Annotated in this window: 52 protein-coding genes (1 of these 52 cut by a window edge); 20 read left to right on the forward strand and 32 right to left on the reverse strand. The window is 71.2% G+C overall.

Annotated features, from left to right (window positions below; translation table 11 throughout):
- Positions 1-36: 36 nt before the first annotated feature.
- The 5 genes from ACRWK8_RS11640 (at position 37) to ACRWK8_RS11660 (ending at position 5,685) form a co-directional block, all read left to right on the forward strand.
- Positions 37-1,626, forward strand: a complete 1,590-nt coding sequence (locus tag ACRWK8_RS11640) for a polyamine aminopropyltransferase (protein ID WP_378738436.1) — start codon at positions 37-39, stop codon at positions 1,624-1,626.
- A gap of 550 nt (positions 1,627-2,176) precedes the next feature.
- Entirely contained in the window at positions 2,177-2,497 is a 321-nt protein-coding gene (locus tag ACRWK8_RS11645; RefSeq protein WP_378738438.1) for a MerR family transcriptional regulator, read from the forward strand.
- Between the two features lie 244 nt (positions 2,498-2,741).
- Positions 2,742-3,713: a helix-turn-helix domain-containing protein gene (locus tag ACRWK8_RS11650; RefSeq protein WP_431870184.1), complete on the forward strand. Its 972-nt coding sequence runs from the start codon at positions 2,742-2,744 to the stop codon at positions 3,711-3,713.
- 132 nt (positions 3,714-3,845) lie between these two features.
- Positions 3,846-4,226, forward strand: a complete 381-nt coding sequence (locus ACRWK8_RS11655; protein WP_431870186.1) for a hypothetical protein — start codon at positions 3,846-3,848, stop codon at positions 4,224-4,226.
- A gap of 400 nt (positions 4,227-4,626) precedes the next feature.
- Positions 4,627-5,685 (forward strand): DUF6924 domain-containing protein, encoded by a 1,059-nt coding sequence (locus tag ACRWK8_RS11660; protein WP_431870188.1) that lies wholly within the window; start codon positions 4,627-4,629, stop codon positions 5,683-5,685.
- A gap of 531 nt (positions 5,686-6,216) precedes the next feature.
- Here ACRWK8_RS11660 and ACRWK8_RS11665 read toward each other — a convergent pair.
- Together ACRWK8_RS11665 and ACRWK8_RS11670 are read right to left on the reverse strand one after the other, a co-directional pair.
- A complete protein-coding gene (locus ACRWK8_RS11665; RefSeq protein ID WP_431870190.1) occupies positions 6,217-7,638 on the reverse strand; it encodes an NAD(P)/FAD-dependent oxidoreductase in 1,422 nt (473 codons plus the stop codon).
- Between the two features lie 110 nt (positions 7,639-7,748).
- The gene (locus ACRWK8_RS11670) at positions 7,749-9,197 is read right to left on the reverse strand and encodes a gamma-aminobutyraldehyde dehydrogenase (RefSeq protein ID WP_431870192.1); all 1,449 of its coding nucleotides are present in this window, start codon (positions 9,195-9,197) and stop codon (positions 7,749-7,751) included.
- A gap of 422 nt (positions 9,198-9,619) precedes the next feature.
- On the opposite strand from ACRWK8_RS11670, the gene ACRWK8_RS11675 reads away from it, so the two are divergent.
- Complete coding sequence (locus ACRWK8_RS11675) at positions 9,620-9,853, forward strand: DUF397 domain-containing protein (protein WP_431870194.1); 234 nt, start codon at positions 9,620-9,622, stop codon at positions 9,851-9,853.
- Between the two features lie 99 nt (positions 9,854-9,952).
- Here ACRWK8_RS11675 and ACRWK8_RS11680 read toward each other — a convergent pair whose 3' ends face one another.
- Both ACRWK8_RS11680 and ACRWK8_RS11685 read right to left on the reverse strand, forming a co-directional pair.
- Positions 9,953-10,924, reverse strand: coding sequence for an AraC family transcriptional regulator (locus tag ACRWK8_RS11680; RefSeq protein WP_431870196.1), 972 nt, complete (start codon positions 10,922-10,924; stop codon positions 9,953-9,955).
- A gap of 543 nt (positions 10,925-11,467) precedes the next feature.
- Positions 11,468-12,577 carry an NADH:flavin oxidoreductase/NADH oxidase gene (locus tag ACRWK8_RS11685; RefSeq protein ID WP_378738454.1) on the reverse strand — a complete coding sequence of 370 codons (1,110 nt, stop codon included), beginning with the start codon at positions 12,575-12,577 and terminating at the stop codon, positions 11,468-11,470.
- 138 nt (positions 12,578-12,715) lie between these two features.
- Between ACRWK8_RS11685 and ACRWK8_RS11690 the strand changes: the two genes are divergently transcribed.
- Positions 12,716-13,078 (forward strand): ArsR/SmtB family transcription factor, encoded by a 363-nt coding sequence (locus ACRWK8_RS11690; RefSeq protein ID WP_378738456.1) that lies wholly within the window; start codon positions 12,716-12,718, stop codon positions 13,076-13,078.
- Positions 13,079-13,108: 30 nt separating this feature from the next.
- Here the strand turns inward: ACRWK8_RS11690 and ACRWK8_RS11695 are convergent, their stop codons facing one another.
- Both ACRWK8_RS11695 and ACRWK8_RS11700 read right to left on the reverse strand, forming a co-directional pair.
- Positions 13,109-13,798, reverse strand: coding sequence for a response regulator (locus ACRWK8_RS11695; protein WP_378738458.1), 690 nt, complete (start codon positions 13,796-13,798; stop codon positions 13,109-13,111).
- Positions 13,795-15,084: a sensor histidine kinase gene (locus tag ACRWK8_RS11700; protein ID WP_431870200.1), complete on the reverse strand. Its 1,290-nt coding sequence runs from the start codon at positions 15,082-15,084 to the stop codon at positions 13,795-13,797. The genes ACRWK8_RS11695 and ACRWK8_RS11700 overlap by 4 nt, the downstream gene beginning before the upstream one ends.
- 121 nt (positions 15,085-15,205) lie before the next feature.
- Here ACRWK8_RS11700 and ACRWK8_RS11705 point away from each other — a divergent pair, with 121 nt between their 5' ends.
- Both ACRWK8_RS11705 and ACRWK8_RS11710 read left to right on the forward strand, forming a co-directional pair.
- A complete protein-coding gene (locus ACRWK8_RS11705) occupies positions 15,206-16,393 on the forward strand; it encodes a DUF418 domain-containing protein (RefSeq protein WP_431870202.1) in 1,188 nt (395 codons plus the stop codon).
- 164 nt (positions 16,394-16,557) lie between these two features.
- On the forward strand, positions 16,558-17,202 hold the full coding sequence (locus ACRWK8_RS11710) for a dihydrofolate reductase family protein (RefSeq protein WP_378738464.1): 645 nt from the start codon (positions 16,558-16,560) through the stop codon (positions 17,200-17,202).
- 127 nt (positions 17,203-17,329) lie between these two features.
- Here the strand turns inward: ACRWK8_RS11710 and ACRWK8_RS11715 are convergent, their stop codons facing one another.
- The 5 genes from ACRWK8_RS11715 to ACRWK8_RS11735 form a co-directional block, all read right to left on the reverse strand.
- The gene (locus ACRWK8_RS11715; protein ID WP_431870204.1) at positions 17,330-18,181 is read right to left on the reverse strand and encodes an ABC transporter permease; all 852 of its coding nucleotides are present in this window, start codon (positions 18,179-18,181) and stop codon (positions 17,330-17,332) included.
- A complete protein-coding gene (locus ACRWK8_RS11720; protein WP_431870206.1) occupies positions 18,178-19,164 on the reverse strand; it encodes an ATP-binding cassette domain-containing protein in 987 nt (328 codons plus the stop codon). Before ACRWK8_RS11720 ends, ACRWK8_RS11715 begins: the two co-directional genes overlap by 4 nt.
- 104 nt (positions 19,165-19,268) lie before the next feature.
- A complete protein-coding gene (locus ACRWK8_RS11725) occupies positions 19,269-19,829 on the reverse strand; it encodes a TetR/AcrR family transcriptional regulator (protein ID WP_378738471.1) in 561 nt (186 codons plus the stop codon).
- Positions 19,830-19,996: 167 nt separating this feature from the next.
- Positions 19,997-20,719, reverse strand: a complete 723-nt coding sequence (locus ACRWK8_RS11730) for a response regulator (protein ID WP_378738474.1) — start codon at positions 20,717-20,719, stop codon at positions 19,997-19,999.
- Between the two features lie 229 nt (positions 20,720-20,948).
- The gene (locus ACRWK8_RS11735) at positions 20,949-21,428 is read right to left on the reverse strand and encodes a flavodoxin family protein (protein WP_431870209.1); all 480 of its coding nucleotides are present in this window, start codon (positions 21,426-21,428) and stop codon (positions 20,949-20,951) included.
- Between the two features lie 88 nt (positions 21,429-21,516).
- Between ACRWK8_RS11735 and ACRWK8_RS11740 the strand changes: the two genes are divergently transcribed.
- From ACRWK8_RS11740 to ACRWK8_RS11770, 7 genes are all read left to right on the forward strand, one after another.
- Complete coding sequence (locus ACRWK8_RS11740) at positions 21,517-22,497, forward strand: DUF4352 domain-containing protein (RefSeq protein WP_431870210.1); 981 nt, start codon at positions 21,517-21,519, stop codon at positions 22,495-22,497.
- A gap of 372 nt (positions 22,498-22,869) precedes the next feature.
- Positions 22,870-23,712, forward strand: coding sequence for a nitrilase-related carbon-nitrogen hydrolase (locus ACRWK8_RS11745; protein WP_378738481.1), 843 nt, complete (start codon positions 22,870-22,872; stop codon positions 23,710-23,712).
- Between the two features lie 4 nt (positions 23,713-23,716).
- The gene (hydA, locus tag ACRWK8_RS11750) at positions 23,717-25,123 is read left to right on the forward strand and encodes a dihydropyrimidinase (RefSeq protein WP_431870213.1); all 1,407 of its coding nucleotides are present in this window, start codon (positions 23,717-23,719) and stop codon (positions 25,121-25,123) included.
- 10 nt (positions 25,124-25,133) lie between these two features.
- The gene (locus ACRWK8_RS11755) at positions 25,134-26,159 is read left to right on the forward strand and encodes a TIGR03842 family LLM class F420-dependent oxidoreductase (protein ID WP_378738485.1); all 1,026 of its coding nucleotides are present in this window, start codon (positions 25,134-25,136) and stop codon (positions 26,157-26,159) included.
- Positions 26,160-26,368: 209 nt separating this feature from the next.
- The gene (locus ACRWK8_RS11760) at positions 26,369-27,925 is read left to right on the forward strand and encodes an NCS1 family nucleobase:cation symporter-1 (protein ID WP_431870215.1); all 1,557 of its coding nucleotides are present in this window, start codon (positions 26,369-26,371) and stop codon (positions 27,923-27,925) included.
- A 571-nt stretch (positions 27,926-28,496) separates the two neighbouring features.
- Entirely contained in the window at positions 28,497-29,966 is a 1,470-nt protein-coding gene (locus tag ACRWK8_RS11765) for an SDR family NAD(P)-dependent oxidoreductase (protein ID WP_431870217.1), read from the forward strand.
- The gene (locus ACRWK8_RS11770) at positions 29,963-31,978 is read left to right on the forward strand and encodes a glycerophosphotransferase (RefSeq protein ID WP_378738491.1); all 2,016 of its coding nucleotides are present in this window, start codon (positions 29,963-29,965) and stop codon (positions 31,976-31,978) included. Before ACRWK8_RS11765 ends, ACRWK8_RS11770 begins: the two co-directional genes overlap by 4 nt.
- Before the next feature lie 112 nt (positions 31,979-32,090).
- Here the strand turns inward: ACRWK8_RS11770 and ACRWK8_RS11775 are convergent, their stop codons facing one another.
- Entirely contained in the window at positions 32,091-32,558 is a 468-nt protein-coding gene (locus ACRWK8_RS11775; RefSeq protein WP_431870220.1) for a helix-turn-helix domain-containing protein, read from the reverse strand.
- Between the two features lie 183 nt (positions 32,559-32,741).
- On the opposite strand from ACRWK8_RS11775, the gene ACRWK8_RS11780 reads away from it, so the two are divergent.
- Complete coding sequence (locus ACRWK8_RS11780; protein WP_431870222.1) at positions 32,742-33,536, forward strand: hypothetical protein; 795 nt, start codon at positions 32,742-32,744, stop codon at positions 33,534-33,536.
- Here the strand turns inward: ACRWK8_RS11780 and ACRWK8_RS11785 are convergent.
- From ACRWK8_RS11785 to ACRWK8_RS11830, 10 genes are all read right to left on the reverse strand, one after another.
- A complete protein-coding gene (locus ACRWK8_RS11785) occupies positions 33,520-33,732 on the reverse strand; it encodes a hypothetical protein (protein ID WP_431870224.1) in 213 nt (70 codons plus the stop codon). The two genes, ACRWK8_RS11780 and ACRWK8_RS11785, sit on opposite strands and share 17 nt — an antisense overlap.
- 283 nt (positions 33,733-34,015) lie before the next feature.
- On the reverse strand, positions 34,016-34,330 hold the full coding sequence (locus tag ACRWK8_RS11790; RefSeq protein ID WP_431870226.1) for a hypothetical protein: 315 nt from the start codon (positions 34,328-34,330) through the stop codon (positions 34,016-34,018).
- A 38-nt stretch (positions 34,331-34,368) separates the two neighbouring features.
- Positions 34,369-34,722, reverse strand: a complete 354-nt coding sequence (locus tag ACRWK8_RS11795; RefSeq protein ID WP_431870228.1) for a hypothetical protein — start codon at positions 34,720-34,722, stop codon at positions 34,369-34,371.
- A gap of 100 nt (positions 34,723-34,822) precedes the next feature.
- A complete protein-coding gene (locus tag ACRWK8_RS11800) occupies positions 34,823-35,455 on the reverse strand; it encodes a hypothetical protein (RefSeq protein WP_431870230.1) in 633 nt (210 codons plus the stop codon).
- 57 nt (positions 35,456-35,512) lie between these two features.
- A complete protein-coding gene (locus ACRWK8_RS11805; RefSeq protein ID WP_431870232.1) occupies positions 35,513-35,923 on the reverse strand; it encodes a hypothetical protein in 411 nt (136 codons plus the stop codon).
- Between the two features lie 38 nt (positions 35,924-35,961).
- Positions 35,962-37,497 carry a right-handed parallel beta-helix repeat-containing protein gene (locus ACRWK8_RS11810; RefSeq protein WP_431870234.1) on the reverse strand — a complete coding sequence of 512 codons (1,536 nt, stop codon included), beginning with the start codon at positions 37,495-37,497 and terminating at the stop codon, positions 35,962-35,964.
- On the reverse strand, positions 37,497-38,708 hold the full coding sequence (locus ACRWK8_RS11815; RefSeq protein WP_431870236.1) for a hypothetical protein: 1,212 nt from the start codon (positions 38,706-38,708) through the stop codon (positions 37,497-37,499). Before ACRWK8_RS11815 ends, ACRWK8_RS11810 begins: the two co-directional genes overlap by 1 nt.
- Before the next feature lies 1 nt (position 38,709).
- A complete protein-coding gene (locus tag ACRWK8_RS11820) occupies positions 38,710-39,714 on the reverse strand; it encodes a hypothetical protein (protein ID WP_431870237.1) in 1,005 nt (334 codons plus the stop codon).
- A 28-nt stretch (positions 39,715-39,742) separates the two neighbouring features.
- Positions 39,743-40,606 carry a phage distal tail protein gene (locus ACRWK8_RS11825; protein WP_431870239.1) on the reverse strand — a complete coding sequence of 288 codons (864 nt, stop codon included), beginning with the start codon at positions 40,604-40,606 and terminating at the stop codon, positions 39,743-39,745.
- Positions 40,606-42,672, reverse strand: coding sequence for a phage tail protein (locus ACRWK8_RS11830; protein WP_431870241.1), 2,067 nt, complete (start codon positions 42,670-42,672; stop codon positions 40,606-40,608). The genes ACRWK8_RS11825 and ACRWK8_RS11830 overlap by 1 nt, the downstream gene beginning before the upstream one ends.
- A gap of 589 nt (positions 42,673-43,261) precedes the next feature.
- Between ACRWK8_RS11830 and ACRWK8_RS11835 the strand changes: the two genes are divergently transcribed.
- On the forward strand, positions 43,262-45,391 hold the full coding sequence (locus ACRWK8_RS11835) for an acyltransferase family protein (RefSeq protein ID WP_431870243.1): 2,130 nt from the start codon (positions 43,262-43,264) through the stop codon (positions 45,389-45,391).
- A 6-nt stretch (positions 45,392-45,397) separates the two neighbouring features.
- Here the strand turns inward: ACRWK8_RS11835 and ACRWK8_RS11840 are convergent, their stop codons facing one another.
- From ACRWK8_RS11840 to ACRWK8_RS11850, 3 genes are all read right to left on the reverse strand, one after another.
- A complete protein-coding gene (locus ACRWK8_RS11840) occupies positions 45,398-46,498 on the reverse strand; it encodes a DUF6716 putative glycosyltransferase (RefSeq protein WP_431870245.1) in 1,101 nt (366 codons plus the stop codon).
- A 129-nt stretch (positions 46,499-46,627) separates the two neighbouring features.
- Complete coding sequence (locus ACRWK8_RS11845; protein ID WP_431870247.1) at positions 46,628-47,392, reverse strand: crotonase/enoyl-CoA hydratase family protein; 765 nt, start codon at positions 47,390-47,392, stop codon at positions 46,628-46,630.
- A gap of 9 nt (positions 47,393-47,401) precedes the next feature.
- Positions 47,402-48,175, reverse strand: coding sequence for an SDR family oxidoreductase (locus tag ACRWK8_RS11850; RefSeq protein ID WP_431870249.1), 774 nt, complete (start codon positions 48,173-48,175; stop codon positions 47,402-47,404).
- Positions 48,176-48,377: 202 nt separating this feature from the next.
- Between ACRWK8_RS11850 and ACRWK8_RS11855 the strand changes: the two genes are divergently transcribed.
- Positions 48,378-48,974 carry a Uma2 family endonuclease gene (locus ACRWK8_RS11855; RefSeq protein WP_378738505.1) on the forward strand — a complete coding sequence of 199 codons (597 nt, stop codon included), beginning with the start codon at positions 48,378-48,380 and terminating at the stop codon, positions 48,972-48,974.
- A 3-nt stretch (positions 48,975-48,977) separates the two neighbouring features.
- Here ACRWK8_RS11855 and ACRWK8_RS11860 read toward each other — a convergent pair whose 3' ends face one another.
- From ACRWK8_RS11860 to ACRWK8_RS11880, 5 genes are all read right to left on the reverse strand, one after another.
- On the reverse strand, positions 48,978-50,006 hold the full coding sequence (locus ACRWK8_RS11860) for an ROK family glucokinase (RefSeq protein WP_431870251.1): 1,029 nt from the start codon (positions 50,004-50,006) through the stop codon (positions 48,978-48,980).
- A 393-nt stretch (positions 50,007-50,399) separates the two neighbouring features.
- Complete coding sequence (gene glmM, locus ACRWK8_RS11865) at positions 50,400-51,737, reverse strand: phosphoglucosamine mutase (RefSeq protein WP_378738509.1); 1,338 nt, start codon at positions 51,735-51,737, stop codon at positions 50,400-50,402.
- A gap of 164 nt (positions 51,738-51,901) precedes the next feature.
- Entirely contained in the window at positions 51,902-52,411 is a 510-nt protein-coding gene (rpsI, locus tag ACRWK8_RS11870) for a 30S ribosomal protein S9 (protein WP_378738511.1), read from the reverse strand.
- Positions 52,412-52,448: 37 nt separating this feature from the next.
- Complete coding sequence (gene rplM, locus ACRWK8_RS11875; RefSeq protein WP_378738514.1) at positions 52,449-52,898, reverse strand: 50S ribosomal protein L13; 450 nt, start codon at positions 52,896-52,898, stop codon at positions 52,449-52,451.
- Positions 52,899-53,465: 567 nt separating this feature from the next.
- Positions 53,466-53,912 carry a hypothetical protein gene (locus ACRWK8_RS11880; RefSeq protein ID WP_431870254.1) on the reverse strand — a complete coding sequence of 149 codons (447 nt, stop codon included), beginning with the start codon at positions 53,910-53,912 and terminating at the stop codon, positions 53,466-53,468.
- A 153-nt stretch (positions 53,913-54,065) separates the two neighbouring features.
- Between ACRWK8_RS11880 and ACRWK8_RS11885 the strand changes: the two genes are divergently transcribed.
- The gene (locus ACRWK8_RS11885; RefSeq protein WP_431870256.1) at positions 54,066-55,202 is read left to right on the forward strand and encodes a hypothetical protein; all 1,137 of its coding nucleotides are present in this window, start codon (positions 54,066-54,068) and stop codon (positions 55,200-55,202) included.
- Between the two features lie 269 nt (positions 55,203-55,471).
- Here the strand turns inward: ACRWK8_RS11885 and truA are convergent, their stop codons facing one another.
- Positions 55,472-56,317: a tRNA pseudouridine(38-40) synthase TruA gene (gene truA / locus ACRWK8_RS11890; protein WP_431870258.1), complete on the reverse strand. Its 846-nt coding sequence runs from the start codon at positions 56,315-56,317 to the stop codon at positions 55,472-55,474.
- A gap of 128 nt (positions 56,318-56,445) precedes the next feature.
- Positions 56,446-56,869, reverse strand: partial view of a 50S ribosomal protein L17 gene (gene rplQ, locus ACRWK8_RS11895; RefSeq protein ID WP_378738521.1) — the 3' portion only. Its footprint extends 41 nt past the window's final position; the window shows 424 of its 465 coding nt (coding positions 42-465); its start codon lies beyond the right edge, outside the window — the gene reads right to left on this strand; its stop codon occupies positions 56,446-56,448.

Genomic DNA, 56,869 nt, shown 5'->3' on the forward strand with positions numbered 1-56,869 from the left:
GCCCGCCCTCGTGTCCCTTCCTGAGAAAGCAGTACCTTGAGCGAGACCACGGCCCAAGCACGGCCCCGACTCCCGGTGCCGCCGCGCGCGGCCCGGTTCTTCGTTCTGCTGGCGGTGTTCATCTGCGCCGCCTGCGGCCTGGTGTACGAGCTGGCCCTCGTCGCCATCGGCAGTTACCTGCTCGGTGACACCATCACCCAGGCCTCCGTGGTCCTGTCCGTGATGGTGTTCGCCATGGGTGTGGGTTCCCTGCTCTCCAAGCGGTACCAGTCCCGTCCGGCGCTGTCGTTCGCCGTGGTGGAGGGGCTGCTGTCCCTGGTCGGCGGCCTGTCGGTCCTGTTGCTGTACGGGTCCTTCGCCTGGCTGTCGGCCTCCGCCTACCAGCCCACCCTGGTGCTCCTGGCGTTCGTGATCGGCACGCTGATCGGTATCGAGATCCCGCTGCTGATGACGCTGATCCAGCGCATCCGCAAGCAGGAGGCCTCCGAGGCGGTGGCCGACCTGTTCGCCGCCGACTACGTGGGCGGTCTGATCGGTGGTCTGGCCTTCCCCTTCCTGCTGCTCCCGCTGCTGGGGCTACCGAAGGGCGCCCTGATGGTGGGTGTGCTGAACGCGGTGATCGGCGTGGCCGTGGTGCTGTGGCTCTTCCGTACGGACCTGACCCGGCTCGCCTACGTGGGGCTGACCGTCGGGCTGACGTTCATCGTGGCGGTCCTGGGTCTGGCCTACTACTTCGCGGAGAACTTCGAGGTGGACGCCCGCCAGGCCATGTACCGCGACCCGATCGCGCACGCGGAGCGCAGCGAGTACCAGGAGATCGTGCTCACCCAGTCCCTGGACGGCCGAGACGTGCGCATGTTCCTCAACGGCGACCTCCAGTTCTCCACGCTGGACGAGTACCGGTACCACGAGTCGTTGATCCACCCGGCGATGGACGGGCCCCGCGAGGACGTGCTGGTCCTCGGCGGCGGCGACGGCCTGGCCATCCGGGAGCTCCTGCGCTACGACGACGTCGAGTCGGTGACCCTGGTGGACCTGGACCCGGCCGTGATCGAGCTGGCCTCGACGGAGCCCGTGATCCGTGACCTCAACGACGACTCCTTCCAGGATCCGCGCGTGAGGGTGGTCAACGCGGACGCCTTCCAGTGGCTGCGCGACAACCGGGACCACTTCGACGTGGTGATCGCTGACCTGCCGGACGGCACGGACGTGGGCACCTCGAAGCTGTACACGATCGAGTTCTACGCGCTGTTGGAGCAGGCCCTGGACCCGGAGGGCCGCGTGGTCGTGCAGGCCGGTTCACCGTTCTTCGCGCCGGACGCCTACTGGAGCGTGGGGCACTCGCTGGAGGAGGCCGGGCTCGCGGTCACTCCGTACAACGTGGACGTGCCGACCTTCGGGAACTGGGGCTTCTACCTGGGGGTGTCCGACGCCGAGTCGGGCGGCGCCCCCGAGCTGGGCCTGCCGGAGGACCCCCCCGAGCTGCGCTTCCTGGACGAGGACCTGCTGAGCGCGGCGCTGGTCTTCCCCATCGACCGCAGGGAGGCCGAGGTGGAGTCCTCGACGATGATGCATCCGAGGATCATCGGTTACCACCAGGACCGGCAGGCCTGGCGCGGCTACTGACCGTCGCGGGCAACCCCCTTTTCCTTCCCTTGAACCCTCCGACGAAACTCCCTCCACAAGAACCGAAAATCTGTAGCGGTGAAGGTAGACATGCGTTCTGCTCGCTGCTAGTTTTTCTGCCACAGCCACTGAGAAACACGGCTGGACCACCGGATACTCAGGTGGAGAGCAGGTCGGCTCGACGGCGCGCACGTGCTTCAAGGCGTCGGGGGCCGGTAGGAGGAACGCTGTAGGGCTCGACCGGCGCACGGTTGTGCGGCGTCGGGAGCCGGTAGGACGCAGTCGAAAGCAGTGCACGAAGTGAGAACGAGAGGAGTAGGTGCCATCAGGATCGCCCGAGCCGGGAGAGGTTCCGCTCGGGTACCGCAGGCCCCGATTCGGAAGAAGGTGGTCCACGGTCACACAACAGCGATCCCCGCGATCCCGATTCAGCTCGACCTCGGGAAGCGGAAGACCGGCAGCGTCCGGTAGGTGGTATTGAACTCTCGGGCCCCAGCGCCGTACGGCGCTGGGGCCCTCGACGTGCGTACAGGAGAAGAAGGACACCCACTTGCCCCGTCCCGAGACCGGTCACCGGTTCGACGATGACGACTACCCCGCCTACACGGTGGGCGCCGCGGCGGAGATGGTCGGCGCCACGCCGTCCTTCCTGCGCGCCCTCGGTCAGGCCAGGCTGATCGAGCCGCTGCGTTCCGAGGGCGGCCACCGCCGCTACTCCAGGTACCAGCTCAAGCTCGCCGCACGCGCTCGCGAACTTGTCGACGAGGGCACGCCGATCGAGTCCGCCTGCCGCATCATCATCCTGGAGGACCAACTGGAGGAGGCCCTGCGCATCAACGAGGAGCTGCGCGCCGCCGACCCGCCCAGCTGAACGCGGCCGTACCCGTCGGCTTCGTAGCGGACCCCCGTCCGACAGGGACCGGGGTCCTTCCCGTTCCTCGGGATCCCCGAGCCCGCGCCGCACCCGGTGACGGGGGACGAGCGGGACGACGACAGAATCGAGGGGTGGCCCCGGCCTCCGCCCTGGACGGGAGCGGAGGGACACCGGTACCGGCGCGGCCACGGCAGGACGGGGCAGAACGAGCCCCGACGTCATCCCCCACAAGGAGCCCCAGGTGATCCAAGCCGAGTTCCACACACGGGACATCCCCCCGGCGGAGCGACTCGGGTACTGGCAGGAGTGCGTGGCGAGGACGCACGCCCCCCTGGTGCTCAGCAGCGACGAGCCCGACACCTTCCAGGCCCACCAGAGGCTCCTGGACCTGAACGGGGTCCTGCTCTGGCCCAGCGTCTTCCGACCCGTGGTCTTCACCAGGACACGACCCCTCATCCGGGGCTCGGACCCGGAGAACCTCCACCTGACCCTGATCTTCCGCGGTCGGCTGGACGGCGGTTTCGGCCGCACGTCGATCGACGTCGGAGCGAACGAGATCAGTGTCATCGACTCGTCCACCCCCTTCTCCATCCGCGCGTGCGGTGGACACGTGGAGCAGCACGGGATCGGCTTGGAGGTCCCCAGGGCACGGCTGCCGCTCCCCTCGAAGCTGTTGGGCCGGATCGCCGGAGCGAAGTTCTCCGCCTCCTCCGGCTACGGGGCGCTGACGAAGAGCTTTCTCAGCACGCTGGCGAACGACCCGACTCTCCACGGTCCCAGCGATGTCGACCGCCTCTCCACGGTCCTGTGCGACCTGCTCTCCGGGATGTTCGCCCAGTCGCTGGAAGCCGAGGACCTGCTGCCGCCGGAGACGCGGAGACAGACTCTCCTCCTCAGAATCAAGCGCTTCATCGACCAGCGGCTGGGCGATCCGGATCTGACCCCCTTCGCGGTGGCCTCCGCCCACCACGTCTCGGTCCGGTACCTGCACCGGATCTTCCAGGAGCAGGGCGACACCGTCACCGCGTGGATACGCGAGCGGCGACTGGCCCGGGCCCGCCACGACCTGGGAGACGAGACCCTGGCGCACGTTCCCGTCTACCTGATCGCGCGCAAGTGGGGGTTCTCCAGCGCCGCGGTGTTCAGCCGGACCTTCCGCGACGTCTACGGCGTCTCCCCCAGGGACGTGCGTCCCGGACGCACCAGCGGGTGAGACCGTGCACCGGGCCGGGACGCCGGTGGATTCCTTGACCTGGTGCGCACGGTTTCTTGACCTTCGTCGACACGGTCCCGCGAGGTGCCTAGCGTCAGCGATGACCGATGTTCCCCGACCGGAAGGCCGCTCATGCGCCGACACACCTCCCCCCGTGCCCTCACCGCTGGTCTCTCGAAGATCGGCGTGCTCGCCGCCGCACTGGCCATCCCCCTGACCCTCATGGGAGCGCCCGCCGCGGGCGCCTCGACCCCGGCGCCCGCCCAGGCGTCCAGTGTCGCCCCGCAGCAGGTGGAAGCTGCGGCCTCGTTGACCGCGACCAACTGGTACAACGAGGGGATCAGTCGGTACGTCACGGTCCGCAACACCTACTCCAGCGCCAGGTGCTTCCGTGTGGACGTCCCGTTCCGGGCCGACCCCATGTTCAAGATCGCTGGCAACTCGACCAAGAGCTTCAACTACGGGGGGACCGCCTACTTCAAGGGCCGGGGCATCTACCAGGAATCCTGCTGAGTGCGCCCTGGCACCGAGCGACGGGTTCCAGCGGTGATGCCGTGACCGAATTCTCTCGCCACGGCTGATCGACGGGCGACGCCCAAGCGATCCGTGGAGCGACGGCCCACACCACCCGGCCGGGTTCACACCTGGGGAGGACGGACCCCACTCCACCCGGCCGGGAACCGGTGGGCATCGTCGAAACACGGCCGCTGGGGCGGCTCCCGTCGATACGGCCCCGACTCACGAACCCCCGCGGCCACGGGTCGCGGGGGTTCCTTCCTGCCTCCGACTCCCGCGGTGACGCTCGCCGTGAGGCATGGGGCGAGCGAGCCGGGACCGAGGTGTGTCGGTTTTTGTCCGGCCGGCCTGGTACAAGGGAGCGACCCACACGACACGACCGTGAAGAGACCCCCTGATGTGCCCCACCCTGCCCCCACCGCCCGAGGACGAGATCGAGCACGTGCCCGGCGCCCTGCTGGTCCGTGGCGACTGCGACGACCCCGCATGGAACGACGTGCTCGTCCGTATGGGCGAACTGCCCGGCATGGTCGCCCCCGCCCCCGGGCAGCCCCTTCCCCGGGCGCAGGGGCCCATCCCCCGGCGCCTGCTCGTGGCCCAGGGCCCCGACTGGCGGGGCGTCGTTCCCGAGGAGGTGTCCCAGACCCTGGACGGCGAGAGCGCCTGGCGTCCCGACCTGGTCCTGATCGCCGACGCCGGCACCACCCGCGATCCCGAGTTGCGCCCGCTCACGGCCTTCCTTCCCAGCGATGACGACCTCTTCCGTTTCCGTGTCACGCCCCGCCAGGCGGCCATGACCTACCTGGTCGTGCACCGCCCCAGCATCGAGGACACCCTGGATCACCACAAGGACGGCGGCTCCGCCGAGGTCGAACTCGATCCCGGTGACTCCTACGAGGACTGGTTGGACGGCGCCGACGTGATGGGCGATGTCCTGGAGACCGCTGACTCTCCGCCCCTCTACCAGCCCCCCGCCGCGCCCCTGCCCGTGATCACCCAGAACAACTGGGGGCTGCTCGTGCGCACCGACTTCGGCGACGACCGCGCCTGGGCCGCGCTCGCGGAGGACGCGGACCGTCTCGACCCCCGGATCGAGACCTCCGAGGACTACAGCCCCTACGTGCAGGTCGTGGACGACCCGGCCTTCGCGGGGGCCACACCGGAACAGGTGATGGCAATCGTCCGATCCAACGAGGACGAAGAAGAGGAGACGGGCGAGGAGGTGGTGGTGATCGCCGACCGAGCCTCCATGAGCGGATCCGACCCCACCGTCCTGGTCGTGCCCTTGGCGGACAACGTCGGCTGGTCCTTCCGTCTGTCCGTGGACAAGGTGCGGAGCATGGCGGCCAACCTCTTCGTCGGCAACAACGACATCTCGGACTGGATGAATCAGGGCTCGCAGGACGGGCCGGCGGCCATGACGGAGAAGGAGAGGAAGTCCTGGCGGGGCTGGTGACCGGGCTGGCAACACCTGTCGCGGGATCCGGCGACCCTTCCGGTCGTGTGCGCTCGGTGCGGGGAGCCTCCGATACCGCCAGCTCCGAGGGTCGGACCTCACAGGTGAGCCGGTGACCGGACACCGCCTGGCCGCCTCCACGAAGCGGACGACGGCGACTCGCGACCGCTCCGGCCCGGGTGGCTCCCCCACGACCGCACGTGAACGGCGCCCGTACCGGGGGTACGGGCGCCGTTCACGTCTGACACCGCGCGACCTGGAACCTTGGGCCAGTGGGCGGCCACGCGGTGAGTCCCGAGGAGGTGGGAGGGCCGCGCGAGGGATCCGGCCACCAGCGCCGACCCCCTGCGGCCCGATGCCCATCCTCGCCCGGGCGACGCGGGCGGCACACACGCCACGCCGTCCGCATCGCCCCACATGGCAACCCTTGGCGCGAACTTACCGATCCTTGCCGGAAAGGCCCGGTATCCGGCTCGGTGTACGCGCGTGCCCGGATCACCACCGGTCACCGTCCGTCGCCCGGTTTCCCGGTCAGCTGTCGAAGCCCATGCCCACGGAGTCCAGGCCGCGCAGCCACAGGTTGCGCCGTCCCCCGTCGCGGTCGGCGGCGGCCGTCGCCCGCAGCGTGAGTTCGATGCCCAGCGAGCGGACCGGCTCGGGCGGGAACGGGAGCGGCTTCTCCCGGACCATCCGCAGCCGTGTGCGCTCGGTGTCCAGCCCGTCGAGCCGGTCCAGCACCACCTGCGCGCCGAACCGGGTGGCGCCCACACCCAGGCCCGTGTACCCGGCGGCGTAGGCGAGCCGCCCGCCGTAGGCCTCACCGAAGAACACCGAGAAGCGGCTGCACGTGTCGATCACCCCGCCCCACGTGTGCCCGAACCGGATGCCGCGCAACTGCGGGAAGGTCTCCAGGAAGTGTTCGGCCAGCTTCTGGAAGGTCTCCGGCCTCTGGTCGTACTCGGGCCGCACCCTCCCGGAGTGGTTGACCACGTCGTAGCCGCCCCAGAGGACGCGGTCGTCCGCGGTGAGCCGGTAGTAGTGGAAGAGGTTCGCGGAATCGGAGACCCCCTGGCGCCCCTCCCACCCGATCGCCGCCCGCTGCTCGCCGGTGAGGGGCTCGGTCATGAGCGCGTAGTCGTAGACCGGCGCGAGGTAGTGCCGGAGTCGACGCAGCGGACCGGGGAACGCCCCGCCGCACCAGGCCACCTTGGGCGCGTGCACGCTTCCGGTCCGGGTCTCCAGGCGCAGCCCCGCGGGAACGGAGCCGATGGCGCGCACCGGGCTGTTCTCGAAGAACCGCACCCCCAGCCCCTCGCAGGCGGCGCGTAGCCCCCACGCGAGCTTGGCGGGGTGCAGCATCGCCACTCCATCCGGATCGTGGAGCGCCCCCGCGTAGGTGGGAGAGTCGATGTGCCGCCGCGTCTCCTCAGCGTCCCACACGTGCGCGGTGCCCCCGTGGGCCCGCACCGTCTCGGCGGCCTCCTCGAACCCCTCGGCCTGCCAGGGCGCGGTGGCCACGAGGGTCTCCCCCGTGCGCTCGAACTCGCAGTCGATGCCGTACCGCCGGACGGTCTCCTCGATGGCGTCGAGGTTGGCCCTGCCCTGGCGTTCGAGTTCGTCGATCTCCTCGGGCCAGCGCTCGGCACCGTTCTCGTACCCGTGGGTCAGGCTGGCGGCGCAGAACCCGCCGTTGCGCCCCGACGCGGCCCAGCCGGTGGAGCGGGCCTCCACCACGACCACGTCGCGGTCGGGGTCGCGCTCCTTGGCGACCAGCGCCGCCCACAGTCCTCCGTACCCGGCGCCGACCACGGCCAGATCGGTGTGCACGTCCCCGACCAGCGTCGGGGCGGGTTCGGGAACCTCGTGCCCGGGAACCTCCGGGTCCAGCCAGAAGACCCGGGGGCGAGCGCCCTCCAGGGCCCGTGCCGCCGCGTCGCGCGTGGTGTCGGCCAAGGCTCTCACTCTCTCGTCGTTCGTCCGGTCCCGGGGATCGGCGGCCGGTCCCTCCAGCATGGGGGGTCCCCGCGGGTTCGCTCGGTGGCGCGACAGTGGGGCGGGGCGCGTCAGGGACCGATGTAGCTCATGACGTGCTTGACCCGGGTGTACTCCTCGAACGAGTACGTGGAGAGGTCCTTGCCGTAACCGGAGTGCTTGAACCCGCCGTGCGGCATCTCCGCGATGATGGGGATGTGGGTGTTGATCCACACGCAGCCGAAGTCGAGGCGGCGCGAGACCCGCAGCGCGCGGGCGTGGTCGCGGGTCCACACGCTGGAAGCCAGACCGTACTCCACGGCGTTGGCCCAGCTCACGGCGGTGTCCTCGTCAGTGAAACGCTGGACCGTGAGCACGGGGCCGAAGATCTCGTCGGTGACCAGTTCGTCGCCCTGGCGCAGCCCGGAGACGACCGTGGGTGCGTGGAAGAACCCCTGTTCGCCCACCCGTGAGCCGCCGGTGAGGATCTCGGCGTGGTCGGGGGTGCGCTCCAGGAAACCGGTGACCCGGGCCAGCTGGTCGGCGTTGTTGAGCGGGCCGTAGGCGGCGTCCGCGTGGTCGGGTCCGGCGGTGACGGTGCCGCGCGCCTGCTCGGTGAGGGCGGCGGCGAGGTCGTCGTGGATGCCGGGGGCCGCCAGGACACGCGTGGCGGCGGTGCAGTCCTGGCCCGCGTTGAAGAACCCGGCCTCCGCGATGCCTTCGGCGGCGCGTTCGACGTCGGCGTCGTCGAAGACGATCACCGGGGCCTTGCCGCCGAGTTCGAGGTGGAGGCGTTTGAGGTCGCGCGAACCGGCCCGGGCGACCTCCATCCCGGCCCGGGTGGAGCCGGTGAGGGAGATCAGCGCGGGGATCGGGTGGTCCACGAGGGCGCGCCCGGTGTCGCGGTCACCGCAGACCACGTTGAACACCCCGGCGGGCAGGAACTCGGCGGCGATCTCCGCGAGCAGGAGCGTGGAGACCGGGGTGGTGTCCGAGGGTTTGAGCACGATCGTGTTCCCGGCCGCCAGGGCCGGGCCGATCTTCCAGGCCGCCATGGCCATCGGGTAGTTCCACGGGGTGATCTGGCCGACCACGCCGAGGGGTTCGCGGCGGATCCAGGAGGTGTGGTCGCGCAGGTACTCGCCCGCGGCGCGGCCCTCCAGGTTGCGGGTGGCCCCGGCGAAGAACCGCAGGGCGTCCAGGACCTGCCCGATCTCCTCGGTGCGGGTGAGAGCCACGGGCTTGCCGCAGTTGCGGACCTCGGCGGCGACGAGGTCGTCGGCGCGGGCCTCGACGGCGTCCGCGAACCGGTTGAGCGCGATCTGCCGTTCGGCCGGGGTCCAGTCACGCCAGCCGTCCTCGAAGGCACGGTGCGCGGCCCGGAAGGCGGCGTCCACGTCCTCGGGCCCGGAGACCGGCGCGGTGGCGAAGACCCGTCCCGTGGCGGGGTCGACGAGTTCGCTGCGGCGGCCCTCGGCGGTGTCGGCGTGTGCGCCGTTCACGAAGTTGCGCAGGTGGTCGGTTGCGGGCCCTCGGGTCACGCTGACTCCCCGGGTTCGGCGCCGCGGATGCGCGGCTGCGTGTGGACTGGCACGCCACACTGCCACCCCCGCGAGGCGACTTCAAGGAATCTCCATGGATTCGGTTGTCGAGTGTGAGCGACTCGACGGAATACCTGACAGAGCCGGGATGATCCGACTGTTTCTGTTGACGGGGGCACGAGAACCGGAGACCCCCGGTGGCGCCGCCGGTCCGGGATCCCAGCAGGAGGCTCAAGGCCGCGACGCCGGACCTCTCACCCCCGGCCGGTCAGAGGGGGTCTGACTGGAGCGCGGTCGGGTTCCCCGGTGGCCACACCTGGTCACGAGCACGGGACGTTTTCCGCCGAACCCGGGGTGTAACCGTGGGCGGGACGGCGCATGAGTCAGGTAGTGATCCCCTCTCCCCACGGAAGGCTCCCGCCATGCACCCCCAGGCCCCACCACTCACCTTCCGCAAGTCCTCCTACAGCAACACCGCGCGGGAGTGTGTCGAGGTCGCGCACTTCCGGAGGGCCACGCACGGCGTTTCCGGTGACCACCGCGCCGAGCTCGCGGACCCGCCCAGCGGCGCCGCCGTGCGTGACACCCGGAACAGGGCGCTCAGCACCCTGGCCTTCTCCTCCGCCGAATGGGCCGCGTTCCTCCGCCTCGCCTGACCCGAGGGCTCGGAAGGGGAACCTCCGCCCCCGCGAAGGTTCCCTCCCCGTTCTCGGAAAGGCCTCGTCGCACGACCAGGTCTCCGGCTCTGGAATTGCTCAGAGAGCTCCGACCCCCTCCTTCGTCTCGCGAGGGGAGACGCCGTAGAAGTCTCGGTACGCGCGGCTGAACACCGCGGGGCTGGAGAACCCCCATTTCTGGGAGACCCGGTAGATCAGCACGGAACCCAGGTCCGGATTCATCAGGTCACGGCGCGCCCCCGCCAATCGCTGCTCGCGAATCCAGGCGTTGACCGTCACACCTCTGGCGCGGAAGATGCGATGCAGGTACGACGTCGAGATGCTGTTGGCCTGGGCCACCACCTGTGGAGTCAGCCGTGCGTCACCCAGTCGGGATCTGATGAATTCCTCGACACGAAGCGCGAGAAGGTTCTCACGAGTTTCGTGGGACAGCCCATCATCCGCCTCAAGCGACTGGGAGAAGAGGCCGGAGATGAGATCACGTGTAACGGCAGCGAGGCGCTGGCCATCGTGGGGACCGTAGCAGGACGCGTCTTTGGAGAGCTGCGAGACGAACCCGAGAAGGAGTGCACCGTACCCCTTCCGCGCGGTCATCTTCCTTCCGATGAGCTCGTCCATTTCATCGACGGGAAGGTCGAGCGCCGCTTTGGGTATCTCGATGCCGATACCCACCTGTTTGGAGAGGCCCCAGGCCGACCGGATCCGGAAGGGCCGGGAGGTGTCCACGACGCTGATCTCCTGCCTTCGGACATCACTCGCCTTCCCCTGTGAGTCCACTTCGAGTCGGCCGCTTCGCACCAGACTGAGGTGGTAGCACTCCGGATCGGAGGCGCGGATCTGCTTGGCGGAGCGCTCGAAGACGACGGGCTGAAAGACCGTGGGCCACACGAGGATTCCATCCAGCATCATCAGATGCTGCCGACCCAGGAAATCCTCGGTGTGGTCGCTGGTGATGGAGATGGGCGCGTGTGTCTTCTCGATCGCTTCCCGCCAGCAGTCGAAGCGATCTTCCGGGGTGACGTCGGTGGTATCGAATCTGCTCTCGATCATCATCGCCCCTTCGACCCGCGCCCGCGCCCGGCCTATTCTAGGCCGGGCCGACCATGGTCACCAGTGCTGTTCGACTGCCACGGTTTCGAGGTTGGTCACCGATCCACGGTCGATCCGCCGCCCGCCAGCCTCTCCGCGCCGGGGAGAGCACCCGCTCTTCAGGCGTTCTCCCCGGAACGCGGAGAGGGATCGAACTCCTGCCTCAGGTCCTTCCTTTTCGCGAACAAGGCGGTCCTTCCCGTCCTTCGGAAATGCCGACTGACCTTCGTCTCATCCGAAATGAGTCGGGATCAGGAGTTCCCTGATTCTGACAAGAAGGCCCTGGCGAGATCAATGACGTGGAATGAACAGCGCTTGACTCAGAGTGGACTCGGCACACCGGGGCTCGAGGCCCCTCCCCATCGTCGCCGCCCCCAACCCCCTCCCTCTCCCGTCGGAGCTGGGGCGCTCCCGCGTCTCGCCCGAGCCAGACAACGAGAGAGGGAACCCTCGCCCCCGCGAAGGTTCCCTCTTCGACTCTCCTGGACCGAGCCCTGGTCGGTCCTACTTCGAGCGGCGGGCGACGGCGTAGCCGTACTGGACGGGCCAGCGGGACTCGGCGCCCAGTTCCTCGGCCGCGCGGTGGGCCCAGTAGGGCTCGCGCAGGAGCTGGCGCCCCAGGAACACGGCGTCGGCGCGGCCCGAGGCCACGATCGCCTCCGCCTGCGCGGGCTCCAGGATCAGACCGACCGCCGCGGTGGGCAGGCCGGTCTCCTGGCGCACCCGCTCCGCGAAGGGCACCTGGTAGTCGGGAGCGGCGGGAATGGGCGCGTCGTGGACCATGCCGCCGGTGGACACGTCGAGCAGGTCGACGCCCCGGGTCTGGAGTTCCTTGGCCAGGCGCACCGTGTCCTCGACGGTCCATCCTTCGCGCGTGTCCTCGGTGTTCTCGGAGATCCAGTCCGTCGCGGAGGTACGGAACAGCACGGGCAGGTGTTCGGGCCAGACCGCCCGCACGGCCTCGACGACCTCCAGCGGGAACCGCATCCGGTTCTCGAGGGTGCCCCCGTAGACGTCGGTGCGGCGGTTGGCCGCCGGGGAGAGGAACGAGTTGAGCAGGTAGCCGTGGGCTCCGTGCACCTCCACGACCTCGAACCCGGCGGCGAGGGAGCGCTCGGCCGCCGTGGCGAAGTCGCGCACGAGCTGGCCGATCTCCTCGACGGTGAGCTCCGTGGGAGCGGGGTGGTCGTGGAACGGTTCGGCGCTGGGCCCGACCGTGGCCCATCCGCCGTCGGCGGGGGCCACGGGACGGTTGCCGAGCCAGGGCTTGTCGACGGAGGCCTTGCGACCGGCGTGTGCGAGCTGGATGGCGGGCACCGAGCCGTGGGCGCGGACGGCGGCGGTGATCCGCGCGAACGCCTCCTGTTGCCGGTCGTTCCACAGACCCAGGTCCCAGGGGCTGATCCGCCCCTCCGGGCGCACGGCGGTCGCCTCGACCATGACCAGCCCGAGGCCGCCCGCCGCACGGTCGGCCAGGTGAGCCAGGTGGAAGTCGGTCGGCACCCCGGCCTCGGGGCCCTCGGACCGTGCGGAGTACATGCACATGGGGGACATCCACGCGCGGTTGGGGATCTCCAGTCCTCGCAGCTTCAGCGGGGTGAACAGGGTGCTCACAGGCGTTCCTTCGCATAGGCGCTCTCGGGTGTCGGCGGCGACCGACCTTTGTACGGTACAAGTCGTACTACGCCGCTTGTCAAACTACGACGGTGTTCGTACATTGAGACACGAGCCGAACGGAAGGGGGTCGGAATCATGGCCAGGGCCGCCCGCGCCGCCCAGGGGCGACAGTTGGAGCACCCGGGGACCGACCAGATCCGCCTGGAGGACGTGCTCAGCGCGCTGTCCGACCCGATCCGGCTCCGCATCGTCCACGACCTGTCCCAGGGCCACGACGACATGGCCTGCATCGCCTTCGAGCTCCCGGTGAGCAAGTCCACCTCGACCCACCACTTCCGGGTCCTGCGCGAGTCCGGCGTCATCCGCCAGCACTACGAGGGCACCTCCCGCATGAGTCGCCTGCGTACCGACGACCTGGAGGAGCGTTTCCCCGGCCTGCTGTCGGCCGTGCTCCTCGCTCGGAGCATGGACGCGACGGTGCCCGGCCGAACCGTCTGATCGGTGACCCGCCGGGACGACGCTCGGGGCTCAGGCGTGACCCGTGTCGGGCGGGCGACTCACGGCCTCACCGTCCGCCCAGGTGGTCAGGCCGTGGCGATAGGCGTAGACAGCCGCCTGCACCCGGCTCTCCACCCCCAACTTGGTGAGGATCCGGGCCACGTGAACCTTGGCCGTGCCGAGGGTGATCCCCAGCTCCCCCGCGATCCGGGCGTTGCTGTGCCCCCGGGCCACCAGCACCAGCACCTCCCGTTCACGGGTTGTCAGGTCCTCCAGCAACCTTGGAGGCGTGCGCGGCGAGGTCCTGGCGAACCGGTCCACCAGTCGCGGAGTCACCTTGGGATCGATCACCCCCTGCCCGGACGCCGCCGCCCGCACCGCCTCCACGTAGAGCTCCGGGTCGCTCTCCTTGAGCAGGAATCCCACCGCCCCCGCCTGGAGCGCCCCGAACAGGTACTCGTCGGTGTCGAAGGTGGTCAGCATGACCGTCGGCGGCGCGGGCGAGAGCTTCGACAGCTCCCGGGCCGCCGCGACTCCGTCCGTTCCGGGCATGCGGATGTCGGTGAGCACGACGTCCGGCCCCAGGAGCCGCGCCATCGACACCAGCTCCCGACCGTTCGCGGCCGCCCCCACCACGTCCACGTCCTCGACCGGGCCGAACAGCAGCCGCAACCCCTCGCGTGCGGCTGGCTGGTCGTCCGCGACCAACAAGCGGATCATCGCTCCCCCGCCCCCGCCCCCGGCTCCGCGTCCCGTCCGTTCCCCGCCGCCCCGACTCCAGCCACCGCCCGCGGGCGTGCGCCCTCCACGGGAATCACGGCCCGCACCCGCCAGCCCAGCCCCGGCCGCTCTCCCGCCTCCAGGACGCCGCCCAGCTCCTCGGCGCGATGTCGCATCCCTGCCAGACCGTTCCCTCCGGGCTCCTCAGCCCCGGCGCCCACCGGCCCGCGCCCTCCGTCGTCCTCCACCGTGACCGTGAGTGCGGCCGCCGTCCGCGTCAGGCGCACCCGGACCCGTCGTGCCGACGAGTGCCGCAGCACGTTGCCCAGGGACTCCTGGACGATCCTGTACACGTCCGCCCCGGCCCTCCCGGAGAGGCCGTCCCCGGCTCCCTCCGGTATGACCAGATCCACCAGCACCCCCGTCCCCTCCAACACCGCCGTCAGGGACGGAAGGTCGGCGATCCCGGCCCCCGGCACCGCCCCGGTCAGCCTGTCCTCGCGCAACGCCTCCAACAGTTCGCGCACCTCCCGCACCGCGCGGCCGGACAGCTCCGCGACCGACCCGAGCACGGCGACCGCCTCCGGATCCCGGCCCTCCAGCGCCTGGCGACCACCCACCGCCAGCAGGCGAATCGCGCTCAGGTGGTGTCCGGCGACGTCGTGCACCTCACGGACCAGCCGCTCCCGCTCACGCAGCCGTTCACGCTCGAAGGAGTCGCGTACGGCGCGCCGGAGGCCCTCGGCGCGGTCGACCCGCAGCCGCCACACGTACCCGGCCAGGAGGGGTACGAAGGCGGGCAGTGTCCACAGGACGAAGTCCAGCCCGGCACCGACCACGGTCACGGCGGGATCAGAGGGGTCCCCCGACCATGCGACCAACGTGTTGGTTCCGGGGAAGACGACCACCTGGTAGGCGAACCACCACACGACCGACGCCACGGCCAGCAGCGGCACCGTACCGGGACGCCGGTGTGCGGCCGACCCGACGGCGACCACGGCCGCGAGGAGTGAACCGTCGTAGCCCACGGCCGCGTACGCGAGGAACACGAGCACGCCGGTGACCAGCGCGACGGTCACCGGAAACCGCCGCCGCAGCACCAACGGCGCGCAGGCGACCAGCACGACGGCGCACGGTACCCACCCCGTCTCGGCGTCGGGGTCGACCGGGGGTATCCGTACCGCCAGCAGTCCCACCAGTAACGCCAACATCGTGTCGCGCACCGGGGCGGGCAGCCATCGCCACCGCCACCGAGCGACCGCCTCGCCCACCCTCGCCGCGTTCATCCGACCATGGTGGAGCACGGCGCGGCGGGACCACGTCCGCCGAAAGGCATACGGGAAGGGACCGGGCTCCTATGCCCTTCGGCGGATGCCGTGGCGACCCCCTCCTCGGAACCATGCGCTCATGGACACCAACACCAGACCACGCGGATCAGGGCGACTGCCGCTCCTGGACGTTCTGCGCGGGATCGCCATCCTCGGCACACTCGGCATGAACATCTGGCTCTTCGGCCACCCTGGATCGGTTGACTACGGACCCGTCGCCGAGGGCCTGCGTACCCTGTTCCTCAGCGGCAAGTTCTACGCGATGCTCACCCTGCTGTTCGGCGTGGGCCTGGCCATCCAGTACCGGGCCGCGAAGGAGGGCGGCCGGTCCTGGCCGGGCACACAGCCCTCGCGGGCCCTCCTCCTGCTCGTGGAAGGAGCCCTGCACGTCGTCCTCCTCTTCGCTTGGGACGTTCTCATGGGCTACGCGGTGACGGCGCTGGTGGTCGTCTACCTCCTGGGCCTGTCCGAACGGACGCGCACCGTGGTGATGTGGACGGCCCTGGGCCTGCACCTCGCCTTCGTCGCAGGGGTGACAGCGGCCATGAGCCTGCTCCTCCCCGTCGAACGCGACCCCCGGCTGACCCCGGAACAGATCGAGTGGGACCGGCTGTACCGCGAGGGGAGCTACTCGGAGCAGGTCCTGGACCGGGCGACGAGCTTCCTCCTCACCCGCACGGAGATCGTCATCGCCCTACCCATGACGGTGTTCCTCTTCCTGCTGGGGGTGCGCCTGTACCGTGCCGGAGCGTTCGGGGACGACCCGCTCGGCCGCACCCTCCGGTACCGGATGGCGGTCTGGGGCCTGGGGCTGGGCCTGCCCCTCAACGCGCTGGCCGCCGCCTTCCCCGGGGACCTCGGCATGGCCGGGCGCAACGCCTTCGCCATGGTGCTGATGCTGGGGTACGTGGGGGTGGTGGGAATGGTGATGGACCGGGTACGGCGCCCCGGGCACGTGACGGCCTCACTGACCGCCGTGGGCAGGACCGCGCTGAGCTGCTACCTCCTCCAGAACCTGCTGGCCTCACTGATCTTCTACTCATGGGGGCTCGGCATGGGTCACCTGGCCGAGCACGCGGGCTGGATGGTGGCCGCCTGGGCGGTGATCAGTCTGGTGCTGGTGGTGGGGGCGCGCCTGTGGCTCTCGCGGTTCCCACGAGGGCCGATGGAGACGTTCCAGGCGCGGATCCTGGCGCTGGTGCCCGAGCGGAGACCCGTCTCCGGGCCGTCCGCGGTCGAGGAGGGGCGTCCGGAGGCGCGCGGGTGACGTGGAGCGGAACCGTGTCAGAGGGCCGGGGGAGCCCCGGCCTCCACCCCTCGGTTCGGGTACCGGTGGCGCCGGTGATTGCATTCCGTGGTCGCGGAGTCCAGGCTCACTGGTGAGTGACCGCAGTTCACCGCCACATCGCTTCGAGGGTGGGAGTCCCTGCCATGTCCCGTGTGAGGGTCCACAACTTCTCCGTCTCCGTCGACGGGTTCGCCACCGGTGAGGGGCAGGGTCTCGACACCCCGTTCGGCCACGCCGGTTCGCGGCTCCACCAGTGGTTCTTCCCGACCAGGACCTTCCAACGGATGCAGGGCAACCCGGGCGGAAGCACCGGCGTCGACGACGCCATCGCCGGGACCTGGGCCGTCGGCATCGGAGCGGAGATCATGGGCCGCAACAAGTTCGGGGCCCAGCGCGGCCCCTGGGAGGACGACGACTGGGAGGGCTGGTGGGGACCGAACCCGCCCTTCCACACACCGGTCTTCGTTCTGACCCACCACCCCCGCCCCTCGCTGGAGATGGAGGGCGGCACCACCTTCCACTTCATCGACGCCACACCACGGGACGCGCTCCGGCAGGCACGCGAGGCCGCGGGCGACCTGGACGTGCGCATCGGCGGCGGACCGACCACGGTCCGCGAGTTCCTCGCCGCGGACCTCGTCGATCACCTGCACGTCGCCGTCGTCCCGATCGTCCTGGGCCGCGGCGAGCGCCTGTGGGACGGGCTCGAAGGGCTGGAGGGGCGGTTCGAGACCGAGTCCGTGACCAGCCCCAGCGGGGTCACGCACATGACCTTCACCCGGCCGTAGCGACCGCCCGCCCCGCCGACGGCTCCGATCCGGTGAGGGCGGACGCGGCACGGCCGCCGGACCGCCCCGGGCGGGGACCGGAGCCGGGCGCACCGCTCCCGGGCCCCGCCCTCCGTCCCGGGGCGGCTCACCGCCGCCGGTACACGGCCAGGGTCCAGGGCACGAACACCACCACCAGCACCAGCGCGCACACCAGGGTCCACACCACCGAGGAGGTCACCCCGGTCCCCGCCATGAGGTCGCGCACCGCACGCGCCAGGTGCGCGACCGGGTTGACCTCGACCACCACCCGCAGCCAGTCGGGCAGGGTCCGGGCCGGAACGAACACGTCGCCCAGGAACGCCAACGGGAACAGCAGTGTGCTGGCCGCCGTCACCGACGACGCGGAACGCGCCACCAACCCCACCAGCAACCAGACCCACGTCAGGCACACGGCGAAGAGCACCAGCAGCGCCACCGCCGCCACCGTTCCCCCCACCCCGCCCTGGGGCCGGTACCCCAGCAGCAGACCGGCGCCCAGCACGCTCGCCGCCGCCAACACGTACCGCACCACGTCACCCGCCAGCGATCCCACCAGAGGGGCCGGGCGCCAGACCACCAACGTGCGCAGTCGGTCGAACACCCCCCGCTCGATGTCGGTGTTGAGCCGCACACCCCCGGCCGCGGTGCACAGCACGACGCTCATCACCATCATCCCCGGCAGTAGGAACGACAGGTAGGTGTCGGTGGAACCGGAGATCGCCCCGCCCAGCAGGTAGGTGAACATCACCATCATCAGCACGGGAAAGATGGTCACGTCGATGAGCTGGACGGGTTCCCGCCGCAGGTGGGACAGGGCCCGGCCGCCCAGCAGGGCAACGGAGCGCACCGCCGTGGGCCGTGCGGGCGCCGGACGCGCCATCAGTTCTCCAAGAGCCTCGGTGCGGTCCATGCGTTCCTCCCCGGTGTTCGGTGTGTACTCGGTCGCCTCGGCGTTCACGCGGCCTCCCCGTTCTCCGTCAGGGACAGGAACACCTCGTCCAGCTCGGGCGGCTGCACACCGAAGGAGCCCACACGCACCCCGGCCCGGGCCAGGGCGTCCAGGACCCGGGCGCCGGAGCGGGCGACCGGATCCTCCCCGGCCAGGGTCGCGGTGAGGGTGTCCCCGTCGCGGAGCTCGGGGTGGACGGCGTGCTCGGCCAGCACCCGTCGGGCCGTGTCGAGGTGGCCGCGCTCCTCCAGTCGCAGCCGCAGGCGGGGCCGTCCGTGGTCGGCGCGCAGCCGGGCGGGGGTGCCCTCGGCCAGGACACGGCCCCGACCGATGACCGCGACCCGGTCGGCCAGCTGGTCGGCCTCGGCCAGGTACTGGGTGGTCATCAGCACCGTGGTGCCCTGCTCGGCCAGGGAGCGCACCATGCGCCAGACCTGGTCGCGGCTGCGCGGGTCGAGTCCGGTGGTGGGCTCGTCCAGGAACAGCAGCCGGGGCGAGCCGAGCAGGCTCGCGGCGATGTCGAGCCGACGCCGCATACCGCCGGAGTAGGTGCGCACCGCCCGGCCCGCGGCCTCCGTCAGGTCGAACACCTCCAGCAGGCGTTCGACACGGTCACGGGCCACCACCCGGCGGTGTCCGCTCAGGCGGGCCAGCAGGGTCAGGCCGGTGCGGCCGTCCACCTCCTCGTCCAGTCCGCTCTCCTGTCCGGTGACGCCGATCAGGGTGCGCACCCGCCGGGCCTGGGCCACCACGTCCAGGCCGAGCACCCGCGCGGTGCCGCCGGTGGGTGTCAGGTGGGTGGTGAGCATGCGCACGGTGGTGGTCTTGCCCGCACCGTTGGGGCCGAGCAGCCCGAAGACGGTACCGGCCCGGACCCGCAGGTCCAGGCCCTCGACCGCCGTGGTGGTCCCGAAGGCTCGGGTCAGGCCCTGGGTCTCGATGGCCCAGGGGGGAGCAGTGACGCTCATGGTGTCCTCGCTTTCGCGCAGCACGAGCCGCGCCTCGGCCCCATGTGGCCGAGACGGGGTGTGCCGCTGGTGTGGTGGTGGAGTGTGCCGGTGGTGGGGCGGGGGCGGGCGCGCGGTACGCGCCGGGGTCAGGCGGGCCCGGCGCCGTCGAGGAAGAGCTCGACCAGCACGCGCGCGCCCGGTTCGGTGCCGCTCAGGTCCACCGCCCGGGCCAGGTGCAGGAAGGCGTTGCACAGCAGGGCCGGGTCCCGGTCGGCCAGTGCGCCGGCGGCCACCGCGCCGCGCAGGTACTCGGTGAGCGGGTCCAGGAGCGCGGAGACGTAGGCGGTGCGCAGCGTGGTGCGCACGTCCGCCTCCAACTGGTCCAGGGAGTCGAACAGGTACTGGTCGAAGGAGGTGTCGGCCCCGGTGGGGTCGGCCACCGCCTCGGTGATGACGGCCTCCAGCACGGCGGCCAGCTCGCCCTCGGTGGCCAGGGCCCGGGCCAGGGCCCTGCCTCGGCGTTCGATGAAGGCCAGCGCCACCTGCTGGTGGAGGGTCTCCTTGCCGCCGGGGAAGTGGTGGTAGAGCGTGGGTTTTCGGACTCCCACCTCACGGGCGACGGCCTCCAGGGAGGTCCCCCGGTAGCCGTGGGCGGCGAAGTGGGCGGCGTAGACGCTCATGGCGCGTTCTCTGGTGTCGGTGCTCATCGTGCTCCCCCTGGGGTGCCGTTCGGGTGCGTCGCGGTTGCCACACGACCACTCTACCTACCGGTAGGTAGAGAACGGGGCCGACGAGTCGTAACCCCCCTCACACGTGGAGAGGGGGTGGATCTCGTCCGGGGGAACCGGGCGCGCGCGTCGCCCGGGAAGGCGCGCTAACCCAGGTACTCGGCGCGCACGGCGTAGATGGCGGCCTCCGTCCGGGAATGGACCTGGAGTTTCTCCAGGATGTTCCGGACGTGGTTCTTCACGGTGTTCTCCGTGATGAAGAGGCGCTCACCGATCTCCCTGTTGTTCAACGAACGGGCCAGCAGTTTGAGCACCTCGGTCTCACGCGGGGTGAGCTCCGGAATGGCGGGGGCGGCCTTGGGCGTGCGTTCCTGCTTGGCCAGTCCGGCGAACTCGCTGATCAGCTTGATCGCCATGGAGGGGTTGATGAACGACCGCCCCTCGGCGATCGCCCGAACGGCGCGCGCGATGTCGGTGACGGCGATCTCCTTGAGCAGGTAGCCCGTGGCCCCCGCCTTGAGCGCCTCGAAGAGGTCCGCCTCGTCCTCGCTCATGGTGAGCATGACGAACTTGACCTCGGGCACGGCCGCGCGAATCCTCGGGCAGGCCTCGATCCCCGTGGAGTTGGGCATCATGACGTCCATCAGCACCACGTCGGGCCGTAGTTCGGTGGCGAGCACCACCGCCTCGTCGCCGTCGGCCGCCTCACTGACCACGTCGATGTCGGCCTCGTCGTTGAGGACCGAAACCAGCCCCCTGCGGAAGAGCGCGTGGTCGTCCACCACGAGGACCCTGATCGGGGCCGCCGGTGCCACCACCTCCTCCGAGGCGTAGTTCAGCCGAGCGGGTGACAGGGGGTGGGGACTCACCAGAACTCCTATTGCGCATAACCGAAATACCGGGTTTCCGGATCGGCTCGCTGACGGCGGTTCCGAGAATCCGGACAATGGGGGAGTTCACCAGCGAATCCTCCCTCAGCGAGGCTCTCTACACTGTCCCATAAGTGATCAGAGAACGGTATGTGCTTGGAATTCTCGGTCGTCTCCGGGCACGGACGGCGATCCCCCGCGATCGGCGGAGAACGAGGGCGACGTGCGCCTACTCTCCTCCCCCGCCCTCTCCGGCGTGCTCCAGGGCGGCCAGCGCCGTCACCGCCCCCAGCTCCCAGCAGGCCTCCCGGACGTCCGCGTCCGGACGGCCCGTGACGGCGACCGGCGGCCGGTGCCGGTGCCACCCCATGCCCTTGGCGATCGACTCCACCGCGCGGACCGCCCCGGAGGTGTCGTTGTCACCGTGGACGTACAGTGCGTACGGAAGCCCCTGCGTGTCGACCTGCACCGGGTAGTACACGGTGTCGAAGAAGTGCTTGAGGGCGCCGGACATGTAACCGATGTTGGCGGGGGTACCGAGTACCACCGCGTCGGCTTCGAGCAGGTCCGCGGCGTTCGCGGAGAGTGCTGCCTTGACCTGCACTCGTACGCCTTCGATATCGTCTGTACGGGCGCCGTCGAGCACCGCGTCCAGCAGTTCCCTGGTGGCGGGTGAGACCGTGTGGTGAACGATGAGCAGTCGTGCCATGCCCCCCACATTAGGCAGATCCCCCTGGCGTGGCCCGGTCACACGCTCCCGCTCACCGTGAGCACCGCGGAAGAAAGCCAAGGACCCCATGAATCAGCCTCCTCCCCACGGACAGGACCCCTATCAGGGTGGTCCTCCCTACGGATCGCCCTCCGGCGGTCAGCCCGCCATGGGCCCGCCCTCCGGGGGCCAGCCCGCGATGGGCCCGCCGCCCGGCGGCATGCCCCCCGGAGGGATGCCCCCCGGCGGGATGCCTCCCGGCGGACCGCCGCCCATGGGCCCGCCCCCGCCCGGCGGGATGCCCCCCGGCGGCCCGGGCGGCCCGGGCGGCCCCGGCGGCCCCTACGGCGGTGACCCCTACGGTGCCCCGGGCGGCCCCGGCTACGGCGGCGACCCCTACGGCGGCCAGTACGCGGGCGGCCAGTACGGCCCGCCCACCCCTCCTCCGTCCAAGGGCGGCGGCCCCTGGCTGTGGATCAGCCTGGGCTGCGGCGGTCTCTTCGTCATCGGTGTGGCCCTGGTCGTCCTCCTCGTCTTCTTCCTCGCCGACGACGGCGGTGACGACGGCTACGGCGGCGGGTCCTCCGGCGGCACCTCGGAGTCCGAGGAGTCCGAGGGCACCGGCGGGACCTCCGGCGACACCAGCGCCGGCCTCGGGAACGAGGAGCGCTCGAACCCGGACATGCCGGGGATCGGCGAGGAGGTCAGCCACAACGGCATGGTCTTCACGATCACGGAGATCGAGGTCGGCGCCGACGTCCCGGGGCACACTCCCTACGGCGAGTACGTCGTGGTGTACGTGAACGTCACTCCCGACGGCAACGAGGACATCGAGTTCTGGCGCGACGAGCAGCACCTCTACACCTACTCCGGCGAGGCCATCCAGGAGGACTACGTCGCGACGGAGGGCTTCGACTCGAACTTCACGATGGACGTCGACATTGCCCCGGGTGACTCCGAGGTCGTGCCGATCGTCTTCGACGTCGACAACCCCGCCGACATCTCCCACATGGGCCTGAGCGCCGAGTTCCTGGGCGGCGACGAGATCGAGGTCGACGTCACCGGCTGACCCGTTCCGGGCCGGGCGTACACCGGCCGCACCCCCTGACCCCGGACCGCGACCACGGTCCGGGCGGTACCGCCCGAGGGCGGCCGGGCACACCCGCCCGGCCGCCCTCGGGCGCGTGTGCGAAGGCATGAAAATCCACGCCCCGAGCACGGCGAAACCTGTCGCTTCCTCCGAATTGATTTCGCCGCACAAAGGACATTGGTAACCGTGGCCACGGGAGTGCGCACACTTCACCCGTTTCTTTTCCGTCGCCCGGATGTCGGACGTTGACCGGCCATTCCCCTCTTACCTAAGGTGCGACCTCTACAACGCGCCGGCCGCGTCCTTCGCCGCCCGCAGTCGGGGCGGCGCTCGAAGAGGAGCGAGGGAACCATGCCGCACACCGTCCGGGCCGCACTCGTACAGACCGAGTGGACCGGTGACGCCGAATCCATGATGGCCGCCCACGAGAAGTACGCACGTGACGCCGCCGCCCAGGGAGCGCGGGTCATCGGCTTCCAGGAGGTCTTCAACGCCCCCTACTTCTGCCAGGTGCAGGAGCCCGAACACCACCGCTGGGCCGAGCCCGTCCCCGACGGCCCCACCGTCACCCGGTTCGGCGCCCTGGCCAGGGAACTGAACATGGTCATGGTGCTGCCGGTCTTCGAGGTGGAGAAGCCCGGCTTCTACTACAACACCGCAGCCGTCATCGACGCGGACGGCACGTACCTCGGCAAGTACCGCAAGCACCACATCCCGCAGGTGAAGGGCTTCTGGGAGAAGTACTACTTCCGTCCCGGCAACCTGGGCTGGCCGGTCTTCGACACGGCGGTCGGGCGGATCGGCGTCTACATTTGCTACGACCGCCACTTCCCCGAGGGGTGGCGTGCACTCGGCCTGGCCGGGGCCCAGCTCGTCTACAACCCCTCCGCCACCAGCCGGGGCCTGTCCGCCTACCTGTGGAAGCTGGAGCAGCCCGCGGCGGCCGTGGCCAACGCGTACTTCGTGGCGGCGATCAACCGGGTCGGGGTCGAGGAGTACGGCGACAACGACTTCTACGGGAGCAGCTACTTCGTGGACCCGCGCGGCCGGTTCGTCGGGGACGTGGCCTCCGACACCGACGCGGAGCTGGTCGTGCGCGACCTCGACCTCGACCTGGTCGACGAGGTCCGCCAGCAGTGGGCGTTCTACCGGGACCGCAGACCGGACGCGTACGGACCGCTGGTGGAGGGGTAGGCCCATGACCCGAACCCTCATCAGCGGCGGCCTCGTCGTCACCGCCTCCGAGGAACTGGAGGCGGACGTCCTCGTCGAGGGCGGCAAGGTGGCCGCGCTCGCCCTGCGCGGCAGCGACCCGGCCCGCTCCTGGGCCGCCAGCGGCGCCCGGACCATCGACGCCACCGGCCACTACGTCGTCCCGGGCGGCGTGGACGGTCACACCCACATGGAGATGCCCTTCGGCGGCACCCGCTCCGCCGACACCTTCGAGACCGGCACCCGCGCCGCCGCGTGGGGCGGCACCACCACCATCGTCGACTTCGCGATCCAGCGGCCGGGCGAGTCCGTGCGCGCCGGGGTGGACGCGTGGATGGCCAAGGCGGACGGTGCCTGTGCCGTCGACTACGCCTTCCACGCGATCCTGTCCGACGTCAACGACTCCTCCCTCAAGGAGATGGACGTTCTCGTGGACGAGGGCATCACCTCGTTCAAGCTGTTCATGGCCTATCCGGGCGTGTTCTACAGCGACGACGGGCAGATCCTGCGGGCCATGCAGCGCGGCGCCGCCAACGGCGCGCTCACCATGATGCACGCGGAGAACGGCATCGCCATCGACGTCCTGGTGGAGCAGGCGCTGGCCGAGGGCCGGACCGACCCCCGGTACCACGGGGAGGTCCGGAAGGCCCTGCTGGAGTCCGAGGCCACCCACCGCGCCATCCAGCTGGCCCGGGTGGCGGGTGCGCCCCTGTACGTCGTGCACGTGTCCGCGACCGAGGCCGTGGCCGAGCTGGCGCGCGCACGGGACCTGGGCCTGAACGTGTTCGGGGAGACCTGCCCGCAGTACCTGTTCCTGTCCACGGACAACCTGGCCGAGCCGGGGTTCGAGGGCGCCAAGTACGTGTGCTCCACACCGCTGCGCCCCCGGGACCACCAGGAGCACCTGTGGCGGGCGCTGCGCACCAACGACCTGTCCGTGGTCTCCACCGACCACTGCCCGTTCTGCTTCGTCGGGCAGAAGGACCTGGGTGTGGGCGACTTCTCCCGGATCCCCAACGGCATGCCGGGAGTGGAGCACCGCATGGACCTGCTGCACCAGGCCGTGGTGGAGGGGCACATCAGCCGCCGCCGGTGGATCGAGCTGGCCTGCGCCACCCCGGCGCGCATGTTCGGGATGTACCCGAAGAAGGGCACCGTGGCCCCGGGAGCCGACGCCGACCTGGTGGTCTACGACCCCGGCGCCGAGCAGACCCTCTCGGCCGCCACCCACCACATGAACGTGGACTACTCCGCCTACGAGGGGAAGCGGGTGACGGGCCGCGCCCGCACCGTGCTCTCACGCGGTCGCGTGATCGTGGACGACGGTTCCTACCTGGGCTCGGCCGGTGACGGCTCCTACGTGCCCCGGTCCACCTGCCAGTACCTGGTCTGAGGAGGCTCACATGGACTTCGGACTCGTCCTCCAGACGGATCCGCCCGCCGACCTGCTGATCGAACGGATGGTCCGCGCCGAGGGGCACGGCTTCACCCACGGGTGGACGTTCGACTCCGCGGTGCTCTGGCAGGAACCCTTCGTCATCCACAGCCGGGTGCTGGACCGGACCGAACGGATGGTGGTCGGCCCGATGGTCACCAACCCGAGCACCCGCTCGTGGGAGGTGACGGCGTCGACGTTCGCCACCCTCAACGACATGCACGGCAACCGGACCGTCTGCGGGATCGGCCGGGGCGACTCCGCCCTGCGCGTGGCCGGACGCAAACCCGCCACGCTGGCCCAGCTCTCCGAGGCGATGACGGTGATCCGGGACCTCGCCGAGGGCCGCGAGGCCCGGATGGGCGAGACCGGGATGCGCATCCCCTGGGTGCGTGGGGGTTCCCTGCCCATGTGGATGGGCGCGTACGGTCCCAAGGCCCTCGACATGGTGGGGCGTGAGGCGGACGGCTTCATCCTCCAGCTCGCGGACCCCTACCTGACCGAGTGGATGGTGCGGGCCGTGCGGACGGCCGCCGAGGCCGCCGGGCGTGGGCCCGACGCGGTGCGGATCTGCGTGGCCGCGCCCGCCTACGTGACCGACGGGTCGGCCGAGGGACTGGCGCACGCCAGGAAGCAGTGCCGCTGGTTCGGGGGGATGGTCGGCAACCACGTCGCGGACCTCGTGGCCCGGTACGGCGACCAGTCCGACGTGGTGCCCCAGGAGCTCACCGACTACGTGAGGGCCCGCGAGGGCTACGACTACAGCCACCACGGTCGGGTGGACAACCCCGACACCGACTTCGTGCCCGACGCCATCGTGGACCGGTTCTGCCTCCTCGGGTCGGTCTCCGACCACGTGGAGAAGCTGGAGCGGCTCCGTGCCCTGGGGGTGGACCAGTTCGCGGTCTACGCCATGCACGACGACGTCGACGGGGTGATCGACACCTACGGCAGGGAGGTCGTCCCGGCGCTGTCCGGGGAACCCGTGGCCTGACCGCCCCTCCGCCCTCGTGGGCGGTCCCGGCCGGGACCGCCCACGAGGCGTCAGTACGACACGGATGACGTGCGAAGATATTCGATGGCCTGAAGCAGATCAGGATATTTCGGGTATGACCGGGTTCCCGCACAGGCCGCACGCGCGTGGGACCTGCGTCGCGCCCACGCACTCGCTCCCCGTCAGCACCACCGAAACACAGGTGACCCGTGTCCCACTCACCACCCGCGCCAGAGTCAACGTCCCAGGTCGTCCACCCCGACGGTCGGGTGTCGATGCCCGAGGGCACCACGCTCCCCGACGGCCCGTTCGTCAACGACGACCTCCAGCCCGTCCCCATGTCCAAGCGGACCTGGGGCACCGGGAGCTTCACCGCGCTGTGGGTGAGCATGTCGGTGAGCATCCCCGCGTGGACGCTGGCCAGCGGGCTGATCGCCGCCGGGATGGACTGGCGGCAGGCGATGGTCACCATCGTGCTGGGCAACCTGATCGTGCTGCTGCCGATGGTGCTCACCGGGCACGCGGGCGCCAAGTACGGCATCCCGTTCCCGGTGTTCGCCCGGTCCTCCTTCGGCCTGCGCGGCGCCAACCTGCCCGCCCTGCTGCGCGGCGCCGTCGCCTGCGGGTGGTTCGGCATCCAGACGTGGGTCGGCGGTCAGGGCGTGTACGTCCTGGCCGGTCGCCTGTTCGGTGACTCCTGGACCGGCGCCGCCGCGATCGGCGGGTACGCGTGGACGCTGTGGCTGTCGTTCGGCCTGTTCTGGCTGGTGCAGGTCGCGATCATCCTGTGGGGCATGGAGGGCGTGCGCAGGCTCCAGGTCTGGGCGGCGCCGCTGATGGCCGTCGGCGGTGTGGCGCTGCTGGTGTGGATGGCCTACGAGGCGGGCGGCTTCGGGCCGATGCTCAGCACGGAGGACGGCCTCGGCTGGGGTCCGTCGTTCTGGGTGCTGTTCTTCCCCTCGCTCATGGGCGTGATCGGCTACTGGGCGACCCTGACCCTGAACATCAGCGACTTCACCCGGTTCGCCTCCTCGCAGCGCTCCCAGGTCCTCGGCCAGTCGCTGGGCCTGCCCACCACGATGACGCTCTTCTCGCTGATCGCGGTCATGGTGACGGCCGGGACCTCGGTCGTCTACGGCGAGGCACTGTGGAACCCGATCGACGTCGTGAACCAGATGGGCAGCGGGATCGGCCTGCTCTTCGCGATCTTCGTGGTGCTGCTGGCGACCGTGTCCACCAACATCGCCGCGAACCTGGTGGGCCCCGCCTACGACCTGGCCAACCTGAAGCCGAACTGGTTCAGCTTCCGGGTGGGCGCGATCACCACGTCGTTCCTGGGGGTCATGATCTTCCCCTGGAAGCTCATGGAGGACGAGAACGTCTACATCTTCTCGTGGCTGGGCACGGTCGGCAGCCTGCTCGGCGCGGTGGCGGGCATCCTGCTGGCCGACTACTGGCTGCTGCGCCGCACCCGGGTGAACCTGCCCGCGCTCTACACGCGTGACTCCGAGTACTGGTACTCGCGCGGCTGGAACTGGCGCGCGCTGGTGGCCTTCGGCGTGGGCGCGCTGCTGGCCGTGGGCGGCGCCGACCTGGGCTCGGGTCCGCTCATCGGGTTCCTGGCCCCGCTGGCCGACTACGGCTGGGTGGTGGCCCTGCTCACCGCGCTGCTGCTGCACTGGGGGCTGGGCCGGTTCGTTCCGGACCGCCGCCAGCACGAGGCCGACCTCACCGCCGCGGGAAGGCCCACCGAGCCCGCCGCCTGAGCCCCGGGGCGCCAGCCCCGCGGTCCCCGACCCCGGTTTCCCGAAGTGATCACTCACGATCCGGGAACCGGGGTCGACCCTTTTCCGCCCCCGTGTCCGACTGACCGGGTTCACGAACGCGCGGGGTCCGGGTCCGGTATGTCACGACACGCCGGGCGCGGCCCCGCTTCCCGGGCAGACCAACCGGACACAGCGTGCCGAACAGCACGGCATGTTTCGTTGTTTTCCGTGGTCAGAGGGGGGTAACGTCGAAATCTGCGTACATCCCCCGGGCATCCTTCCCGTGGGGACGACGGCCAGCGGACCTCTCAGGCACCTCACGCCACCGCGACCTCGCGGGCAACACGTCACACCGTCGTGTGAACCGGATCGTGCCCCATGCCGTCATCAATGTGGAGTTCCCGCGCGAATCGTGCGTGAACACCAGAAGAACGTCAGTACACCATCCGAGAAACCCTTCACCCCACGGGGCGTCACGGTCATCCGCGACTCGGCCTGACGTGCCACCACCGAGCACGTTGTTCCCCCAAGGTCGGGCACAGAGTTTCCACGAGTTCCACGGGAGACGAACTTGCCTGATATCACCACCCCGCGTCCCATCCCCGCCCCCGCCACCCGCACCGTGGCGGTCGTGCTGGCGGGCGGCAGCGGTCAACGCATCGGCCTCGCGACACCGAAGCAGCTGCTCAAGATCGCCGGGAAGACGATCCTGGAGCACACGCTCACCATCTTCGAGCGCGCCGAGCGAGTGGACGAGGTCATCGTGATGATGAACCCGGGCTTCGTCACCGACGCCCAGAGCATCGTCGACCGCGCCGGACTGTCCAAGGTCACCCAGGTGATCCCGGGCGGCACCTCGCGCAACGCCACGACGCAGCTGGCCCTGGACGCGCTGGCCCACCTCCCCGCGGCCACCACCAACGTCCTCTTCCACGACGCCGTGCGACCGATGCTCTCCCAGCGGATCATCGAGGACTGCGTCACCGCGCTGGAGACCCACGAGGCCGTGGACGTGGCCATCCCGTCGTCGGACACCATCATCGAGGTCGACGACGAGCTCATCACCGACGTCCCCCAGCGGTCGCGGCTGCGCCGCGGGCAGACCCCGCAGGCCTTCCGGCTCTCCACCATCCGCGACGCGTACGCGCACGCGTGGGAGGACCCCGGCTTCGAGGCCACTGACGACTGCTCCGTCGTCCTGCGCTACTCCCCCGACGTGCCCATCCACGTGGTCGCCGGTGAGGAGCAGAACATGAAGGTCACCCAGCCGGTCGACATCTTCATCGCGGACAAGCTCTTCCAACTCGCCACCTCCGCCACGCCGGAGCTCTCCGAGGACGACTACGAGCGCCAGCTCTCCGGCAGGACCGTCGTGGTCTTCGGCGGCAGCTACGGCATCGGCGCCGGAGTCGCCGACCTGGCCGAGAAGCACGGCGCCCGCGTCTTCCGCTACTCCCGCAGCGCCACCCGCACCAACGTCGCCAACCCGGACGACGTCGCCGGTGCCCTGGAGCAGGCCTACACCGCCACCGGGCGCGTGGACTTCGTGGTCAACACCGCCGGGGTGCTGCGCATCGGCCGCCTGGACCAGACTGACCCCGCCGAGATCGAGGACACCCTCCGGGTCAACTACCTGGCACCGGTGAACATCGCCCGCGCCTCCTTCCCCTATCTGAAGCAGACCGGCGGGCAGCTGCTGCTGTACACGTCCAGCTCCTACACCCGGGGCCGCGCCGAGTACAGCCTCTACTCCTCCACCAAGGCCGCCACGGTCAACCTCACCCAGGCGCTGGCCGACGAGTGGTCGGCCGACGGGGTGCGGATCAACTGCATCAACCCCGAACGCACCCAGACACCCATGCGCACCAGGGCTTTCGGGGACGAGCCCGCGGGCAGCCTGCTCAGCTCCGACCAGGTCGCCCGCACCTCCGTCGACGTCCTCCTCTCCGACCTGACCGGCCACGTCGTCGACGTGCGCAGGGAGAGCCTCGCCCTGTCCGGAGCCCGCACGCACGAGAAGGAACGGGAAGCGGCGAAGTGAAGAACTACCTCGCGCGGATCGGGCTGGACAGCACCGCCCTGGCCGTCCTCGGGATCATGGGCCTGACCTTCCTCCTCCAGGCGATCGAGGTCGCCATGGCGCAGGTCTGGATCTTCGGCGTCCTGGCGCTGGTCCTCTACGCCACCGAGTGGCTGGTCTCCCAGCGCGTCACCGTGCTCAGCAAGGTCCTGAGCCGCATCCGGGTCGGCCTGACCGTCCGCACACTGGCCCGGCAGGCCCTGGTGCTGGCGCTCTACGTCTCCGTGGACGCGGTCGGCACCCCCGCCTACTGGTGGACCGCTGGCAGCGTGGCCGCGTTCTTCGTGCTGACCCTCGCCTACGACCTGCTCCGCCACCAGGTGTTCCGCCGGGCCAAGCTGCCGGTGAAGACCCGCAACCTGGACCTGCCCGGGCTCCGGACCCCCGAGGTTCCCGAGCCGCTGCGCTGGCTGTCCATGAGCCGTCTCCTGCTGGCCGACCTCCCGCTGGTCCTCGGCGCCGTCGGCTTCCTCGCGGGCGGCCCGGGCGTCCTGGCCGAGCTCGGCGCGGCTCTCACGGTGCTCCTGGCGCTGAGCGCGGTCCTGCTCGCGGTCCCGGTCTTCCTGGCCCACCTGCGGGCGCCGTCCGACGAGGAGGTCATCGAGGGGGTCAACCGCGCGCTGCGTGAGATCGAGCCCGAGGTGGTCCTGTACTTCACCTTCGGCGTGGGCCAGCAGAACGCCGTCTATCAGGCGAACATGTGGCTGGACGCCCTGGAGAAGGCCGACCGGCGCGCCCTGGTGATCTTCCGCGAACGCGGGAACCTGCCCCACCTGGAGCCCACCTCGCTGCCGGTGGTGTGTGTGCCGCGCGCCGACGACCTGGCCGCCCTGGACCTCTCCGCGGTGCGGGTGGCCCTGTACCCGGGCAACACCGGCAAGAACATCCACCTGATCCAGCGCGCCGAGATCAAGCACGTGTTCGTCGGCCACGGCGACAGCGACAAGCTGCCCAGCAGCAACCGCGTCAGCCGGATCTTCGACGAGATCTGGGTGGCGGGGCGCGGAGGCCGGGACCGCTACGAGCGGGTCCGGCACGCCATCGACGACCGTGACGTGGTCGAGGTGGGCCGTCCGCAGCTGGTCGAGGTACGGGGGCACCGGCCGCCCGAACAGCGCGCGGTACCGACCGTCATCTACGCGCCCACCTGGGAGGGCGTGGACGACAACAACTACCTCACCTCGGCGGACACCGCCGGGCTGGAGCTGGTGGAGCGCCTGGTCGGGGGATCCGAACCGGTCCGGGTGATCTACAAGCCGCACCCGCTGCTGGGGCGGCGCGCCCCCGCCGCCGGAGCGGCGCACCGGCGGATCATCGAGCTGATCGAGGAGGCCAACGGTCGCCTGGAGCCGGTGACTCCGGAGGCCGTCCGCGAGCTCACCGAACTGCGGGAACGGATCGACGCCTTCCGGGAGGGCGCCTCGGAGCAGCGGGTGACCGCCGAGGACCTGGTCGGCTACCGGGAGCTGCTGGAGCGCTGGCACACCCTGTACTGGACCTCGTCCGGCCCGCTGCGCCACCACGTGGTCACCGACACCCTGCCGTCGCTGTTCTCGTGCTTCAACGAGTCCGACGTGATGGTCAGTGACATCTCCAGCGTGGTCGCGGACTTCGTCGCCAGCGGGAAGCCGTACGCGATCGTGGACATGCAGGGAAGCGACGACGACGAGTTCCGTCGGCAGTTCCCGTCGGCGGGCGCGGGCTACGTGCTGCGCCCGGGTCTGGCGGGGCTGGAGACCGTCCTGGCCGCCGCCCGCGAGCCGGGGGGCGACGAGCTGGCCGGTCGCCGCGCGGTGCTCAAGCGGTATTTGCTGGGCCCGGACGAGCCGGACTCGCTGACCCGGTTCAACACGGCCGTGAACGACCTCTACGAGCGGGCGCTGCTGGACTTCCCGGTCGGCGCGACCGCCGAGCCGATCCCGGCCGACCCGTTCCGGGGCCCCGCCGGCACCCCGGTGCCCGTGGGCGACTGACCGTCCCCGAACACCACGGAAGGGCCCGCGCGAGCGTCGCGCGGGCCCTTCCGTAGTTCCCGGTGGGAACCGGTCGAACCCCCGCGTCCGCGGCCCGGTGCGTGCGCCCGGGTCAACCGCCCAACTGGATGCGCGCCATCCGCATGATCTTGCCCAGCTCGCGCTCGACCTGCTCTCGGGGGCGCCCGTCCCGCACGACCAGTCGGGCGGTGAAGGGGTTGCCGTCGATCATGCGGGTGAGTTCGTAGCACACGGCGTCGCCCTCGACGCTCCACGCGAGCCCGTCCCGGTCGGTGTCCGCCTCCACGGAGTCAGCGCCCACGATGTCCTCGGAGCGGGGTCCGCCTCCGGAGAGCAGGGCGCGGACCGAACCGTGCGTCCAGCCCAGCGCGGCCTCCAGCCGGTGGGCGGTGAGCTCGCGTGGGACGCTCCGGCCGCTCCGGATGTCGCGCAGCGCCTGCTCGGACAGGTCGGCGCGGGCGGCCAACTCACCCCAACCCAGCCCCAGCGCGAGGCGGCGTTCGGACATGGCCCGGTCGAGGGCGTCGTGTGAACCACCGGGAGATCTGTCCTTGGGCATGGCCCCAACCTTAGGTCAGCGTCGTAGCGGTCCGGGAGGCCCGGTGCCGCCTCCCGGGGGCGGCACCGGACGGACCCCAGTGCGATCAGCCCTGGAGGCACGCCTTCCCTGGGGTCGCCGTGCTTGTAACTTGGCGTTACTTTGCATAAATTGGGGTTACTTTCCCCCACGACGGAGGCCCCCATGCACCGCTCCTGCACCACCGTCACCTGTGCTCTCCCCCTCGACGGCGACGCGTCCGTCTGTGCCCCCTGCCTGCGACGACTGGACCGGGCCCTGGCCAGGGTGGTAGGGGGACTGCCCCGTGACCTGGACCTCGCCCTCGCCCGACAACGGCGCACCGGGCCGGGAAACCTCGGCCGCCGGAGCACCGGGATCCCGTTGGCCTTCGACCCCTCGATCACCGAGGCCGCCGCCGTCCTGCACGACACCCTGTCCGCCTGGTGCCGGACCCTCAGGGAGCCCGGGACGCCCGACCCCGCGGGGAACGAACCGTCCACGCTGGCCTCCTGGCTCTCCCGGCGCACCGGTGTGCTGCGGCGCCACGCGCTGGGCCCGGAGTGCGTGGACGAGGTCTGCGCGGCGGTGGACCAGGCCGAGCGCGCGGTCGATCTCCCCTCCGACAGGGTCATCGCCGGCCCCTGCCCCCAGTGCGCGACCCCCTGCTACGCCCGGGCGGGGGCGGCGAGCACCCGGTGCCCCGACTGCGAGGCCACGGTGTCGGTCGGAGAGGGGCGGCGGCGCATGCTCCTGGCCGCCGGGGAACACCTGGTGACGGCGGCCGACGCCGCACGGGCCCTCCAGGTCCTGGGACACCGGGTCACCCCTGCCTCCGTGCGTGGCCACGCAAGGCGCGGTCGACTGCGGCCCCGGGGCACCGGCAGCGCCGGGCGCCCCCTCTACTGTCTGGGCGACGTCGTGGACGTCTACCTGACGAGGCCGTGCACCGGCGACCGGACCGTCAGCCGCCGTCCCTGAGCCAGGACTCCAGGAGGCGCAGTTCGCCGGGGTCCAGCAGGAGGGCGGCATCCCGAAGCACCTCCCTCACCGGCAGGTCAGCCCGGACCAGGGCCACACTGTGCGCACCCGAGCGCACGACCGCGATCGGGCTGGCCGACATGTGCGCGTAGCAGGCGCGCAGGCCCGCCGAAGCACCGATTTCCGCTCCCGCCATCAGACGTCCCCTGCCTCCACGAAGACCGTGCACCTCAGCCGAACACCCCGTATCGGAAAGCACAAGGGACATACCCCGGTTCCTCCCCATCGCCCACGCCACGGGGCCGTGGGCAGGCCGACGGCCTGGTCATTTCCCTCCCGTACACGGGTGGCCGGTTCCGGTCGTGGGAACCTCTACCGGCGCACCCCCGCCACGGTCCCGGAACAGGACGGCGGGGCGGGGTGCCCGCTGACGCCCCGCCCCGAACCGCTTTCCCGAGGAGTCGAGCGCGGCGTCCGTGTCACCGGTGGCGCCGGCTCTCCAACTCCGCCCTCCGCTTCTCGGCCCGCCGCTGCGCCTCGGCCAACCGAGCGAGCTTCTCCTCCTGTGCCCTGCGCACACGGGGGTCGGCCGGGTGCGGTTGGCCGGTGGTGGCGTGCACCAGGTCCGCCTGGAGGTAATGGGACAGCGTCCACCCCTCTCCGCCCGCAGCGATCACCGTGGCCGAGTCCGCGGGCAGGTGGCGCACCAGGACGGCCAGTCGGCGCGGGGTGAGTCCACCGCGCCAGAGGTCGCCCAGGTCGATCCCGTAGTACCGGGCCAGATCCGCCTCCACCGCGTCAGGGAACTCCCTGAGCAGGCGGAGGAGGCGGGCTATTCCCCCGGGCTCTGGAACCCGTACGCGGCGGCGATCTGCTCCGCCAGCACGTTGAGATCGGCCAGGGTCGCCCCCGTGTCCTTGAGCCGCTGCCACTGTTCGGCCCCCAGAAGGCTGCGGACGGCGGCCACGATCTTCCCCTCCTCGAACCCCTCCAGGGCCGCGAGGGGCCACTGGTCGGAGGTGGCGGGCAACAGGTACTCGACCCCGCCCAGCGTGAGCCGCTTGGGCTCGGGCGCGGCCTCGGCCTCGGCCCTCACGGCCCTGGCCTCCGGGGAGGAGGCCGGTGCCTGTGGCTGGCCCGGGGTCGTCGGTGCTGCCGGAGCCCGTACGACGGTGTTCTCGGTCATGGCGCGGTTCCCTCTCGAGAGATGGTGTTCGGACTGCGCGCGCGGTTGTCAGTGGGGCCGGGCCGGTGAACCGCGCGAACCCCGACCCGGCCGGCCGGTGTCAGAGGGTGCTCAGCCCCTCCCCGCCGCCCCCGTCGTCGCCTCCGTCGTCGCCTCCGCCACCGTTGTCGTCCTCGGGGCGGGCCGGGCCCTTGTAGGTGTAGAAGAGCGTGGCCTTGTCGTTCACCGGGTCGGTGGGATAGATCGCCACGGTGATCTCGCGCTTGGCGATCTCGGTCGCGTTCTCGGTGGACTCCCCACGCTCGGCCACCTGCGCGTAGTTGGCCGACACGGTGCGCTTGACGACGTCTCCGGTACGGGTCTCGAAGGCGATCATGAACTTCGCCTGGAGGTCGGGGACGTTGATGTCGCCCTCGAAGGCCCCGCGCTCACCGAACTCCACGTCGTGGCCGGGGAACATCACGTCGTAGACGGCCTTGTTGTCCTCGAAGGGCAGGAACTTGCGGGTCACCTTGAAGTTGTTGTGCGTGGAGGCGACCAGGATCCCGCCCCAGGCGTAGAGGTCCTCGCTCTCGACCTCGAACGTCTCGGTGAAGCCCTCCTCCCCGTCCAGCAGGCCCACCTGCTCCCAGGAGGCGTCGAACGGGCGGCCCTCACGTGGGATCTCGCTGCCCAGGGGGGCGATGTAGACGTCCGCGTACGCCCAGACGCTGGCGTTGTCGGTACTTGCCATCGGGGATGGCTCCCTTCTCCGGTGATCGTGTGTGTCGGGTCCCGCCGGGGCGGGTCGTCAGGGCCGCGCGGCCCGGCGCTGGGTGACCAGCACCGTGAAGGAGGCCCGGCGGTCGGCCAGGTCGCCCTCGTCGTCCACGACGACGCCGTCAACCGGGCGGACGGAGACCACCTGTGTGTCTCCGGGGTGTTCCAACAGGGCCGCGTGGGCCAGGCGGGCCAGTTCCTTGAGCTCGTCGCGGGCGTCGGCCCAGGAGGTCACCCGGACGGTCGCCCGCTGGGTGAGCGGCGGTTCGGACTCCGCCGACTCGCAGTGCACCGTCAGAGCGGGGTCCGCCCCGGGTTCCCGGACCGGTGAGGAGACCGCCGTGACGGGCGTCCCCGACCACCGGTCCGGGAAGTCGGTCAGCCGTCCGCGCAGATGGTCCACGACCAGGTCCTCAGCGTCCGCGAAGAGCGGGACGATCATGTCGGGCGCCTCCAGTCGAGTGGTGTTGCGGCGGGTGGTCAGACGAGGTCGCCCGGGTCGGTGACCGGGTCGGGTGAGGCGTCGTCGAGACCGCCCGACCCCCTCAGGTCGTTGCCGTATCGGACCAGGTCCTGGCACGAACCGGTGACGGACAGCCCCGCGTCGAGGCTGTCCACCCCGTTCCCGGTGACCGCGAGGCCGCGGGTGCGGGCGACGACCCGGATGCCGTACGCGGCGCCCCCGGAGATCCGGTTGGCGGAGACCCTGAGTCCCCCGCCGCCCCGGACGTGCACGCCGTCGCCACCGACCCGGCTCAGGACGTTGGCGTCCACCACGGCGTCCTCGGTGGACTCCAGAAGGATCCCGGAGCCCCGGGTTCCGCTCACGGTGTTGGCGGTGATGGTCACCCGGCGGACCGGGGCTCCGGGGCTCCCAGTGCAGCGGATCGCCGGGAGCCCTCCGGTCCCGGTGAGGACGTTGCCGCTGACGACCACGTCCGAGAGCGACGAGGGAGGGCCGGTGGAATCGCCCCGGCCCGGGGGCCGGGCGTCGGGCCCCTCGGCGTCGGCCGCCGAGACCACGCTCACCCCGCCCGCGCAGTCGAGGAAGGTGTTCCCCTGCACCGTGATCCGGCCTCCCTCGAAGGCGTGCACGGCCTCGGCGGAGCAGGACTCGAAGTGGCAGCCCAGGATCCGGACGTCGCCGTCCGCGCGGCCCGGGGCGGCGCCGTGTGCGCTGATCCCCCGGGGCCAGGGCCCGTCGCCCGGCGTCCGCGCGGGCCCGAAGGAACACCCCGCCACCGTCACGTCGGAGCAGGGGGTGTCGTCGCCGGAGCCGGACTCCCCGGACCCGGAACCCGCCCGGGCCGGAGCCAGCCGGACCGCCGCCGAGAGGGACGGGCCCTCCCTGGCCCGGGTGAACCCCTCGCAGCGGACGTCTGTGATCCGAACGCACCGCACCGCGACGAGCTCCACCGCGTGGCGCCCGGGAACGTCGCGGATCACGGTCTCCCGCACGGTGATCCCGAGCGAATGAGCGAACGACAGGACGCTGGCGGGGGCGGGGACCCGGCGCCCGTTGCCGTCCCAGACACCGCCCTCCAGGAGGATCCGTCCGTGGCCCGTGCGGGCGGGCGGGTCCTGGCCGGGGTCGCCGTTGGTGAGGAGGGTCCCCTCCCCGTCCCGGCGCACCACGGCGTCCGGGGCCAGGACGATCCGCGTGTTGGCGTGGACGCGCAGCGGAGGCGCCTGGACGGAGTAGGTGCCGCCGGGGATCCACACGACCCCGCCACCGTCCTCCCGGGCACCGTCGAGGGCCGCCTGGAGCGGCCCGGTGTCATCGGTCCCGCCGTCACCGATCGCGCCGAGGGCACGCACGTCCCGCACCCCAGTAAGGGTGGGTTCCGGTGCCGGCGAGGCGGATCGGCGCGCTCCCCCGTCGTCGGTGGCGGAGGCGCCGGGTTCCGCTCCCGGGACCGGGCCCCGGCGCTGGGAGGAGGTGAAGGTGGAACGGACCCTGCGGTGCAGGTGGGCCCATTCCCCGGAGAGGTCGGGCGGGTAGCTGGGCAGTGGCATCAGGGCTCCTCCGCTCCGGGTTCGGTGGTGGGCTCTTCCTCGAAGATGAGCGTGGCGGTGTCCTCGCCCTGGCCCCGGGTGGCCGGGGTGACCTCCATCCCGATCACCCGCCAGGACCGGGAGAAGGAGGGGCTCCCCCTGACGAGGGGGAACCAGTCGTTGACCAGGGTCAGGCGGGCCCGGTCGCCCAGCCGGTCCGGGGTGAGGGTGGTGCGTTCGGCCAGACGGACGGTGACCTGCGGGAACCGCACCGATCCCGAGGAGCGGGCAGCCCACCAACGGGCGTGGTCGTCCAGGGCCGCCGGACTGGTGACGCCAGGAACGTCCACGGTGCGGTCCATCAGGGGCCACCCGGCGTCCGCGAAGCGCGGGTCGGACCAGGTCCGGGAAAGGACGGGCTCGGCCTCCTCCCCAGGGGCGGCGTTCGGTGCGTCGCCCCGGGCCCGCCACGAGGTGGCGGCCCCCGAGGCGTCCGCCGGGTAGCTCCACGCCACGACGTTGCCCGGCTGGGTGAAAACGTGCTCGGTCCGGTCCTGGCCCATCCGGTCCATGACCACGAACTCTCGGACCCGCCCTCCACCGCGCACGACGGTGCGCACCATCCACTCGGGGCCGTCGACGCGTGCCGACAGGTCCTCCAGCGCCTCCCCGAAGGACACCGCGTCCGAGGCACGGTGGGAGATCGTCCGGGGTTCGGCGGCGGACCCGTCCCCGCCACCGGTCTCCTCCGGGTCCTCCGGGTCCGGAGGTTCCCCGGGAGTGACCGGCACGAGTCCGATCGGCCGGGGTTCCTCCATCCGCCGGACGAGCTCACGGGCCAGCCACCGCTGGTCGGTGCCCTCCAGGGTGAGGTCGGCGCGGATCTGGCGGTGGTACAGGTAGCTCTCCAGGGAGGCGCCGGAGAGGTCGACGGAGACGCGGCCCCGATTGTCGCTCTTCGGCTCGGCCGACCAGAGCAGGTAGGTGCCCCAGATCCGGTCGCCGCGCCAGACGTGGACGACGGTGCGGCCGGGGCCCCGCCCGAGGTCGCCGTCGCTGCGGCCCACCACCCGGGCGACCCTTTCGGCCGTCTCGGGGCCGGTGACCGCGACCGAGCCGCTGAACGTCCCCGGCTGGCAGATCCGCCGGTCGAAGCTCACGCCGGTCAGGTCGAGGTCCGCGATGGGCCGGTCGGTCACGAGGTCGCAGAACTGGTAGCGGTAGAAGGCCATGTCACTCCGCCGTGTCCCGTGCCTGGCCCTGCGGGGGCGGCTTCACCGCCTCCGTCGTCTCCTCGGTCCGCTCGACCGCCATCCAGCTCACCGTGAACGGGGTGTTGTTGGTGCGCGCGACGCGGATCGTGAAGCCGTCCTTGTTCCTGTGGATGGAGGTGATCTCCTTGAGGTTGCCGGGGACGTCGCTGACACCGGTGAGGAAGATCGCCGGGGTCTCCTCGAAGGTGCCCGGCGCGAACTCGATCCTGGCGCCGCCCCGGAAGTAGTCTCCGGTGGGCTCGTCGGCCACCACCTGGGTCACCAGGCCGGTCACGACCCTGGGCCTGCGTTCCTCGTGATCCGGACCGGCGACCGTGACCCACGCTCCCTCCTCACGGACGTAGAGGTTCCGACCGGAGGCGACGTAGGCCAGCGTCCCGTCCGCCACCTCCCGCATCCGGTTCCGGGCTGCGGTGTCGGGGACCCGCACCACCCCGCCCGCCACCGAGGTGTAGTCACGCTGGTCCGCGACGCCCTGGGGCAGGGCGTCCCCCGGTTCCTGCGGCCAGTCGATCCCACCCTCACCCGCCGTGACCCCCTGGGGAACGGTGATCTCGAACAACGGCAGGTAGGTCTCGTCGGAGTCAGGATCGACGACCCGCACCTCGACCAACGTCTCGCCCGAACCGTCGTAGGTGTCGTCCCGGACCACCACGCCGACGACGTCCACGCGGTCGCCCTCGGCCGGTCCGTCCTCCAGTTCGATCTCGACGGTCTCGGTGCTGGCGACGAGATAGGTGCCCTGATGGGTCGCGGACGCCCCCCGGACCGCGGCCACGAAGGGGGCGACGGTCGCGGTCATATCGGCACCGCCCAGGTCGGCGGTGCCCCTGCCGTGGAAGATCCCGCTGCGCCGGTCCAGGGTCTCCCCCTCCGCGCTGCCGCCGAGGAGTGCCCCGAGGACGACCCGGTGGTCCTCGGCGGAGGTCGCTCCGGAGCGCAGGGCCAGGGATCGGATGGTCATGTGTTCCTCCAGTCGTTGGACGGCGGTGTCACAGGTAGGCGTCGCGCCAGCGGAAGCGGGCCCAGGACTCGGGTTCGGAGGTCTGCGGGCGGAAGTGGACCGGATTGGTCCCGGGGGCCAGCGTCCAGTGCTCCGGGGGAACGGACGCGGGAGCGATGTGGTGGAAGCCGTCGACACCGTTGAGGATCACCGTCCCCTGGTCGCAGTCGACGACGAGCCGGTCGGAGCCGGCCAGGGTGAGGCCGAACTCCAGGGTGGTCCCGGTGGTGCGGTTGATCAGGCGCGGCCGGGAACACGGCCCCGCCACCTCCACCACGGGGTGAGTGGGGCTGTCCCCGTCGTTGAGCAGGTTCGCCCCGCCTCCGTGAGCCGGCTCACCGTGGTCGAGCGGATACACCAGCGGGTACTCCAGGCCGTCCTCACTGGGCCGGGGAGGATGGACCGTCTCCCGGCGCTCCGCCCCGTACCTGCGCGGATCGGCACAGGTCCACTGCACCGTGACGATCGGACGCGCGCTCCGGAAGGCCGGGCCCCCCGGGATGACCCGGGCGGTGACCTGCGCGCTGGCCGTAAGAGTCTCCCCGCCCACACAGATCTCCAGAGGATGCTGCCGGGCTCCGTCGGTGAGCGTCAGCGCCCGGCGCAGCGGGCGCAGCACCCCGTGCACGTCCGCGAGGGAGTCGGCCCCGGTCAGTACCCCGACGGCCGTGACCAGCCGCTGTCCCGCCAGGGCCGCCCCCGGCCAGGCGCCGTGCCGGGCCGCGCGCTCGACGTTGCCGGTCTCGATCTCGGGCAGATCGTCCCAGCCCTCCAACTCGGTCAGGGCCAGCCCGCGTCCGTCGAACAGCAGCCGTCCGCGCCAGCGGATCTGTCCCTCCCGGAGTCCGCTCATCACATGCCTCTCGATCGCATCAGGAACATGAGGCGGTCCCCGACCTCGTGCGGCGACATCTCCTCCGTGGCCTCGAACCGCTCGATGTTGACCACCGGACCGCCCTGGGTGAGCGGGGAGCCGGACCGGGCCGCCGCGTGGTCGCGCACCTCCAGGGACGCGGGGACCACCCGTTTGGTGATCTCACCGCTGACGTCTCCGAGCTGGCCGCGCAGGTCCGGGAAGCGGTCGTCGATCCCGTCCATGAGGCCGTCCATGATCATCCGCCCGGCCGGGGTGAGCAGCTTCTTGTCCACCCGCGCCGGACCCTTCCAGTCCGGGATCAGGTCGGTGAGCCCGGAGAGCTTGTCCTTGACCTTCTGCCAGAGCGCGTCGATACCGTCGATGAGCCCCCGGACGATGTCCTTGCCGGCGTTCAGCAGGAAGTTCTTCGCGTCGGAGAAGAAGCCCTTGATCTCCTCTGGCAGGTCACCGACGAACTCCAGGACCGCCTTGACCTTGTCCTCGACCCCCGTGCGCAGGGCCTCGAACTTCTCGACCGCCCACTTCCGGGCGTTCTCGAACGCGTTGCTGATCGCGGTGGCGATGCCGCTGACGATCCCGCCCAGCCGTTCGCGGATCGCGGAGAAGACCGCCCCGATCCGTTCACGCAGCCCCTCGACCAGCTCCACCACCCAGGTGACGGCGGCCCTGATCGTGTCCAGGACCGTCTGCCAGGCCGCGTCGATCAGCTCCACCACCCAGTCCCACGCCGCCTGGACGGCACCGGTGACCCGCTCCCAGACGCTGGTGAGGAACTCGACGATGGTCTCGGCCACTCCCGTGATCTTCTCGACCAGCCAGTCCCAGACCTCGCCGGTCTTCTCCACCAGCCAGTCCCAGGCCTCACCGATGAACGCGGTGATCTCGTCCCAGTAGGTGAACAGGAGGGCGAACGGGTGGTGGGCGAGGATCGTCGTGATCCACTCCCAGGCGGTCTCGATGAGACCGAGAAGGGCGTCCCAGAAGTCCTGCGCGGCCTCCAGCAGCGCCGTCCACATGCCCGGTAACGTCTCCGTGAAGAAGGCCATGACCCCTTCGGCGATCTCCTTCACGAAGGAGAAGACCCCGTCGACGATCTCCCGGAAGGTCTCGGAGTTCTGGTAGGCGTACACGAGGCCGGCGACCAGTGCGCCCAGGGCCGTGACGATGAGGCCGATCGGGTTGGCCTTCATGACGGTGTTCAGCGCCTTCTGCGCCCCGGCCATCAGGTTGCTGCCGATCGCCCCCGCCTTGGCCGCCACCCCTCCCTTGGTCGCGTTCCTGCCGAAGCCGTCGGCCCCGGCTCCCGCCGTCCGGTACCCGGTGGCCAGATCGCGCAGCGCCTGGGTGCCGGTGGAGAACCCCTGGGCGACCACCGGGGCCGCCGCGTCGACGAGCCTGCTCGCCAGCGCCCGACCGATCCGTTCTCCGGCGGCGGGCAGCGTGGCGCTGAGTGTCTCACCGACCTGACCTCCGAACGCCTGGACGGCGGGGGGCATGTTCGAGAGACCGCTCTCGATCATCTCGTTGGCCTTGTCCGCGAGCAGGGTGCCGCCCTGGTTACCGGCTTCTCCCGCCCCGTCCGTGACCTTGTCGGTCAGGCGGCGCCCGGCCTCGGCCCCCAGGGTCTCGACCGCCCCGGGCAGGGCGTCGAGTCCCTTCCCGATGAGTTCGGCCGCCTGGGAGGCGGCCCCGGAGGCGCTGCCGGGCAGCCCGGAGAACATCTCGCTCACCCGAGGGGACACCCCGGTGGTCATGGCCGCGCCGAGCTGGGCGCCGATGCTCTGGCCGGCGCCGACAAGAGTGCTGGTCAGGGTGTCGGAGATCTGCTGCCCGTAGGCCTGGACGGCCGGGGGCGCGCCGGACAACCCGGCGGAGATCCGTTCGTTGATGGCGCCCGCGAGCTGCTCACTAACCTGACCACCCGCGTCCCTGCCGACCTGCGGCAGCGTCGCGAAGTCCTGCTCCAGCTGCTTCCTGACCTGCTCACCGATGCTGTTCAACTCGGGAATCATCTGGACACGCACGGACACGGCGCCGGACATGGCTCACCTCTGCTCGGCCGTCGGGGGGCAACGGTCCCGGGGACCGGGGACGTGGGGGCGGACGGACACGACGCGGCCCGGAACGGGCGGGAGAGGAGGGCGCGGCCGAGCGACTGGACGGCTCTGGGCGGCGGAACGCGCGTCGGACGTGCAAGAACCCCGGAAACACGAAAACCCGGCTCTGGGCCGGGTCGGACACACCTGTGGTGCTCTCCATAAGCGTGCCACACCTCATGGATCCCCCACAAGGGCCCGAACCGATCGGTTGGGGACGGACGGGGTGGGACAGCGTCGCGCTCGCCGAGGCCGGCCGGGGCCGTGCGATCCCCCGGTGTCGTGTGAGTACGCGGCAGACACACACCCGGATGTGACCCCGCGCACACGTTCTCCCTGTTCAGGGATACGCATTCACACAGATTCCATCTCGACTCGACAACAGCCCCCGTCCCTCACACAGGACACACCCCGGTGCTGCTGATACTGGACCGGCAGGGCGTCTCCCTCAGCCCCCACCGCGTGCCCGGCACCCCGTCGCCCGAACGGCCCGGCTGGCCCCTGCCCTCACCTCCTTCGAGCCCGAGGCAGACCCGTGTCCGTTTCCGCCCTGAACCGCGCCCACGACCCCGTCACACCCCACGTGACCCGCCGCCGCCCCGACATCGAGGGGCTGCGCGCCGTCGCCGCCCTGCTGATCGCCGTCTACCACATCTGGTTCGGCACGGTCTCCGGCGGAGTCGACGTCTTCCTGCTGCTCACCGGCTTCCTCATCACCGGGTCGCTGGTCCGGGCCATGGAACGCGACGGGCGCGTCGACGTCGCCGCCTTCTGGACCAAGCTGGTCAAGCGGCTCTTCCCCGCGGGCGCGGTCGTGCTCGCCGCCGTCCTGGTGACGGCCCACGCGTACTTCCCGCGTTCCCAGTGGACGACCGTCATCGAGGACGTGTGGGCGGCCGCCCTCTACTACGGGAACTGGCACCTGGCGCTGGGATCGGTCGACTACATGGCGGAGAACTCCGCCGCCAGCCCCGTCCAGCACTTCTGGTCCCTGGCCGTGCAGGGGCAGTTCTACCTGCTGTGGCCGGTCCTGATCGGCGTCGCCGCGCTGGTCGCCGTCCGGCTGGGCCGGTCGGTCCGCCGGGGCGCCACCGTGGCGGTGGGCGCGGTCTTCGCCGGTTCCTTCGCCTACTCGTTGTGGATCACCTCGACCGAGCCGGTGTGGGCCTACTTCGACACCGGTGCCCGCCTGTGGGAACTGGCCCTGGGCGGTCTGCTCGCGCTCTTCGTGCACCGGGTGGACCTGCCCGGCTGGGCGCGGACGGCCGCCGGGTGGCTCGGGCTGGTCGCGCTGGTCCTGTGCGGGTTCGTGATCGGCGACTCCCTGCCCTATCCGGGCTACGCCTCCCTGTGGCCCACCCTGGCGGCCCTGCTAATCATCCTCGCGGGCGCGGGCCGGGCGGAGAACGGCCGACTGTCCGCCAACCGGCTCCTGGGCGCCCGCCCGCTGACCTGGCTGGGCGGGCACGCCTACACCCTGTTCCTGTGGCACTGGCCGGTGCTCGTCCTGCACCTGGAACTGACCGGCCTGGACCGTCCCACCCCCGGCGGCGGCCTCCTCGTCCTGGCGGTGTCCCTCGCGGCGGCGCTGGCCACCAGCTGGCTGGTGGACGGCGGCGTGAACCGGGCCACCCGCGGGCTCCGCACCCCGGTGTGGTCGCTGGCGGCCGGAGTGCTCTTCGTCGTCCCCGTGCTGGTGGCGGGCTCCCTGTGGGGGCAGTCGATCGAACGCGACCGGCAGCTGCGCACCGAGCTGAGCTCGAACCCGCTCGCCTACCCGGGCGCCGCGGTCCACCTCGATCAGGACCTGGCGCGGAACCTGCCCGCGTTGCCGATCTACCCGGACACGACCACGGTCGCCCGGGACACCATCGACCAGACCCGTGAGTGCAACGCGCTGAGCAACCAGCCGGAGGTGGTCACCTGCGAGTTCGGGGACGTGCGCTCCGACTACACGATCGCCCTGGTGGGCAGCTCCCACGTCCGGCACTGGTTCCAGGCTTTGGAGACCCTGGCCGACCAGCACGGGTGGCGACTGGTCACCATGACCAAGAACGCCTGCCAGTTCAGCGCCGAGGAGCAGTGGTACCGGGGGGCGGAGTTCCCCGAGTGCACCCAGTGGAACGACAACGTCATGACCGCGCTGGACGAACTGGAGCCGGACACGGTCTTCACCCTGGCCTCGCTGACGAGCGTGCGCACCGGCCCCGACGAGCACGTCCCCGCGGGCTTCGTGGAGCGTTGGCGCCAGCTCGACGAGCGGGGCGTGGACGTCGTCGCGGTCCGGGACACCCCCCGGTTCTCCTTCCGGGTCCCCGACTGCACCGACCGCAACCACCGGTCGGAGTGCGCGGAGCCGAGGTCCCACTCGATGGCGGCGGAGGCCCCCTACGAGGAGCTCACCGACGTCCCGGCCAACACCCGCTTCCTGGACATGACCAACTACCTGTGCCAGGAGGAGGTGTGCCACGGAGTGATCGGGAACCAGCTGGTGTACTACGACACCAACCACTTCTCGTACTCCTTCTCCCAGTCCCTGGCCATGGTCATGGAGCCCTATCTGCTGGCCGCCGCGAACCGGGCGCCCGAGGCGGAGCTGACCCTCGCGGAGGCCGCCCTGCCGCTCCAGGAGGCAGCCGCCGAGGAGGGCGGCAACCAGTCCTGACGGGCCTCAGCCGAGCTCGCCCCGGAGCCTGCGCCCGTGCAGCATGCGCAGGCGGTCCACCCAGTCGTCGTGCTCGGGCGCGTGGAAGTGGTTCTGCTCGCCCCACTCCCGGCTGGGCCGCCGGAACCGGGTGGCACGCAGGTCCGCCAGGGTGCCGAACAGGCCGCTGCCCTCGAAGACCGCGTTGCCCGCCCCCGGACCGACCCCGAAGTCGGTGAGGACCAGGGTGGGCACCCGGTGCGCGAGGGCCTCGACCACCGCGGCGGAACCGACCGCCACCAGACCGCGCGCCCGGTCGAGCTGGTCGGACAGACGCCCCGACCGGAAGACCAGGGTGTGGTCCTCCGTCAGGTCGGCGCGGACCAGGGAGCGCCAGGACTCCACGAACGGGAGGCGGTCTCCCGGATCCCGTCCGAGGTGGACGACGACCTCCAGGTCGGGTCGGCTCTCCGCCAGCTCGGTGAGGGCCAGCAGGACGCTCCGGCGCCCGCGTTCGGTGTCCGGCGCCCCGGGGTGGGCGGCGTACACGATCCGGTCACGCCGGGCGCCCCGGTCCTCGCTCCGCCGCCCGAGCGGCAGGCTGCCCAGCCCCACCTCACCCCGGACGCCGAGGCTCTCCCCCAGGGCGGTGTACTCCGCGACCTCGCGGCGGCTGTGCGCCACGAGCAGGTCGACCCTGGAACGGTGCAGCCACTCCCCCTCCGCCGCGGGCAGCGAGAGCGCTGGAAGCGCGGACACCACCACCGGCCGGTACCGGCGGACCACGGACCTCAGGGAGCAGGACAGCGTCTCCACCAGCGGACCTGAGCAGTTGAGCAGCACGACGTCGGGCCGGTGGCGTCGGACCAGGGAGCGGACCTGGCGCGCGGTGAGCACCGGGACGCGCAGCCCGGCCTGCCGGCTGCCCTCGGTCTCGTCACGGATCCGGGCCGGGGAGGGGGTCCGGTCGGTGCGGGCCACCGCGAGCCCGACCGTGGTTCCGGCTCCGGAGAGCCGGTCGAGCATGGCGACGGTGAGACCGACCCGCTCCGACGAGTCGGACACCGCCAGGATCGTGGGCGCCCCGACCCGGGTAGCGGGGCGGCTCCCAGTGGGAATGAGGGTCACGAAGCCGCCTCCTTGGCGTTCCGGATGGAGCTCCCAGGCTACACACGGAGAGTGACCACTCGGGAACGCATGGTTGGGAGAAGGCGAACGGCGGCCGCCCCTCGGGGACGGCCGCCGGGTGTGCGGGCGCTACTCGCCCTTCCAGACGGGGTCGCGCTTCTCGGCGAACGCGATCGCCCCCTCCATGGCGTCCTGGCTGACGAACACGGGGCCCGCCAGTTCGTTCTGCCGGTCCCACATCTGGTCCGAGGACCAGTCGTCCGAGGCCTGGATGATCTCCTTGGAGACCTTCAGGGCCAGCGGGCCGTTGGGGGTGATCCGGGCCGCCAGGGCGCGGGCACCCTCCAGGGCTCCTCCGCTCTCGGTGACCTGGTTGACCAGACCGAGCTCGGCCAGGCGTCCCGCGCCGACGAAGTCACCGGTCAGGGCGAACTCCATCGCGATGTTGCGTGGGATGCGGTGCTGGAGGCGGAGGAGCCCACCGGCTCCGGCGACCAGGCCGCGCTTGACCTCGGGGATGCCGAACTTCGCGTTGTCCGCCGCCACGACCAGGTCGCAGGCGAGCACCGCCTCGAACCCGCCCGCGAGGGCGTACCCCTCGACCGCCGCGATGAGGGGCTTCTTGGGGCCGCGCTCGGCGAAGCCGCCGAACCCGCGTCCCTCGACCACCGGGACCTCGCCCTTCATGAAGGCCTTGAGGTCCATCCCGGCGCAGAAGGTGCCACCGGCGCCGGTGATGATCGCGACGTTGACGTCCTTGCGGGCGTCCACGTCGTCCAGGGCCTCCGCGATGCGCGTCGCGACCGCCGCGTTCACGGCGTTCTTCGCCTTGGGACGGTTGATGGTGATGACGGCGACGCCGTCCTCAGCCGTGTAGAGAACCTCGTCGGACACGGTGTCCTCCTACTTCGGGGGCATGCGGAGGCCGCCGTCGATCCGGACGACCTCCCCGTTGACGTAGCTGACCTCCAGCAGGGTCCGGGCCAGCTTGCCGAACTCGGCGGCGGTGCCCAGGCGCTTGGGGAAGGGGACCGGGGCGGCGAGGCGCTGCTTGAACTCCTCCGAGCCCGGGCCGTCGCCGTAGATGGGCGTCTCCAGGATGCCGGGTGCGATGGTGTTCACGGTGACGCCGATGGCCGCGAGGTCGCGCGCCGCAGGGAGGGTCATACCGATCACGCCGCCCTTGGAGGAGGAGTAGGCGATCTGACCGATCTGGCCCTCGATGCCCGCGAGGGAGGCGGTGTTGAGGATGGAGCCGCGCTCGCCGTCCTCGTTGACCGGTTCGGTCTTCGCGATCTCGGCCGCCGACAGGCGCAGCACGTTGAAGGTGCCGATGAGGTTGACCTGGATGACCTTCTGGTAGCTGTCCAGGTCGTGGGGGTTGCCGTTCCGGTCCACCGTGCGGGTCGCCCAGCCGATCCCGGCGCAGGAGACCGCGACCCGGAAGGGTTTTCCGGTGTCGACGGCGGCCTGGACGGCCGCCTTGACCTGGTCCTCCTGGGAGACGTCGGTGGAGACGAAGACGCCACCGATCTCCTTGGCGACCGCCTCGCCGCGCTCGGCGTTGAGGTCGGCGATGACGACGGTGGCTCCGGCGGAGGCGAGTTCCTTGGCGGTGGCCTCACCGAGGCCGCTGGCGCCGCCCGAGACGAGGGCGGAGATTCCGTTGAGATCCATGGCCGCACTCTACAGAGAATGTGACCCGCGCACTAGAACCGGGTTCGGTTAATCACGGGTAACGCCCTGACCAGCGCCGTTGGAACCCACTGGAGCGGGTATGAGCAAGGCACGTTCTTCTGTCGTCACTCAGCGCTACCTTCCTGTCATGCGAAGAACAGCGACACTAGAGTGGCCCCAGGAATCGACCCAGGAGGATTCGATGGCCGAGCCGCTCCCCGACTGGTTCCTCACCCCGCCCGGGGGCTGGACCGCTGATGACATGGACCGACTTCCTCCGGGGGTACCCCGGATGGAACTCATCGACGGAGCGCTCGTCTTGCTTTCCCCCCAGACCCGTTTTCACTCGCACGTCATGATCAACCTGGCACACGAACTCCAGGACATGGCACCCAAGTGCGTCGATGTCCTCGCCGAGATGACGATGAAGCTGGGCAAGTACCAGCGGCCCGAACCCGACATCCTCGTCTACGAGTTCGAGGAGGGGAGGGACGACCACCTCGACTGGTACCAGGCCACCCACGTCCCGCCCGAGGACGTCCTCATCGCGATCGAGATCGTCTCCCCGGAGTCCCGGGAGCGGGACCGCACCACCAAACCGATGAAGTACGCGGCAGCCGGAATCCCGCACTTCTGGCGGATCGAACCGGAGGAGACGGGGCCCGCGATCCACGTGTACGAACTCGACGGGGGCCGTGATCCCCGCTACGTCCCGACCACCATCGCCCGGGAGCGGCTCAAGCTGGACGTGCCCTTCCCGATCGACGTCGACGTGCGGGCGCTGGCCCCTCGGCGCTGACCCTCACCACCGGGCCCTGCCCAGGCGCTGCTGGCGGCGGCGTCCGCGACCCCTCGGCAGGGCCTCGCGCGCGAGGTCTGCGGCGCCCACCAGTCCCGCCTCGTTGCCCAGGGCCGCGGCGACGACACGGGCCTCCGGCCGGTAACCCCGGCCGGTCAGACTCCTCGCGAAGGCGCTCCGGGCCGGGCCGAGCAGCAACTCACCCACCTCGGACACTCCACCGCCGATCACGAACAGCTCCGGGTCGAAGGCCGCCGCCAGGTTGGCCAACCCCACACCGAGCCACCCGCCCGCTTCCTCCAGGAGCTCACGACAGGCGCGGTCCCCCTTCCGCGCGAGCTCGCTCACCAGCGGCCCCGTGATCAGCGCCGGGTCCCCGCCCACGGCCTGCCACAGCACCTCCGCCACCGGGGACTCCGCCGACACCAGCTCGCGGGCCTCACGGGTGAGCGCGTTCCCGCTCGCGTACTGCTCCCAGCAACCCCGGTTACCGCACTCACAGCGGTGCCCGCCCGGCACCACCGTCATGTGACCGAACTCGCCCGCCAACCCGTAGCGCCCGCGTCTGAGCTCCCCGCCCAGGACGATCGCGCCACCGATCCCCGTGCCCAGGTTGACCACCACGACGTCGTCCACGCCCCGCGCGGCGCCCGCCCGCACCTCGGCCCAGGCCGAGGCGTTCGCGTCGTTCTCGACCACCACGGGCAGCCCGAGACGCACGGAGAGCGCGTCCCTGAGCGGCTCCTCACGCCAGGACAGGTGCGGGGCGAACAGCACCCGGGAACGGCGCTCGTCGACGAACCCGGCCGCGCCCACGCCCACGGCACGCACCCGGTACTCCCGGCGCAGCTCGGACACGACCGACACGATCGTGTCCTCCACCACCGTGGCGCTCCGGCTCCGCGCCGGGGTCTCGGTGCGCAGCCGCGCCAGCACCCGGCCGCCGGGGGTGACCACCCCGGCCGCGACCTTGGTCCCCCCGATGTCCACACCGACGGTGAGGGAGTGCCCGTACCGCGCGTTCGTCATCATGCCCGCTCCACTCCACCCTCCGGGGACCAGTGGTCCCCGGTCATCCGACCCTCGGTCGTGCTTTTTGGATCATTCCGCGCTCGCGTTGCCAGGCTGCCTCTCGCCGCGCCGATGAAGCTCGGACAGCCAAACCCGGGCGGGCCCCCGCTGTGCGAAGCTGCGGAGCTCGCGTAGCAGGGCACAGTAGGGGCAGCTTCACTCATCGTCTTGCGAGAAATTGCCTGGCGACCGCTCGCATCGATGGCGGCTCCGCCGCCACCGGCGAAAGCATCCAAAAAACACTCCCTAGGCAGCGGCCCGCCGGGGGCCGCCCCACCACACCGCACACACACGAGAACGCGCACCCGGGCCGACGTGTGCCCGGATGCGCGCTCGAATCGTGGGAGGAACGCCCTACGCGAGGGCGGTGCGCACCACCCCGGCCAGACGCTCGGCCACGGCCGTGGCCTGCTCCAGCTCGGGGGCCTCCACCATCACCCGCACCTTCGGCTCGGTCCCGCTCGGGCGGATCAGCACCCGCCCGGTCTCGCCCAGCTCCGCCTCGGCCTCGCGGACGGCGGCGGCCAGCTCCTCGGACTCCGCCGCCCGGGAACGGTCCACGTCGGGGACGTTGATGAGCACCTGCGGCAGGCGGGTCATCACCTTGGCCAGCTCGGCCAGGCCCTGGCCCCGGTGCGCCATCGCGGCCAGCAGGTGCAGGCCGGTCAGCAGACCGTCCCCGGTGGTGGCGTGGTCGAGCAGGATCACGTGGCCGGACTGCTCGCCGCCCAGACCGAACCCGCCGCGCTTCATCTCCTCCAGCACGTACCGGTCACCGACCGCGGTCTCCACCACGGTGACGCCCTCGCGCGCCATCGCCAGTTTCAGACCGAGGTTCGACATGACCGTCACCACGAGGGTGTCCTTCTCCAGACGCCCGGCGTCCTTGGCCTCCGTGGCCAGGATCGCCAGGATCTGGTCGCCGTCCACCACGTTGCCCTCGGAGTCCACGGCCAGGCAGCGGTCGGCGTCGCCGTCGTTGGCGATACCGGCATCGGCGCCGTGCAGCCGCACCGCCTCCTGGAGGGCCGCCAGGCTGGTGGACCCGCACCCCTGGTTGATGTTGTGGCCGTCGGGCTGGTCACCGATCGCGATGACCTCCGCGCCCGCTCGGCGCAGCGCCTCGGGGGCGACCGTGCTGGCCGCTCCGTGGGCGCAGTCCATGACCACCTTGAGCCCGTTCAGGGCGTGCGGGAGCGAGTCCAGGACGTGCTGGGTGTACCGCTCGGCGCCGTCGTGGGACTCCGTGACCCGGCCGACCGCGTCGCCCACGGCGGGGGTCGAGGGGACGCCGAGCATGCCCTCGATCTCCTCCTCCAGGGCGTCCTCCAGCTTCTGGCCTCCCCGGGCGAAGAACTTGATCCCGTTGTCCGGAGCCGGGTTGTGGCTGGCCGAGAGCATCACACCGAAGTCGGCGCCCAGGGCACCCGTGAGATAGGCCACGGCCGGTGTGGGCAGCACGCCGACCTTCACGACGTCCACACCGGTGCTCGCCAGGCCCGCGACGACCGCGGCCTCCAGGAACTCACCGGACGCGCGGGGATCGCGGCCGACCACCGCGAGCGGTCGCCGCTCCCCCTCGGCACGGGCCAGGACCCTCGCCGCCGCGATGGACAGTTCCAGGGTGAGCGAAGCGGTCAGGTCGCGTCCCGCGAGACCGCGTACACCATCGGTTCCGAACAGCCGAGCCACAGGCGACAGCCCCTTTCGAAAGCGGCGCCGGAGAGAGCCGGCGCCGGTGAATTTCAGCGTGGCCGAGAAAGCCACCGGAAAAACCAAAAGCCCGTACGCCGTCCCCGACAGAGGGAACGACGTACGGGCGAAAGCTCAGCCGAGCAGGAGCCGGCGCATGAGCATTAGCGCTTGGAGAACTGCGGAGCCTTGCGCGCCTTCTTGAGACCGGCCTTCTTCCGCTCGACCTCACGGTCGTCACGGGTGAGGAAGCCGGCCTTCTTCAGGGTCGGACGGTTGTTCTCGGCGTCCAGGGTCGCCAGCGCACGGGCGATGCCGTGACGCAGGGCGCCGGCCTGGCCGCTGGTGCCGCCGCCGTCAAGACGGGCGAAGACGTCGTAGGCGCCGTCGAACCCGAGGGAGACGAAGGGGTCCTTGACCGTCTGCTGGTGGACCTTGTCCGGGAAGTAGACATCAAGCGGCTTGCCGTTGATCTTCCACTCGCCCGAACCGGGGGCGATGCGGACGCGGGCGACGGCCTGCTTACGACGACCGGTACCGGCGCTGGGGCCGGACGCGGTGGGGACGTAGGCGGCGGTCGTCTCGTCCGACTCGCTCGTGTACTCGGAGGGGAAGTCCTCCGGGTTCTCGGCGATTTCCTGCTCGACGTCTTCGATGCCGGTGGGCTCGACCACGGTTATCCTCGTGCTTCCTGTAAAAGTCTGCGAACGCCTAGGCGGGCTGCTCGATCTTCTTGATTTCGAACGGAACCGGCTGCTGGGCCTGGTGCGGGTGCTCCGCACCGGCGTACACCTTGAGCTTCTTGCCCATCTGACGGCCGAGGGAGCCCTTGGGGAGCATGCCCTTGACGGCCTTCTCGATGGCCCGCTCGGGGTTCTTCTCCAGCAGGTCGGCGTACGCGATCGAACGCAGACCGCCGGGGTAACCGGAGTGCCGGTAGGCACGCTTCTGGTCCAGCTTCTTGCCGGTCAGGGCGACCTTCTCGGCGTTCACGACGATGACGAAGTCGCCGGTGTCGATGTGGGGCGCGTAGTAGGGCTTGTGCTTGCCCCGAAGCAGCGTGGCGACCTGGCTCGCCATACGCCCGAGCACGAGATCGGTAGCGTCGACAACGTGCCACTGACGCTGGACATCGCTTGGTTTGGGGCTGTATGTGCGCACGATCGTTCGCCTTCGCTCTTCAGTCGGCTGCCCCATCCCGAACGGGATGGTGGACTCGTATTACGGAACACCCCTACGGGTGCGGGGCCGGGAACAGCCGCCGCGGGTGCGGGGCTGTTACTTGGCCGGATGTCCCATGTCCAATCAGGACGACCCGGTCGTGAGTGCGCAGACGATGGTGCGTGGATCGGCACCCAGCTTCGGGAGTTTGGGGCCCACGGCAACTCAACGCACAACGACGAAATATCCTACCTGTCCACCCTAACGCAGGTCAAAGCGAGCGTCGGGCCGACCGATGGGATACGTCTGGCGGGAAAGCGCCGGGACGGGTTCACATCCGTGACCTCTCCGCCTTTTATTATGCCTGTCGCCGGGAGTGCTTCGTCCTGCTCTCGCCCACGCGTTGGTTACCCTTGCACCAAAAGGCCGGTATCCGCCCGGTACCACGGGCGGCGCGCCGCACCTTGGAGACGCCCGTCACGATCGCCGAACGTCCGCTGAAGCAGTACGGAAGCCCCAGCGCGGACACAGGCCACGGGCCCGGCGAACCGCGGCCCAGTCCCACTCTCAGAGCCTTCGGAGACTCCCATCAGTACCCATCCGAACCCGCCTCAGTACGGCCCAGACGGACGACCTCTCCAGCCGGAGGCAGGCGACGGTCGGGACCTGCTCGGTGCGCCCTCCCAGCCTGAGGGCCAGCATTCCACATCCGGGCCGCAGTTCCCGCCGCACGCGGGCCCCTCGGGTCCGCAGTTCCCGCCGCACGCCGGGCACTCCGGCCCGCAGCCGCCGCAGCCCGCTCCGGGCCTCCCCCCGCACGGCCAGTTCCCGCAGCCGCCCCAGGGCGGCACCGGGCCGCAGGGTGTTCCCGGTGCGCACAGCGGCCCCCAGCTCCCGCCGCACGCCGGCCCGAGCGGCCCGCAGGCACCGCCCCACCCGGGCGGTCCGCAGCAGGGCGGACCCCGTCCCGGCGGTCCCGGTGCCCCCACCGGCGGCCACCCCGGAATGGGACATCTCACTCAGAGCGGTCCGAACGTCCCCCCCGCCGGCCCCCACGGCGGTCCTCCCGGCCCCGGACGGCCGGTCACCGGACCGCAGGCTCCCGGCCACCCCCACCCGGGCCCGCCCCTTCCTCCCGGGGCACCGCACCCCGGTCAGGGCGGGCCGATGCCTCCGCACGCCCAGGGCCGTCCACCGCAGCCGCCCCACGGCCAGCCCGGCCCGCCCCAGGGCCCTCCCGGCAGCGGCCCCCAGGTTCCGCCCGGCGGCCCCCAGGCGATGCCCACCGGCGGCCAGCCGTCGATGCGCGGACCGATCCCGCCCCCGCCCAACTCCCTTCCGCCGGGCCCGCCCGGAGGCCCCGGAGCCCCGGGGATGCCCCCGCACGGCGCGCCCTCCGGGGGTCGGCCGCCGTCGTACCCCGTCCAGCCGCCGGAACCGCCCCGGCCCTCCGAGGAGCCTGTCTTCCCGGCCGACGCCATGGGAGCGACCCAGAACCTGAGAGCGGTCCCGGCCGCTCCCTCCGGGGGTGCCCGTCCGCTCTACCGGGACGAGGTTCCCGAGGACGCCGGTGCGGACACCGCCCAGTTCGACGTCCAGAGCGTGCGGGACGACTACGACGACTACGACGATTACGAGGACTACGACGACGGGCCCGCGCGGAAGCGCCCCCGGAGCCAGCTCGTCCTCATGGGCGCGGGTTTCGTCGCCCTGCTGGCGATCGCTGGCGGCGGCGCCTTCTACTTCGGCTCCGGCGGCACCGGCGCGGCCACGGTCTCCGACGAGGGCGCCGACTCGGGAGCCCTCTCCGCGGACGGCCTCTTCCCCGAGGAGATCGAGATCGAAGGCCAGGGCACGTTCAGCCGCGTGGCCGTGGATGACAGCGAGGACTGCGCCTCGGGCACCCACGGCGACTACGGCCAGGTGCTCACCGACAACGACTGCCGTCAGCTGGTGCGCGCGTCCTACCTGAGCGAGGACCAGAACCACGCGGTCACGGTCGGGGTCGCCGCCCTGCCCAGCGACGCGGAGGCCGAGACGGCCCTGGGAGCCCAGGACCTGGTCGGCGCCGCGTGGTTCGCCGGGCTGCCCGGCGAGGAGGGCACCCCGGCCGAGCGCCTCGGTTACTCGGGCGGCCACGGCAGCAGCGGCCAGTGGGGCCGCTACCTCCTCTTCTCCCTGTCCGCCAACAGCGACGGCAGCGACGAGGGCACCGAGGACGGCGCCGACGCCACCGAGCTGCGCGACATCGGCGAGGGGTTCATCGAGAGCGCCCACTCGGCGCTGGCCGACGACCGCGCCTGACCACACGAGGCGGCGCCACCCCGGTTGTCCACAGCCCAGTGGACCAGGGTGGCGCCGTCCCGTGTTTCCAGCTCTACTTGTCCTCATGGGGGAGCTCAGGGCTCCGCCCGCACAGGCCTGCCCTCTGAGCCCCACGCGCCTCGGAAGCCCCAAGGTCAGGCGCCGCACCCCGCACGCCCTCACACGGGCTCACAGGGGCTCCGGGACGCACGCGCTCACGGGCTCAGACACGCACGCGCGCACGAGGCCCCTCCCGGTCTGCGCTCCGTCTACCCCGCGTGCCCCTTGCAGGGCAGCTCACGCACGCGACGGGTGAGGCTCGCCCGCCCGGCCAGCTCCTCGTCGGCCGGGTAGCGCACCTCCTCCAGGCTCAGCCCCTGCGGACCCACCACGTGCACCGACGAGTCGCGCACGGCCGCGCCCAGAACCCGTCCGGGCCACTCGACCCCCCGCCGCCCGTCCCCCACCGCCAGGAGCGTCCCCACGAGGGCGCGCACCATGTTGTGGCAGAACGCGTCGGCCTGGATCGTCCCCGCGATCAGGTACTGCTCCTCCCGCACCCACTCCAGACGCAGGAGCTCGCGGATGGTCGTGGCCCCCTCACGCTTCTTGCAGAAGGCCGCGAAGTCGTGCTCGCCCACCAGCAGCGCGGCGGCCTCGTTCATCCGGTCCACGTCCACCGGGTGCCGGTGCCACAGCACGTCCCGGCGGCGCAGCGGCTCCACGCCGTACGGAGCGTCGCTGACGCGGTACACGTAGCGCCGGAACAGGGGCGAGAAGCGTGCGTCGAAACCCGGAGGGGCCACCCGGACGGCGTTGACACGCACGTCCCGGGGCAGCACGCCGGCCAGCCTGCGCAGCACCCGCTCCCCCTCGCTCTCCCAGGTCGCGACCGGCACGTCCACCTGCGCCACCTGGCCGCGCGCGTGCACCCCGGCGTCCGTGCGCCCGGCGCACGTCACCGAGGCCGACGGCAGCCGGAGCACCTTCGCCAGCGCGGACTCCAGCTCGCCCTGCACGGTGCGCCGGGTCGGCTGGGTCGCCCACCCGGAGAAGTCGGTGCCGTCGTAGGCGATGTCCAGTCGCAGCCGGACGGTCGTCTCGTTCTCGTCCATCCCCACCCCGCATCCGGGCGCGCCCCTCGGAGCGCGCCCCCATGAAAAGAAGAAGTGCCCGACCCCCGCGAGGGTCGGGCACTCGACGAGCCTGGCACGCGGGCCCGGAGGCCCCACGCACGTCAGCCCTACTTGCTCTCGGAGCTCTCCTCGGTGGCCTCGGGGGCCTCCGTGGTGGTCTCCTCGGTCGCGGCGGTCTCCTCGACGGGAGCGGCGGCCGGAGCGGCGGGCGCGTTCAGCGCCTCGACCAGCTCGATGATGGCCATCGGGGCGTTGTCGCCCTTCCGCGGACCGATCTTGGTGATACGGGTGTAACCACCGGGGCGGTTCTCGAAGCGCGGACCGATCTCGGTGAAGAGCTCGTGCACCACGGACTTGTCCGTGATCTTGGTCAGCACCTGACGACGGGCGTGCAGGTCACCGCGCTTGCCGAGCGTGATGAGCTTCTCGGCGTACGGACGCAGGCGCTTGGCCTTGGCCTCCGTGGTGCGGATACGGCCGTGCTGGAACAGCGAGGTGGCGAGGTTCGCCAGGATGTGCCGCTCGTGAGCG

Source organism: Nocardiopsis eucommiae (assembly GCF_965344335.1).
Taxonomy (GTDB): domain Bacteria; phylum Actinomycetota; class Actinomycetes; order Streptosporangiales; family Streptosporangiaceae; genus Nocardiopsis; species Nocardiopsis eucommiae.

Coding starts and splice junctions, on each gene's coding strand:
- ACRWK8_RS11655 (WP_431870186.1), top strand. CDS start 3,846: ATGCGCCGACACACCTCCCCCCGTGCCCTCACCGCTGGTCTCTCGAAG.
- ACRWK8_RS11660 (WP_431870188.1), top strand. CDS start 4,627: ATGTGCCCCACCCTGCCCCCACCGCCCGAGGACGAGATCGAGCACGTG.
- ACRWK8_RS11675 (WP_431870194.1), top strand. CDS start 9,620: ATGCACCCCCAGGCCCCACCACTCACCTTCCGCAAGTCCTCCTACAGC.
- ACRWK8_RS11680 (WP_431870196.1), bottom strand. CDS start 10,924: ATGATCGAGAGCAGATTCGATACCACCGACGTCACCCCGGAAGATCGC.
- ACRWK8_RS11690 (WP_378738456.1), top strand. CDS start 12,716: ATGGCCAGGGCCGCCCGCGCCGCCCAGGGGCGACAGTTGGAGCACCCG.
- ACRWK8_RS11695 (WP_378738458.1), bottom strand. CDS start 13,798: ATGATCCGCTTGTTGGTCGCGGACGACCAGCCAGCCGCACGCGAGGGG.
- ACRWK8_RS11700 (WP_431870200.1), bottom strand. CDS start 15,084: ATGAACGCGGCGAGGGTGGGCGAGGCGGTCGCTCGGTGGCGGTGGCGA.
- ACRWK8_RS11705 (WP_431870202.1), top strand. CDS start 15,206: ATGGACACCAACACCAGACCACGCGGATCAGGGCGACTGCCGCTCCTG.
- ACRWK8_RS11710 (WP_378738464.1), top strand. CDS start 16,558: ATGTCCCGTGTGAGGGTCCACAACTTCTCCGTCTCCGTCGACGGGTTC.
- ACRWK8_RS11725 (WP_378738471.1), bottom strand. CDS start 19,829: ATGAGCACCGACACCAGAGAACGCGCCATGAGCGTCTACGCCGCCCAC.
- ACRWK8_RS11735 (WP_431870209.1), bottom strand. CDS start 21,428: ATGGCACGACTGCTCATCGTTCACCACACGGTCTCACCCGCCACCAGG.
- ACRWK8_RS11740 (WP_431870210.1), top strand. CDS start 21,517: ATGAATCAGCCTCCTCCCCACGGACAGGACCCCTATCAGGGTGGTCCT.
- ACRWK8_RS11745 (WP_378738481.1), top strand. CDS start 22,870: ATGCCGCACACCGTCCGGGCCGCACTCGTACAGACCGAGTGGACCGGT.
- hydA (WP_431870213.1), top strand. CDS start 23,717: ATGACCCGAACCCTCATCAGCGGCGGCCTCGTCGTCACCGCCTCCGAG.
- ACRWK8_RS11755 (WP_378738485.1), top strand. CDS start 25,134: ATGGACTTCGGACTCGTCCTCCAGACGGATCCGCCCGCCGACCTGCTG.
- ACRWK8_RS11775 (WP_431870220.1), bottom strand. CDS start 32,558: ATGCCCAAGGACAGATCTCCCGGTGGTTCACACGACGCCCTCGACCGG.
- ACRWK8_RS11780 (WP_431870222.1), top strand. CDS start 32,742: ATGCACCGCTCCTGCACCACCGTCACCTGTGCTCTCCCCCTCGACGGC.
- ACRWK8_RS11785 (WP_431870224.1), bottom strand. CDS start 33,732: ATGGCGGGAGCGGAAATCGGTGCTTCGGCGGGCCTGCGCGCCTGCTAC.
- ACRWK8_RS11795 (WP_431870228.1), bottom strand. CDS start 34,722: ATGACCGAGAACACCGTCGTACGGGCTCCGGCAGCACCGACGACCCCG.
- ACRWK8_RS11800 (WP_431870230.1), bottom strand. CDS start 35,455: ATGGCAAGTACCGACAACGCCAGCGTCTGGGCGTACGCGGACGTCTAC.
- ACRWK8_RS11805 (WP_431870232.1), bottom strand. CDS start 35,923: ATGATCGTCCCGCTCTTCGCGGACGCTGAGGACCTGGTCGTGGACCAT.
- ACRWK8_RS11810 (WP_431870234.1), bottom strand. CDS start 37,497: ATGCCACTGCCCAGCTACCCGCCCGACCTCTCCGGGGAATGGGCCCAC.
- ACRWK8_RS11815 (WP_431870236.1), bottom strand. CDS start 38,708: ATGGCCTTCTACCGCTACCAGTTCTGCGACCTCGTGACCGACCGGCCC.
- ACRWK8_RS11820 (WP_431870237.1), bottom strand. CDS start 39,714: ATGACCATCCGATCCCTGGCCCTGCGCTCCGGAGCGACCTCCGCCGAG.
- ACRWK8_RS11825 (WP_431870239.1), bottom strand. CDS start 40,606: ATGAGCGGACTCCGGGAGGGACAGATCCGCTGGCGCGGACGGCTGCTG.
- ACRWK8_RS11830 (WP_431870241.1), bottom strand. CDS start 42,672: ATGTCCGGCGCCGTGTCCGTGCGTGTCCAGATGATTCCCGAGTTGAAC.
- ACRWK8_RS11850 (WP_431870249.1), bottom strand. CDS start 48,175: ATGGATCTCAACGGAATCTCCGCCCTCGTCTCGGGCGGCGCCAGCGGC.
- ACRWK8_RS11855 (WP_378738505.1), top strand. CDS start 48,378: ATGGCCGAGCCGCTCCCCGACTGGTTCCTCACCCCGCCCGGGGGCTGG.
- ACRWK8_RS11860 (WP_431870251.1), bottom strand. CDS start 50,006: ATGATGACGAACGCGCGGTACGGGCACTCCCTCACCGTCGGTGTGGAC.
- ACRWK8_RS11880 (WP_431870254.1), bottom strand. CDS start 53,912: ATGTCCCATTCCGGGGTGGCCGCCGGTGGGGGCACCGGGACCGCCGGG.
- ACRWK8_RS11885 (WP_431870256.1), top strand. CDS start 54,066: ATGCCTCCGCACGCCCAGGGCCGTCCACCGCAGCCGCCCCACGGCCAG.
- truA (WP_431870258.1), bottom strand. CDS start 56,317: ATGGACGAGAACGAGACGACCGTCCGGCTGCGACTGGACATCGCCTAC.